This is a genomic window from Leucobacter sp. NPDC015123 (assembly GCF_043080205.1).
Classification (GTDB): Bacteria; Actinomycetota; Actinomycetes; order Actinomycetales; family Microbacteriaceae; genus Leucobacter; species Leucobacter aridicollis_A.
This window is the reverse complement of record NZ_JBIBVH010000006.1, coordinates 56,808-112,821: the sequence shown is the minus strand read 5'-3', so window position 1 is coordinate 112,821 and position 56,014 is coordinate 56,808. Positions and strand designations below refer to the sequence as shown.

The window sequence follows — 56,014 nt, the reverse complement described above, 5'->3', positions numbered from 1 at the left end:
TCGTCGAAGTGGGGGAGCGCGACCGCGAGGCGATCCGCATCGGGGTCGTGGGCGATGATGAGCTCAGCGTTCTGCTCCCGACCGGTGCGGAACGCGAGGTCGAGCGCGCCAGGCTCCTCGGGGTTTGGGAAGTCGACTGTCGGGAAGTTACCGTCTGGAGCGACCTGCTCGGGTACAGGCGTCGGAAGCGATAGGCCACTTGCAAGCAGAACCCTGTCGGACAGCTCAGCCCCGACTCCGTGCATTGCGGTGTAGACGATGCGGAGCGGAACTTCGGCGTTCAGCGTGCGACCGTCCTGGGTGATCGGAAAGCCCGCGAGCAGCGAGGCCGCGGTTCGCGTGACGTAGGTGTCGGCAATCTCAGAGGTTGCGACCGTGTACGCGGTGCTGCGTGGCAGCTCCGAGACAGGCCCCGAGGCCGCCACGTCGATGCGCGCAGCGATCTCACTGTCGGCGGGGGCGACAATCTGCGATCCCTCATCAGCGTCACCGAGGTACACCTTGTACCCGTTGTCGCGCGGCGGGTTGTGGCTTGCCGTCACCATTACTCCGGCCGACGTGCCGAGGTGGCGCACTGCGAAGGCGAGCAGCGGCGTGGGTCCTTGGGAGGGAAGCAGCGTGACGTCGATGCCCGCTCCTGCCATGATCTCGGCAGTGTCACGCGCGAAAACGTCTGAGTTCACGCGCGCGTCGTAGCCGATGACGATCGACGGCGGGTTGCTCGTCTCACCGCGCGCGGCCCGCTCGAGGAGGAAGGCTGCGAAGCCCGCGCTTGTCTGCGAGACGACGACTCTGTTCATGCGGGAGGGGCCAGCGCCGAGCCGGCCGCGGAGGCCAGCGGTGCCGAATGCGAGGCGCTCGCCGAAGGCCTCAGCGAGCTCAGCCGCTGCTTCCTCGTCGCCCGCCTCGGCCCCCGCGGCGAGCCGCTCGGCCTCGGCCTGTGTGACCGGATCGATGTCGTGTGCGGCCCAGTTGCGCGCGCGCTCAAGTAGAGCTTCGAGCTGTTCGGTAGCCATCGCGCCCCCTCAGTGTGGTGATCGGTAGACAGTTCAAGCTACCACTCGGGTGCCGCAACGGGCAGTATCCGTCGCGGCAAGCTGGGGGAACGGTGAGTGAAAGCTTTCGGCCATAGAGAACAGGACTGGGCAACTTCGCACTTCGGGGCTATCGTTGATGAGGATTTATTTACGGTGGGGAAATTGGGGACGATGGGCGGACGCGAGTCGCACTGGTCTGAGCAGGCCGGGCACACAGTGCCTCGGCCTGAGATGCCCGGAAGCCTCACCGCCGACGTTGCGATCGTCGGGGCCGGACACTTCGGCCTGTGGACTGCGTACTATCTCAAGAAGGCGCAACCGAGGCTGCGGATCGTCGTGCTCGAGGAGCGCCACGTGGGCCACGGCACCTCGGGAAGCGCCGTCGGCCGTATGACCGGAGAAGTGCCCGGCGGCAGGGAACCGTATGCGAGACGCCACGGCCGCGATGCGCTGAACCACTATCAGCGCATCATGAACGACGCGGTCGCAAACGTGCTCGATGTCGCGGCGACGGAGCGGATCGACGCCGATATCGTCAGCGGCGGAGAGCTTATCGCCGCGTACACCGCCCTTCAGGATCGACGGCTCCGGGCAGCCACTGCGCTCGCGCAGAAGTACCCGCACACGAACGTCAGGTTGCTTGACGCAGCAGAGGTCAAAGAACGAATGAACCTCGCCGGCGTTCGCTCGGCAATTTTGCACCCGCACGCTGCCCGGTTCCAGCCGGCCAAGTTCGCCCACGAACTCGCGCGCGTTGTCGAACGCATGGGAGTCGCGATCTACGAGCGAACCAGGGTGGAGGAGGCGCTTCCTTTCGCGCTGCAGACGAGCCACGGGGTCGTCGAGGCGGAGGTCGTCGTCGGCGGCAGCGATCACCTCTCGGGCGACCGCGGCTGGCGAAGGCTGCAGCGGCCCGTGGCTGCGTCGCTCATCGCGACCGAGCCCCTTACGCTCGACATGTGGGACGACATTGGCTGGGGCGGAAACGAGCTGCTCGCGAGTTTTGCATCCCCACGCACCTATGCGCAGCGAACAGCTGACGGCAGGATCGTCGTCGGCGGGCAGCGTACACCCTGCCAGACAAGCGCGGCAGCGCACACCTCAGGCAAACTCGGGGGTGGCGCATTCTCTGCGCTGCGGGCCATGCTCCATCGGGTATTTCCAAGCACGCGAGACGCCGAGATCGCTCACACGTGGGCGGGCAATGCCCGAGTCGTGCACGCTGGGGCGGCCAAGATTGGGTTTGACCGACGGACAGGTGTCGCCTGGGCAGGGGCCGCGCGTGCCGGCGTCGCTACGGCGAACCTGTCTGCCCGAACAATCACTGACCTCGTGCTCGATCGGACGTCTGAACTCACTGAGCTTCCCACGGTTCGATCTGGCGGGCCACGCCCTGCCTACGCGAGAACGCGCTGAGCGAAACCGGGAGGTGCGCGAAGGGGGCTAGTAGCCGGGTCTGTCACCGGCTACTAGCCCCCTTCGCTGCGGGTGGTCGCTATTAGAAGCGTGCGACGACCTCGGTGAGGAGGGCAGCGAGGCGTGGCTCGGCCTCCTTGCCAGCGGCGATAACCTCTTCGTGGCTGAGCGGGGTCTCCTGGATACCTGCCGCGAGGTTCGTGATGAGTGAGAACCCGAGGATCTCCATGCCGGCCTCGCGTGCGGCAATCGCCTCAAGGGCGGTCGACATACCGACGATATCGCCGCCGATGATGCCCGCGTAGCGGACTTCTGCGGGGGTCTCGTAGTGCGGTCCACGGAACTGCACGTACACACCATCGTCGAGGGTAGCGTCGACCTCGCGGGCGAGGTCGCGCAGCCGCGACGAGTAGAGGTCGGTGAGATCAACGAAGGTCGCACCCTCGAGCGGCGACGCTGCGGTGAGGTTGATGTGGTCCGAGATGAGCACGGGCTGGCCGGGGGAGTACGCCGGGTTCACTCCGCCGGCGCCGTTCGTGAGCACCATGATCTTCGCGCCCGTTGCTGCTGCGGTACGCACGCCGTGCACGACCGACCGCACCCCGTGATCCTCGTAGAAGTGGGTGCGTGCGCCGATGACGAGGGCGTGCTTGCCGTTCGCGAGGCGGATCGAGCGCAGCGTTCCCGAGTGCCCCGGAACAGCCGACGCGCGGAAGCCGGGAACCTTGTCTGCCTCAATGACGGCGACTGTCTCGCCGATAACGTCGGCAGCCTTGCCCCAGCCGCTGCCGAGCGTGAGGGCGATGTCGTGCTGCGCAACACCAGTGAGGTCGGCGATGACGGCGGCGGCCTCGGCGGCGAGGGCTTTCGGGTCTGTTGAAGTACTCATAGAGACAAGACTACGCCGGGTGCGGCTCCCTTGGAACGCACCCGGCGTAGTCTCTGCGCGAGTTACTAATTCTTAATGATGCGGTAGCCACGGAGCGGGTCGTAGCCGTGAATCTCGCGGGTATCGAGCACCTTCATGAACGCGAGCACCTCGGGCGAAACAACCTGACCCGGCACGAGCACGGGGAAGCCGGGCGGGTAGGGAGTTACGAAGCCTGCCGAGATCGGCTTCTCACCAGCATCAACGCGCGCACGGAGGTCATCGCCGAGCACGTACTCGATGTTCCCGCGGCGCTGACCGCGGAAGAACGCCGCCCTCAGATCTCCATCGGGAAGAATCTCATCGGTCGCGTATGGCGGGGCGAACGAACTGAAGTCGGGCAGCGGCGGCATCGGGACCTCGGCGGGAAGCGGCTGCTCGGGGTCACGCTGCGCCTGCTCCTCCTCGAACCGCTCTGCGAGTTTCACGAGCACCTCGATGAGGTAAGCGACTGAGCTTCGTGAGGTGCCGATGTTCGTCATGAAGAGCACAGTGTTGCGGCTCGTCTTGTTGACCTGGATGCCGTAGCGATCCATGAGGTGCTCGTGCTTGAACGTGTCGCCGTCGACGCCTGTCCGCGAGATTTCAATCGTGATGCGAGACGGGTCGACAACGAACTCGTCTGTCGCCCAGGCCTCCCACATGCTCGACAGGCCATCGCGCAGCGGCATCGCCCTGCCAGTCTCCCGGTACTGCTCGGGAATGAGATCGTGGGCGGTAAGCACGCGGAACGTGCGCCGCAGCAGCGTGTGCCTGGCGATCGCCTGGGACAGGCTCGTCGCAAGGTCAAGCTGCCGCTGCACGAGCTCGAAACCCTCGAGCTCGACCTGGCGGCGGCCGATGTCAAGCGAAGATAGGATCTGGTAGTTCGGCGATGTCGACGTGTGCGTCATGTATGCCTCGTGGAACGGATCCTGCGCGTCGCGCACCCAATCCTGATCCCACACGTGAATCATCGATCCCTGACGCAGCGCCGTGAGCGTCTTGTGCGTCGACTGGGTCGCGTAGACGCGCACGCGCGCATCAGGGGACGGGATCAGTCGCTCGCTGAGCCAGACCTCGTCGGCTGCTGGCGTCCCGTCCTCAGCGAACAGGATCGACTGCTGCTCGCGATACGCGCGCTCGTGCGCGGCCGACTTGAGCTGCTGCTCGAGCAGCTTGGCCGACGCCATCGCCGTGCGGCGACGGGTGACGGGGTGGAACGCGCCGAACGCGAACCATGCCTCATCCCACAGGAAGACAAGGTCAGGTTTGATCGCAAGGCACTCGCTCATGACGCGGAAGGGATCGTAAACGATACCGTCGAACGTCGTGTTCGTGAGCGTCACCATGCGCACCTCGTCGAGGCGGCCAGCGGCGCGGTAGTCGAGCAGCAGCTGCTTGATGCGGTCGATCGGCACCGCACCGTAAAACGCGAAGTCGTTGAGCGGATAGGCATCGAGGTACGCCGGGCGGCCGCCAGTCAGCATCATCGAGTGGTGGTGCGACTTGTGGCAGTTGCGGTCGACGAGCACGACGTCGTTCGGGGCGACGAGGGCCTGGTGCACAACCTTGTTGGCAGTGGAAGTGCCGTTTGTGACAAAGAATGTGTGCTTCGCCCCGTATGCGCGTGCGGCGAGCTCCTGCGCCTTCTTCAGCGTGCGTACGGGGGCGAGCAGCGAATCGAGGCCACCTGACGTCGCGCTCGTCTCTGCGAGCAGCAGGTTCAGGCCGTAGAAGTCAGCGAGGTCCCGGATCCACTTCGACGACATCACCGACCCGCCGCGGGCGACAGGGAGCGCGTGGAAGACGCCGACAGGGCGGCGCGCGTGATCCTGGATCGCGGAGAAGAACGGGGTGTCGTAGAGGTGCGAGACGCGACGCAGAAGCGAGAGGTGCAGCTCAAGGTGATCCTCACGGCGGAACACGCGGCGGAAGCGCTTCGTCATCGCACCCGCGAGCTCCTCGATGTGTGCGCCAGCCATGAGATAGAGGTCGAGCTCTGGTCTGAGTGCCGCGAGGGTGTCGGCGAGGCCGAGCACGCGCTGCACCGAGGCGAGCTGGTTGCGGGCGCTCGTCTGAGGCGACGTCGTTTCGGTGTGTGCGAGCTCGATCGTCTCGCGCAGGTCTCGACTGAGTGTCTGCTTCGTGCGCTCGCTGAAGCCCGGCCGGACGACACACGCGAGGATGTTCGGGTTCGTGAGCACGGCGGCGACGGCATCGTCCGCTGAGGGGACGATGACGTATTCGTAAACGAAAGCGTCGGCCGCGCTTCGCATCCTGAGGCTTTCGGCTCGCATGCTGTCGCGGTCGGCCGGAGTCGTCTCATCGACGACAAGGACCTCGAAGCGTGGCCGAGGGTCGCCGTCGATGGAGAACTCCTCATCGGCCTCGGGGTCAGAGTCGCCTGCCGCTTCCTCGGAAGTGCCAACAGCGCGAAGCCTGTTCACGACCTTGCCGATGCGGTCGAGCGCGGCCTGATACTCGCCCGCGGCGAGCATGTCGCCGATTGCGGTGACATAGCGCTGGCCGAACCCAGCCCAGTACATCTCGACGGTTTCGAGGGCGCGCAGCGAACGGTGAATCTCGCTATCTGCAGCCAGCGCCTCAGTCGCCTCCGAGCGATCCCCAAGGGCGAGACGTTTCACGGCGAACCGCAGGTACTCCCATGCGTCGCTGCGCATCCGCCACGTGCTCGAGGGCATGCCCGGATCGCGTTCAAGTACCGGTTCTGCCTTGGACTCTGACACCAATTGCCTCCAACGTCGCTGTCGCGTATCAGGCCTGCGCGGGCGAAAGAGGTGCGCAGGGCCCTAAGTCCCCGATCATACGGTGCCGAGCATGCCTCAGCACGCCTAGACTTGAGGCATGGCGAAAGAACGTAAGCACAGGATCGTTGTTCTGGGCGGCGGCCCCGGCGGATACGAAGCCGCGCTCGCTGGCGCGCAGCTCGGTGCTGAAGTCACACTCGTGGAACGCGCAGGGGTCGGCGGTTCGGCCGTGCTCACTGATGTTGTGCCGTCAAAGAGTCTCATCGCGACCGCAGGAGCCGTGCAGTCGGTGCGCGACGCTGGCAAGCTCGGCGTGCAGACCTTCCTCCCCGGTGGAGATGGCAAGCCGGTTCGACCCGAAATCGCGGTGAACCTTGCCGCCGTCAACAAGCGACTCCTCGCGATGGCGGGCGCACAGTCGACAGATATGCGCCTGAGCCTTGAGGAGAGCGGCGTGCGCCTCGTTCAGGGCTCCGGCAGGCTCGACGGCCCGAACGCGGTGCTTGTCTCAACCTCACAGGAGGGCGGCACCGACTTCGACCGCATCGAGGCCGACACAATCGTCGTCTCTGTCGGCGCGAGCCCCCGCGAACTCGACTCTGCGAAGCCAGATGGCGAACGCATCCTTACCTGGCAGCAGGTCTACAACCTGCAGGACGTCCCAGAGCACCTCATCGTCGTCGGGTCGGGTGTCACAGGCGCCGAGTTCGCGAACGCGTACGCGACGCTCGGAGCCGAGGTGACGCTCGTATCGAGCCGTGAGCAGGTGCTCCCCGGAGAGGACCCCGACGCTGCTGCGGTCATCGAACACGAGTTCAAGCGCATCGGCATGAACGTTATGTCGAAGTCGCGCGCCGACGCTGTCGAGCGGACCGAAGACGGCGTCAGGGTGACGCTCTCAGATGGCAGCGTCCTTGAAGGATCACACTGCCTGATGGCGGTCGGCTCGATCCCGAACACCGAGGGCCTCGGGCTTGAGGAGGCCGGCGTCGAGCTGAGCGAGAGCGGCCATATCAAGGTCAACAAGGTCGCGCGCACCTCGATCCCATCGGTCTACGCCGCGGGCGACTGCACCGACTTCTTCCCGCTCGCCTCTGTCGCCTCAATGCAGGGTCGCACAGCGATCATGCATGCTCTCGGCGACTTCGTGCGCCCGATCGACCTGCGAAACGTCGCCTCGAACGTCTTCACGTACCCAGAGATCGCGACCGTTGGCTGGAATGTTCGCTCGCTTGCTGACGCGACCAACATGGCGACTGCGATCACGCACACGATCCCGTTGAACGCGAACCCGCGCGCGAAGATGATCGGGTTCACAGACGGATTCGTGAAGCTCTTCGCTTGGAAGGCTTCGGGAACCGTGATCGGCGGTGTGATCGTCGCTCATCGCGCGAGCGAGCTCATCTTCCCGCTCGCGCTCGCCGTCGAGCACCGCCTGACCGTCGACCAGGTCGCGTCTGCATTCACCGTCTACCCATCGCTCACCGGCGCGATCACTGACGCCGCCCGCGCGATGCACGTGCACTAATGGCTAGCGCAACACAGACTGTCGCCTCGCGGCGCGCGAGTGCACATTTCGTGGCGCGCGTTGCCGTCATGCTCGGAATACTCGTACTCGCTGTGATGCTCGCCGCATGTGCCCCCGCCAAGCCGCCACTCGTGCCGTCTGATGACGACGCGAAGGTGACGGTGACGGTTCGCGTTGTCGACAACAAGTTTGAGCCCAAGGAGTTCACAATCTCGCAGGGTGAGGCTGTGCGCTGGGTGTTCGAGGGGCCGTCGAACGAGCACGATGTCGTTGCGAAGGACGGCAGCTTTGTGAGCGAGCTCATGCGTGAGGGCAGCTACACCCACGTATTCAACGACATTGGTGACTTTGACTACCTGTGCTCGATCCATCCCGAGATGACTGGACTCATCACCGTCGAGTAGCGGCTCGCTGCTGCCGCGTCTGCGCGACGGTATGTGGCTGACGCCGTGGTAGCGGGTTGGGCGGCTGTGACACACGTCGTCCGCCGTACGTATGGGATCTGCAGCAGCAATGCCCGTTCCGGTCGGAACGGGCATTAGTGTTGCCGATTACATTCCCAGCGCCGGCGGCAGAGCGCCGCGGCCCAGTGCCGGACGTACGCCTGTTGTCAGCCATACCCCTGTGATCCCTAGTAGTAATGCCAGTTCCGGTCGGAACGGGCATTACCACTGCAGATCACATATCTTGTGCTGGTGGCTGGTGGCTGGTGGCTGGTGGCTGGTGGCTGGTGGCTGGTGGCTGGTGGCTGGTGGCCTGTCTAGCCCAGTTCCGGGGCTCCGAGCCTGAGGGATTCGAGCTGTTCCTCGCGGGTGGGGGCCGGGTGGACGGTGACGAGTTCGTCGGCGTCGGCGAGCTTCGCGAAGTCGGCGAGTTGCTCGCGCACCCGTTCTGGTCCACCCACTGCCGTGTAGCGCATCATCGAACGAATCTCGGTTGCTGCCGGGGTGTCTCTGATGGCCTCGGCCTGCTCGATGGTGAGAGGCACGTCGCGGCCGCGTGAGAGGAAGGCTCGGATGCGCTCAAGCTCGGCTCGCGCGAACAGCTGCCGCGCGGCCTCGTCGTTTTCGGCAGCGATCACGTTCACCCCGGCGCTCACGTACGGCTCGGGGTGCTGCGCGCTCGGCTGATAGTTCGTCCGGTAGTGCTGCACTGCCGCGTTCAACGCTTGTGGTGCGAAGTGGGATGCGAACGAGTAGGGCAACCCCAGCTGCGCGGCGAGGTTCGCGCCGAAGAGGCTCGATCCGAGAATGGTGATCGGAACGTTCGTGCCGCGCCCCGGGTACGCGTTGACACCCGTGATGGGCAGATCGCTTCCGAGGTACGCCTGGAGCTCGAGCACGTCGTGGGGGAACGCGTCTGCGGCCTGCACTGTTCGACGGAGTGCCTGGAAGGTCGCGCCGTCGGTTCCGGGAGCGCGCCCCAGGCCGAGGTGGATTCTGCCCGGATGCAGTTCGGCAAGTGTGCCGAACTGCTCGGCGACGACGAGCGGGGAGTGGTTTGGGAGCATGACGCCGCCCGAGCCGAGGCCAATGCGCTCGGTCTGCGACGCGATGTGCGCGATGAGTACCGCTGGCGAGCTCGACGCGATTGTCGGCATGTTGTGGTGCTCGGCGTACCAGATTCGCTCGTAGCCGCCTGCTTCGGCGGTCTGCGCGAGGCGTACCGAGTGCGCGAGTGCGGAGGCGACTGTGCCCTCCCGCTCAACGGTTGCGAGATCAAGGAACGAGAGCTTCGGGGCTGCCATACTTTCTGCAACGGGGAAGACGTGTGCGCTATTCCTCGCCGGGTGGTCCGCGCGTCGGGGGACGCCAGATGCATGTCGCACGCACAGACGGCGTTCGGACATGGCACAGCATCTAGACTGAATCCCGTGTCCGACCCAGCCCGCGCAACACAGGCAGCCGCAGCCGGCCCGCTGTCGCGGCTCGTTGCCTGGGTGAAGCGCATCCCAACTGGCTGGTTTGCAAGTATTCTCACCGGCCTCTTTCTTGCCGTCACGGCCGCGTTTGGCGGTCTCGCGCCCGTAGCTGAAGCCGCCGTGGCGCCGCTCGAAGTGGGCGAAGCCCAAGACGGCGCGCAGCTCTCTGTCGCCGTTGAGCGTGCGGTACTGTTCGATTCGTTTCCAGAGGCCGGAGCCTACGCCGAGGAAGGCGAACGGGTGCTCGCGCTGCTCGTGACCGTTGAGAACCGGTGGAGCAAACCGCTCCTCAGCTCGCACGGTGCTGTCGAGCAGGCGCTTCGGCTCGACGGTGTGACTGCAGACGTCGATGGCGCCGAGCCCTCGGCGATCGCCCGGCTCGACGATGCAACATTTGGGCCATGGCTCCAGCCGGGAGTTCCTGCGGATCTCGTCGTCTCATGGGTGGTGCCGGAGACGAGCATTCAGGTGGGCGACCCAGTGAGCGTCGTGGTCCGCGAGGCAACCCTTGAAATCGGTCAGGGTCTGACAAGCGACGAGCGCTGGGTTAGCCCTCAGGCAACCGCCTCAGTCGACCTCGTCGTCGCAGCTGGCGGCGACCGCGGGGGCGCCGAGTGACTGGCGCGACGATCACCAGGCCGCGCCTGCGAACCGCTGCGACCTGGGCGGTCGGCATCTTGCTGCTCGTGCTTGCGTCGCTACTCCTTCGCATCGTTCCCACTGACGCGGATAGTGAGCGGCCGTTCGTCGTGACCGCCGCGGTGGGCGAGCGCGCATCAGCGCGCACGTTTGACGTGACAGTCTCCAACGTCGAGCTTGTTGACGTGCTCCGGGCCGGCGACTGGAAGCAGCCCGGGAACTGGCTCGTGGTCGACGTGTCTGCTGAGGGGACGGGGAGCGACGTGACCGCCTATCTCGGCCGGGCCGCGTTTGTGCTCGACGCTGGCGCAGGTACGGATGCAGCGAGCCGCGAATATCGTGCGAGCGAGCGGTTTATGTCGCTCGTCGCTGAGCCGCTCGTGACTGGAATGCCGCGTGCCGGAACTATCGCCTTCGAGCTTCCAGCTGATGCTGCGGGTGGCGGTGCATTCGAGTTCGCCCAGCATGGTGATACTCGGCTTGACTCGCTCGTGAGCTTCAGCGTCGACCTTGATGAGCTTCCGCGCGTCGCTGAGCGGGAGATCCGCGAGGCGGGATGGGGAACGGAATGAACTGGTTGAGAAGAAACCGGCTCGCCTTGCTCGCGCTCCTCGTACTCCTGCCCGTCACCGCGTGGGTGATGAGCTCAAACGCGTGGAGCGGGTACCTCGCGCATCAACCCACCAGGCCAGTTCCGATCGCGGGCGGCGCTGTGAACTATGCGGGCGCCATCATCGGCCCCGCGCAGCCGACCGAGCTTGACGCGAGGGCGCACGGCCTCCCGGAGGGCACCCGATTGGTGAGGATCGTGCTCCCTGTCCGACCGGTCGCCGGCGACCGTGCGACCTGCCATGCGCCCGAGCTGTGGGATCGCGGTGGCGAACGGCGCTGGGCAGAACTCTCCGACACGATCGGGGCCGAACCACTCGACCGTTTGACAGCGTGTACCCCCGACGAATCGCCCTACGAACTGGTGCTCGACTACGTCGTGCCCGACGATGCCCGCGAGCTCTCACTCGCGGTGCTGTCGCCGTCGGAGCTGCCTGCCTTCGCTGAAATCCCGATCAGTTCGTCGTAGCTGCTCGCGACGAGCGCCATGCGGATGGGCTCGATGATGAGCGGGATCGCGAGCAAGATCATCGAGTCAGCGAGCAGCCAGAAACTGTTGATGTCGTGCGGGCCCAAAGCTCTGAAGATGCCGACCCGGAGGGCGCCCTCGAGGAACAGTACCGCAGTGAACGCGAGCACGTACGCGCCGATGAACGCGGGGCCTGCGGTGCGCATGTGGAGCACGGCTTTCCAGATTGGGGTGAAGCGCGACGCGAAGTCACGCCAGAGGTCGCCGAGGCGCGACTGCACCTGGGCGGGCAGCAGTTTGAAACGGCGTTCGAGGTGCGCCGCGCGCGTCGGCACGGTGATCTGGGGCGTCGCGAACTGTACCGAGCGCCCGTAGATGACGCCGACGATTGCGAGCCAGGCGAGGGGCGCGATCGTCACCTTCGCTGCTTCGCCAATGACGAGTACGACGGTGTCCCACGTGGCGCCGAGTGGCGCGAGCCAGCCTGTGAGGCTCGCCCGCAAGTCCGAGAGCCAGACCATGGCCTGGCGTGAGTCGACCCATGCCGCGAGTGACTCGAGCTGACGGGAGACTACCGTTACGGACAGGTAGATCCACAGCGTCTCGAGATACACAGCCGCGAGGGCGAAGCCTCCGGGGAGCCGATCCTGGTATCTGCCCCACAGCCACCGCAGGCAGTACGCGACAACAATGATGGCGATGGTTATGAAGGAAACCCCAAGAACCTCGGGTGACGGTGGTTCGGTGGAGTCGCCACCGTCGACCGTCGAAGTGAACACGATATCGGCGCGCACTTCAAGGCGCCGGTGAAAGTAGCTCGTGACGTCGTCAGCAAGGTACCCGCGGGCCGCGTAGAACGCGACGAACGGGAGAATCCCTGCGAGCAGCGCGTCGGTGAACCTGCGTATGGGACGCTTGCCCGGTTCTGGGAGGGCGCCAACGTTGCTGAGCCCGTCGCGCAGGATCACGAGCATCGCGACAAGTGCCACAAGCCGCGCGAGCACAGCAAGGGGCAGCAGCACGACCCCGAGCTCGGCGACCCAGGCGCCGACGAACCCCGCGAACTGGATGAGTACGTGATGGAGCAGCATGCCCGCCAGATAGCAGGCAACGAGAAGCGGACCGTAGGCTCCGAGGAGCCGCACGGTCCGCTTCCCTGCAGCGATCATCCGCCGCGCCTTCCTGTACTAGACCGCGTCGACGATCGAGAGCAGCGGGTGGCCGCTCGGGACTGTCTGGCCGAGCGGCGCATCGATATTGCAGACAATGCCCGAGCGGTGAGCGTAGATCGACTGCTCCATCTTCATCGCCTCGAGCACGACGATAAGTTCGCCCTCGGCGACTTCCTGGCCGTCTTCAACTGCGAGCTTCACGACAGTTGCTTGCATCGGAGCAGCAACCGAGTCGCCCGTCGCCGTGGCGACGCCCGAACCCTTCGCGCGCTTCGGCGCTGGGCCGCGCGTGACATCTTGATCAGCGATGGGCAGCAGGGTTGTCGGCATCGTGACCTCGACGCGACGGCCCGCAACCTCGACCACAACTGATTGGCGGGTTGACGCGGTCGACGGGGCAGCGCTCTCGCCCTCCCACGGCTCGATGTCGTTCACGAACTCCGACTCGATCCACAGCGTGTAGACGCCGAATGTGCCGTCCTCTGCGGTGAACGCGGGGTCGCGGACGATCTTGCGGTGGAACGGCAGAACCGTGGGCAGGCCCTGCACCTCGAGCTCGTCGAGCGCGCGGCGTGACCGCTCAAGCGCTTCCTCGCGGGTCGCGCCGGTCACAATGAGCTTGCCGAGCATCGAGTCGAACGCGCCGGAGATGACGTCGCCTGACTGCACGCCGGTATCGACGCGAACGCCCGGGCCGAGCGCAGGCTTGAAGAGCGAGACCGGGCCGGGAGCGGGGAGGAAGCCGTTGCCTGGATCCTCGCCGTTCAGACGGAACTCGAAGGAGTGGCCGTGCGCGACCGGATCTTCGTAGTCGAGGACGCCGCCCTCGGCGATGCGGAACTGCTCGCGGACGAGGTCGATGCCGGTGACCTCCTCGGAGACCGGGTGCTCAACCTGCAAGCGGGTGTTCACCTCGAGGAACGAGATCGTCCCGTCTTTCGCGACGAGGAACTCACAGGTGCCCGCGCCGACATAGCCGACCTCGCGAAGGATCGCCTTGGAGGCTGCGTAGAGCTCCTCGTTTTGAGCGTCGGAGAGGAACGGCGCTGGCGCCTCCTCAACAAGCTTCTGGTGACGACGTTGCAGCGAGCAGTCGCGCGTTGAGATGACGACGACGTTTCCGTGGCTGTCCGCGAGGCACTGGGTCTCAACGTGCCGGGGCTTCTCGAGGTACTTCTCGACGAAGCACTCGCCGCGGCCGAAAGCCGCGACAGCCTCACGTGTGGCTGACTCGAAGAGGTCTGCGACCTCCTCGCGCTTGTAGGCGACCTTGAGGCCGCGGCCGCCGCCGCCGAAGGCAGCCTTGATGGCGACGGGCAAACCGACCTCGTCCGCGAAGGCGAGCACCTCGTCGGCGCCCTGAACGGGGTCGCTGGTGCCTGGCGCGAGCGGGGCGTTCACCTTCTCAGCGACGTGTCGTGCGGAGACCTTGTCGCCGAGGCGCTCGATGGCCTCGGGGCTCGGGCCGATCCAGATGAGACCCGCGCCGATGACCGCGCGCGCAAAGTCGGCGTTCTCAGCGAGGAACCCGTAGCCCGGGTGCACGGCGTCCGCGCCCGAACGGCGAGCGACGCTCAGGATCTTGTCGATTGCGAGGTAACTGTCAGCGCTCGTAGAACCGCCGAGAGCGTACGATTCGTCGGCAAGCTGCGAGTGCAGTGCGTCGCGATCCTGATCGGCGTAAACGGCGACGGAAGCGATGCCGCTGTCAGCAGCGGCGCGAATAATACGAACGGCGATCTCGCCTCGGTTGGCGATGAGCACTTTACGAATGCGAGACATAAATTACAGCCTATTCGAGGAACGGTGCCGCAAGTTGGATATTCGTCACAAACCTTTTGCGGGATCGTTGCCGAAGGCTACATCGCGTTGGCGTCGTAACCGGCGTCAACATGGCAATAATTTCGCTATTCCTCCGCGCGGTTCTGGCGGTAATGTAAACCTGTGTGAGTCGCACCCGGCGACACTCGATTGGGGACACCAAAATGGCAAATGACAACGCACTTGATGCCCTGCTTTCGCAGGTTCCGGTCGGCGAGCTCGCCGCGAAGCTTGGAGTTGACGAAGACACTGCGCTTGCAGCGGTGAAACAGGCCCTTCCTGGCCTCCTCGGTGGTCTCGCGGTGAACGCAGCGAGCGACGAAGGCAAGCAGAAGCTCGAGGGCGCTCTCAGCAAGCACACCCCGACCGACGGCAAGATCTCGCTCGAGGCCATCGACGAGGCTGACGGTCAGAAGATCGTGAAGCATGTGCTTGGCGACAAGGAAGAGGCAGTGGCGAACGCGCTCGGCGCGCAGGCTGGCAACGCGAGCATCGCGAAGTACATCCCGATGCTTCTCCCGCTCCTTGCTCCGATCGTGATGCAGTTCCTTGCAGGGAAGTCGAAGGCTGCCCCGCAGGCTGCAGAAGACAACGGCGGCGGCATCGGTGACGTCCTTGGTGGTCTCCTTGGTGGGCTGACCGGCGGAAACCAGGCCCAGAGCACGGGCGGCGGCATTGGCGATCTGCTCGGTGGCCTCCTCGGTGGCGGAAAGTCGCAGAGCGGCGGCGGACTGGGTGGCCTCCTCGGCGGCCTGCTCGGCAAGTAGCCACAGCAAACATCGCCACACAGAGTGGCACTCGGCCCGCGCTCGTCGTATGACGGACGCGGGCTTTTGCGTCGCCCGGCTAGACTGATCCCGTGGTTAATCCAGACGTTCAGGGCCGGGTCTACCCGCCCACCCAGCCGTACCTTGTCGGGCGTGAGAAGGTGCGCGAGTTCGCTCGCGCAGTGTTCAGCAGCTCGCCGCTCCACCTCGACCCCGAGGCCGCGCGCGCAGCCGGCTTCGCCGACGTGGTGGCTCCGCCGACCTTCGCCGTGACTGTGCAGGAGGCGACACTCGCTCAGCTGCTCGCTGACGAGGAGGCGGGCGTCGACTTCTCCCGCGTCGTCCACGGCGACCAGCGCTTCAGCTACACGCGCCCGATCGTCGCTGGCGACGAGCTGACTGCGACACTCACGATCGCCGCCGTGAAGCAGCTCGGTGGGCACTCGATGGTGACGGCCTCGAGCGACATCGTTGACGCCGATGGAGCGCACGTTGTGACTGCCATCTCTACCCTTGTCGTTCGAGGAGAAGACGCATGAGCGCAGCAGTGACATTCGAGGGCCTCGCCAAGGGTGACGTCGTCGCCGAGCGCGATCACACTCTCACCCGCGACAGCCTTGTCAGGTACGCGGGCGCTTCGGGGGACTTCAACCCGATTCATTACCGCGACGACTTCGCACAGTCCGTCGGCCTTCCGGGGGTGCTTGCACACGGAATGCTGACGATGGGTGTTGCGGGTTCGCTCGCAACTGACTGGCTCGGTGCTGCCGGCTACGTCGTTGACTTCCAGTCCCGCTTCACACGGCGCGTTCCTGTCGATGCTGCGCTCGGCGCCGTGCTCACTGTCACGGCGACAGTCGGCGCACTCGACGAGGACGCTCGCACGGCTCGACTCGACCTCAAGGTGACGTTCGATGGTGCGACGGTTCTGGGTAAGTCCCAGATGGTGGTGGCGTTCGCGTGACGTCTCAGCCCCTCGCCGCGCTCACGACGATGCGGGTTGGTGGCCCCGCCGAGGAGATCCTCACGGCGCACACTCGCCAGGAGCTCACCGAAGAGGCGATCCGGCTGTGGGAGCGCGGTGACGACTGGCTGCTGCTTGGCGGTGGTTCGAACACGATCGTTGCTGACGAGGGCTACCCCGGACCCGTGCTTCTCGTCCGTACGAGCGGCCTCTCAGTCATTGACGACCCCGAGCTCGGGCCTGGCGCCGTGAGGCTCCGAGTGGAGGCGGGCCATGACTGGGACGCGCTCGTTGCGGAGTGTGTGGAGCGCGGCTGGGCGGGCATCGAAGCGCTCTCTGGTATTCCAGGCATGGCGGGTGCGGCGCCCGTGCAGAACATCGGCGCGTACGGCCAGGAGCTCTCGGACGTGCTGCACTCGATCGAGTTCCTTGACGCGAGCACGTACGAGCCCCGCCGGATGCAGGCGGCTGAGCTTGAGCTCAGCTACCGTGACTCGGTCATCAAGCAGGGGCTCGAGGGCGTGGTGCTGTCGATCGACATCGTGTTGAGCGACGCGGGTGTTGGTGTCGGCGAGGCCGGCCCCGAACCGATGTCAGAACCCATTGCTTACTCGCAGCTCGCGGGGGCACTTGCCGTTGAGCTTGGCGCGCGCGTTCCCCTGCGCACCGTGCGCGAGACAGTGCTTCGCCTACGCGCGTCGAAGGGTATGGTGCTCGACGAGGCTGACCACGACTCGTGGAGCGCCGGTTCGTTTTTCACGAACCCGATCGTGACCGAGCGGTTCGCACGTGGGCTCCCCGAGAACGCACCCCGCTTCCCAGTCGCAGAGACGGGCCCGACCGCCGCGGTGACGACGTTTGAGGAGCTCGCCGCCGGACAGCCCCTCCGGGTTCCAGCGACGCCCCCAGAGCGTCGGGTGAAGCTCTCGGCAGCCTGGCTCATCGAGCAGTCTGGCGTGCCCCGCGGCTACAGGCTGCCGGGCTCGGGGGCGTCGGTCTCGACGAAACACACGCTCGCGATCACGAACCGCGGGGGCGCGTCGGCATCTGACGTCGGCGAACTCGCTCGCTTCATCGTGCAGCGGGTGCAGCAGGAGTTCGGGCTTGTGCTCGTGCCCGAACCGAACCTCTACGGGATTGAACTGTAGCTCGTCGCCTGGCGCGGGAACCGCGCGCTATTGTCGGCCTGCCGCGGCGATGATCTGCTGCACCTGATCGGCGGTAAACGCGAACACCTCGCCGCCGGTGATGGGTTCACTCACGGGCAGGATCCTGACCCGCGTTTCGCCCGCTTCGACGACTGTCGCGCCGGCCCAGTTTCGCGCGGACTCCTCGTCGCGCGGCCCGAATGCTTCGGCGAGGTTCGCGACACCCGGAGCCACGATCACCGGGATTCCATGCACCGTCTCGACGATTGGGTGGTGGTAGTGCCCAGCGAGTACCGCGCGAACGTCGGTGCCCCTGAGCGCGTCCCACAGCCGTGCGGCTGAATCGTCGTCGAGCGAAAGTGCCTGGAGGAGCTCGGTTTGAGCGGCGATGGGAGGGTGATGCATCACGACGAGCGTGCCGTGTTCAGCGGGAGTGGCGAGCACGTCTGCAAGGAAGTCGGTCTGCGCCGGTGCGAGCTCGCCGTAGCCTGCTCCCGGCACCGACGTGTCGAGCACGACTGTGCGCCAACCGTCGAGTGTAACTGCCGAGGCGACGGGGGAGTCTGCTTCGTCGGCACCCGGCTCTGCAGCGAGGACACGGATCCCGTCACCTTCCTGGCCAGCGCCGAGAACCGCCCTGAATGTCGCGCGATTGTCGTGGTTACCCATCGCGTACAGCGTGCGCGCACCACGCTCGCGCGCCCACGGCTCGATGATGCTGACCACCCGCTCGTATGACTCGACGGTGCCGTCCTCGCTGACGTCGCCCGAACACACGACGAGGTGAAAGGGCTCGTCAGCGAACCTGTCGAGCACGCGCGCGAGGTTCCCCGCGGTGTCCACGACACCGTAGTGGCGCGAATCGTCGCCGTACAGGTGGGTGTCGCTGAGATGGAGCACACGCAAGGTAGTCATGGCTGCACTGTACTCCGCCGGCGTGAACGGCGGGTGATTACATCGACTTGAACGGAATAGGTCGGGCCTCGCACGGGTTACATTTCGCATGCATAACACCGCCACCGCGCCGCTCGGCACGCTGCTCGAGAGCATCGACGTCGTTGTCACGCAGACGACCCGCGTCACGCTTCGCCGAGGCCGCCGGACAGTGACGCCGGCTGGCGCCACCACGCTCCTCTACGTCGTTCACGGGGCGCTCGGTGGTGACTCTGCGACCTCCTGCGTGACCGACCCGCGAAGCACCGGAGGGATCGTAGCGCGCGGCCACGTCAGCGAGTTTCCGGCGGGCGCCGCACTGTTCACGATGGGCGCCGTGCCGCTCGAGTTCGAGGCACAGACAGACGCCGAACTCGTGGTGATTACGGTCGAGCTCAACGAGACCGCGCACAGGCTGCGTCGGCTGCTGCCTGACCCGCTCACGATCACCGACTTCTCCCGCCTCGACCCGGCGCTCGCTTCGCTCGCAAGCTACATGGGTGCGAAGGGTTCGCCTGAGCCCGTTGTCGCTGCGGGTGGCGGGGAGGTCGTATGCCGACTGATGGCACGTACGCTGCTCGTTGGAGTGCTCAGGGCGTGGGTGTCTGCGGGCTGCGCGCCGAGCGGGTGGGCGGCTCGTGTCGCGGATCCATACCTTGATCCGGTACTCGCCGCTATTCATCGGGACCCCGGCCAGGACTGGTCGCTCGACACGCTCGCGAGTCTCGGCGCGATGTCGCGTTCGGCGTTCGCCAGGCGCTTCCGCGAAGTCCTCGGCTCCTCGCCAGGCCAGTACATCACTGGCGTGCGCATGGAGGACGCGAAGCGCAGGTTGTCGCATGGCGCGACCGTGACGCAGACTTCCCGTGAGCTCGGCTACTCGTCGGACGAGGGCTTCAGCCGGGCGTTCAGACGCCACACGGGCGTCTCGCCGTCGCGCTGGGAGTAAGCGCCGCACGCGCGGCCGGCGCCCACTCCCAGCCGGCGCCTACTGGCGCCCGCGGTGCGAGACGCCGAAGAGCGCCGACCCGCACACCAGGATGACGATCGCTGCGACGTACACGGTCGTGATGCCTGCCGCGTCGCTCAGGATCCCGCCGCCCGCGGCGGCGAGGAAGATCGCTCCTTGGAACCCGACGACGACGAGGCTTCCGCCTGCTTCGAGCGCGTCGGGGAGGCGGTGGCCCGCCCACGTGTTCACAATGAGCAGCCATGATGCGAAGAAGAAGCCCCACACGGTGACTGCAATTCCGACGGCCCAGAGCGCGCCAGGGGCAGCGAGCACAACGAACGCGGCTGCCGCGATGACGACAGGCGCGAGCATCGACAGCTGCTTGAAGGCGCGGTCGACAACGAGGCCGATCACGAAGTTGCCGATGAAGCCGCCAGCGCCGAACATCGCGAGCAGCATGACGATTGTTGCGGGCGTGAGCGGGGCCCCTGTCGCGTCGGTGACCCGCTCGAGCGCGAGCCTGATGTAGGTGTAGGCGGCGAAATGGCCGAGCACAACGAGCACGTGTCCACCGAGCCCGAGTGGGACGCCGGGCACTCGAAGCGCCCGCCCGAGCGCGGCGAACCCGCCCGACTTCATCGCCGGAATGCGGGGAAGTGTCGCGCGCAGGGAAACGGCGAGGAGTAGCATCGCCGCCCCGGTGATCGCGAACACTACGCGCCAGTCGAATGCGTTGGAAAGCATGACGCCAACAGGCACGCCCGCAACTGTCGCGAGCGAGACGCCGCCCGAGGTGAACATGAGCGCCCGCCCGAGTCGCGCGGGGCCAACGAGGCTTGATGCGGCGCTGATCGACATTGACCAGAACGTCGACAGCGCCGCGCCAAGCATGAATCGCGCGACGAGGATGAGCCAGAACGACGGCGCAAGTGCGACGAGCGCATTTGACGCGGCTCCGAGTAGCGCCATCCAGATGAGGAGGGATCGCCTGTCAATCCTCGGGAAGAGGCTGCCGACGACGAGCGCCGTGATGAGGCCTGCGAGCGCCGTCATGCTCACCGTCTGGCCGGCCTGCCCGGTGGTGATGCCGAGACCTGCGGCCATCTCGGTGAGTACCCCGTTGGGTAGAAACTCACTCGTGACGAGCAGAAAGCTCATCGCCATCAGCGTGAGTAGGGCTGCGTAGGGCATGGGGTGTTGCCTCGCCGACAGTTCGCCGGCGACTGGGATGGGCGCGGTTGTGGTCATGGTTCTAGCGTTCCAGTGCGTAGGCCGGGCCGCCCGACCTGGCGAACCCGCTTCCCGACCGAACGTGCACAGAGCGCACCGGGCGCAGCACCCGGCGCGCCTCTGGTTAGAGGTTGTCGAGCGCGGTTCGCAGATCCGCGATGAGGTCCCTTGGCGATTCCAGCCCTACCGAGAGCCTGAGGAGGCCCGGTGTGATCCCGAGGCGCTCGTTGATCTCGGGCGCGAACGTCGCGTGCGTCGAGCTCAGCGGGTGAATGATCATCGAGCGGGTGTCGCCGATGCCAGTCATCCGCGAGAAGACCCGCAGCCCATCGACGAAGGCGCGCGCACCGTCGATCCCGCCGCGCACAGTCACGCCAAACACCGACCCTGTGCGGGCACCGAGCCCGTTCGATGCAAGCCCGTAGTCGCGCACCGCCAGATCGTACAGCGGTGACGAGGGAAGCCCCGCGTAGTCGACCGACTCGATCTCCGGCTGCGCCTCAAGCCACGCGGCAATCTCAAGCGAGGAATTCACGTGCCGCTCCATGCGCAGCGACAGCGTCTCCATGCCCTGATGCAGCAGGAAACCATTGAACGGCGACAGCGACGGCCCGATGTCGTTCACCACCGCCTCGCGTGCGGCGCGCGCATACGCGCCGGGCCCGAAGCGATCAACCATCGAGCCAAGCCCCGGCTTCACATCAGTGATGAACGGGTACGAGCGGCCCGCAGCCTGCGCGGCGTTCCAATCGAAGTTACCGCCGTCGACGATCGCACCGCCAACCGCTGCACCGTGGCCGGTGAGGAACTTGGTCGTCGAGTGCACCACAATGTTCGCGCCGTGCTCGATCGGCCGGATGAGCGCCGGGCTCCCGACAGTGTTGTCGACGATGAGTGGCAGGTTGTGCTTCGCTGCGACCGCGGCGATGCGGCGTAAGTCGGTGACATCGTTGCGCGGGTTCGGGATCGTCTCGGTGTAGATCGCCTTCGTGTTGGGGTGGATTGCCCGCTCCCACTCAGCGTCGTCATCGGCGTCCCAGACATAGTCGACCTCGATGCCGAAGCGCTTGAAGCTGCGCCCGAAGAGGATGCGCGTCCCGCCGTAGATCGACGCGGTCGATGCGATCCTGTCTCCGTTCTGCGCGAGTGTGAAGAGCGCGGAGGAGATCGCGGCCTGGCCGCTCGACACCGCGACCGCGGCCGACCCGCCCTCGAGCGACGCGAGGCGCGCCTCGGCGACGCCGTTCGTCGGGTTGCCCTGACGCGAGTAGATCGGATCGATGCTGCGTCCCGCGAAGCGGTCGACCTGATCGTCGAAGCTCTCGAACACGTAGCCTGCCGAGAGCGCGATCGGCGGCACGCGCAGGCCCGTGTTGAGATCGGGGTACTCGCCAGCGTGCACCTGACGGGTGTCGAAGTCGAAGCCCTCCCAGTCAGAGACGGGCTGTGCTGGTTCGGCCATGACTATGCCTCCTGGGTGAGTGCAGCGGTGGACGCGGGCGTGGTGGGTGCGGGCGCGGTTGAACTCGGCGCGCCGGAGCTTGGCTCGGTGGGTCCCGGCTTGCGAGCGGGCAGGATCGAGGCGATGCGCCGCACCGCCTCGCGGATCGTGTCGGGCGCGCACGCGAGGTTCAGACGAACGTGGCCCGCCCCCGCCGCGCCAAAGAACGCGCCATTGTTCAGCGCGACCTTCGCGTCTTCGAGCACCCGCGTGTATGGGTCGTCGCCGAGCCCAGCGTCGCGCAGGTCGAGCCACGCGAGGTAGCCAGCGCGCGGTAGGGTGAGGTGCACGCCCGGAAGTTCGGCCGGCACGAGCTCGGCGAGCAGCGAGACATTCGCCTCGATCTGCGCGACGGCGCGGTCGAGCCAGTCGCGGCCGTCACTGAACGCGGCGACCGAGGCGTGCAGGCCAAGGATGCTGGCGCGGGTCACGGTCTCGGGCGGCAAGTCTGCGAGCACCCCGTTCGCTCGGTCATCCGCCGCGACGATGACCGCGCATTTGGTACCCGCGATGTTCCAGCCCTTGCTCGCCGAGATCGTGGTGACCGAGAGCGCGCCGGCTGCTGCAGCGAGCGGGGCGAACGGCGTGAACGTCACGCCCGAGTGTGTGAGCGGGGCGTGGATCTCGTCTGACACGACTGCGACCCCGTGCGCCGCGGCAAGCCGTGCAAGGTCAGTGAGCTCATCGCGCGTATACGCAATGCCGTGCGGATTGTGCGGGTTGCAGAGCAGGAACGCGTCGGCGCCCGCTGCGAACTCGCGCTCGATTGCCGCGAGGTCGAGACCGGCCGGGGCGTGCCCGTCTGACGCGGAGCCCGTGGTGAGCTGCACCTCCGCGATCTCGAACGGCAGTTCTTCGAGCATCTCGAAGAACCCGGGGTAGACGGGCGTTGGCACCACGACTCGGGTGCCGTTTGGCGCGAGCACACGCAGCGACTCAACGACGCCTGTGGCGACATCGGTTGCGAGGTGGATCCGCTCGTGCGGCACCTCCCAGCCCCAGCGATCACGTGCGAAGTCAGCAAACGCGCCAGCGAGCGGACCCGGCCCGTCGAGGTAGCCGAGGTCAGAGGCCTCGATTCGCTCGATGAGCGCGCGTCGAATTTCGGGCGCAACCGCGAAGTCCATCTCTGCAACGAAGAGGGGCAACGTATCTTCGGGGAACCGTGTCCACTTCAGGCTCGTACGCTGCGTGCGCAGCAGCGCTGGGTCCAGCTCGGCGAACGGTACGCCGCTCGGGTCTGCACTCTGGGTCTCCAAACAGTCGGCCATGCCACTCATCATGCACGCGACTCGCGTGGCGCGCGAGGGCGGAGGTAACGCGGCGTCACGAAGCGCCGCGCCCCCGTCTCCCTGCCTGGCAGCTACGTCCGCGTGAGTGTGCGCACGATTCCTGAGGTCAGCGCCTCGAGCGGACCGCGCTTGCCCGTCACCGAGAGGACGACACCGATGACGAGCACTCCCGCGAGCTGGAGGCCGAACGCGCCGAGACCGGCGACCCACCAATTCGCTCCGTCTGGCATCTCGACGCCGGCGTAGAGCGGCGCGTAGACGAGGGCGGTCGCGAGCAGGTGCAGCGTGTAGATCGTGAGCGGGGCGGCACCCGCAGCGCGGAATACGTCTGTGAAGCGGCTGGGGCCCCGGTCGTGGGTGTCGAACAAGGTGACGAGCAGCCCGATGACGGCGAGTGCGATACCCACTGTGCGAAGCATTTCGGCCGGTGAACCCGAGTGGGGCGCGGCGATGAGCTGCGACCAGAGCTCGGGAGAGTTTGGCGAGCCGAACTGCTGCATGCCGAGGTATTCGACGAATGTCGCCATATCGAGGCCGTCGGGTGCAGAGACGCCGAACCGCGCGAGGTTCGCGAGCGTCCAGTTCGAGATGAGCGTCGCCGCCGTCGCGAGGAGCGCACCGAACGCTGCGAGCCCGAGAGCCGAGCGGCCGAGTGTGCCGCGGGCGTTCGCCGCGAGCAGGGCTCTGGCAATCAGGATGCCGACGAGCAGGTAGGCAACCCAGGTGATTGCGGGGTAGACGCCGGTGAGGATCATTCCGCGCAGCGTCTCGAACGGCGCGTCGGCGACAGACTCAAACGAGGGCGATCCCGCCTCCTCGACGATGTCGAGTGCACTTCTGGCGGTCGCATTCACGAAGCCGCCGCCGAGCCAGAGGGCGCCAGCGGCGACCCCGATCAGCCAGGATGGGGCGACGATGAAGACCGCGACGAGAATCATCGCAACGCCGTAGTAGCTGAGCACGACAATGATTGGCACGTCGAGCGCGCCGAGCGCGAGGCCGAGGACGATGAGGATCACACCGCGCAGCATGATCGATGCGATGGCCGCGCCAGGCCTTCCGGCGCTCAGCGCGCGCCGGCTGGCGAACACGGCGCTGATGCCTCCAAGCACAGCGAACAGGGCGGCAGCGATCCCGCTCGTGAGCGTCGTTGCGATCTCGCCCGCTCGCTGGTTGAGCTCGGACGCGGTCGGATCCATTTCGGAGACCGCGACCAGGTGATTTGCCATCATGCCGAGGACGGCGAGAAACCTGGCGAGGTCAATTCCGACGTAGCGTGCCGCCCCGCGGCCTGTGCCCGCTTTCGGGCGCGTCAATGACGGTGCAGTTCGTTCCATGGTCTCCAGTCTGCACGGGAGGTCCACTCCCGCGCGTCAGCCCGTGGGGTCACGCGTGTGGCACCAGGGTACCGTCGCAGTTAGGAGGCGCGCCGAATGTGGTCGCGCGCGTGTTCGAGCGCGGGCTCAAGCTCGTCGAAGAGGTGGTGGGGATCGCGCAGCGAGCGGATCACCCCGAGGCGTTCCAGCAGCGTCCGGTGGTGAGCCTGCACGCCCTTGATGAGCACGGTGACGCCGCGGCGCTCGAGGCTCGTGACGAGCCCGGCGAGGGCGTTCGCGCCCGTGGCGTCGATGATCTGGAGGTCGGAGAGGCGGAGGATTGCAACCTCGACGCCAGGCTCGTCGGAGATTGCCTCGACGAGTCTGTCGGCTGCGCCAAAGAAGAGGGAGCCCTCGACGCGGAAGAGCGCGATCCGCTCGTCGCCTTCGGCAGCCTCGCCGGGGAGTGTCTCGCGACTCGCGACGCTCATGTTGCCCAGTGTGCGAAGCGCGAAGAACGCCGCGACGGCCACGCCGATTCCGACGGCGACGACAAGGTCAACGCTCACTGTGATGAGCAGAGTGACAGCGAATGTCGCGGCACTCGACTTGCCTGAACTAAAGACTCGCCGCGCTGTCTGCCACGACACCATGCGCGCCGCTGTCATCATCAGCACGCCGGCGAGTGCGGCGAGCGGAATCGCCCCGACGATCGGGGCAGCGACGAGTACGACAAGTAGGAGCGCGAGCGCGTGCACGATCGCAGCCACCCGCGTGCGGGCGCCTGAGCGGACGTTCACCGCAGTGCGCGCAATCGCCCCGGTCGCCGGCATCCCACCAAAGAGGCCTGACGCGACGGACGCGAGGCCCTGCCCAAACAGTTCACGGTCGGCGTTCACGGGCCCCGTGTCTGCGATCGTCGCGGCAACGCGAGCCGAGAGCAGCGATTCGATTGCCGCGAGGGCCGCGACTGCCGCAGCCGGGCCAGCGAGCGAGGCGAGCATTGCCGCATCAAATGCTGGAAGCGTTGGGGCTGGCAGCGAACTCGGCAGCTCCCCGATATTCGGGAGCGCCAAGCCCATAAGCACCGCGGCGACCGAGACAACGAGAATCGCGACGAACGACGACGGGAAGCCAGGTGCGAACCTGTCGAGGAGCAGCATGATGAGCGCCACGGCGGCAACCGCGGAGAGGGGGAGGAGCGCCTCCGGCCAGCTCGCCTCGGTGATTGTCTGCCACGCTGCCACGACGGCGTTTGACGAGTGGCCCGTGTTCTCCACGCCGAGTGCCGCCGGAACCTGTTGGAGAAAGATGATGATGCCGATGCCCGCCGTGAATCCCTCGATCACTGGCCACGGGATGTAGCTCACGGCGCGGCCAAGCCTGAATACACCGGCAGCGACGACCATGAGGCCCGCCATGAGACTGACGACGGCGACGGCCGCTGGGCCGTGCAGCACGACGATGGGGGCGAGCACCACGACCATCGCCCCCGTGGGGCCTGAGACCTGAACGTTCGAGCCGCCGAACACGGCGGCGACGAGCCCAGCGACGATGGCGGTGATGAGCCCCGCTTCGGCGCCAACACCGGAGCTCACGCCAAACGCGAGGGCGAGTGGCAGCGCGACAATACCGACGGTGAGGCCGGCTACGAGGTCGCCGCGCCAGCCTGCCTTGAGGCCGCGGTAGTCGTCTCGAGAGGGAAGCAGGGAGCGAAGCCCCGCAAGAATTGAGGACACGTGTCGCCTTTCTCCTTGTCCTTCAATCATGCCCCACTCCCGCCCCGTGATCATTTGTTAATAGGAATTTCAAAAGAAAAGCTGGGCCGGAGCCCCCGCTCAGGGATAGTCTGATCCAGAAAATAGCAAATAAGGGGAACCGATGGATATCTTCCTTTTCATTACGCAGTTGCTCGTTGTGCTCGCGTGCATCGTGATGGGCACGCGTTCGAGCGGTGTCGGGCTCGGACTGTGGGGCGGCACCGGCGTCGCGATCCTCGTCTTTGTCTTCGGGCTCGCCCCCGGAGCTCCGCCAGTCGACGCGCTACTCATCGTCCTCTCGGTGGTGCTCGCATCGTCGATGATGCAAGCCGCTGGCGGTATCGACTGGATGGTGTCGATCGCGGCGAAGGTGATCGCGAAGAACCCGAAGCAGATCACGCTCATCGCGCCGCTCACCGCGTTCCTCTTCTCGGTCGGCGCCGGCACCTCGAACATTCTCTACCCCTTGCTTCCCGTGATCTACGACCTGTCGTACCGAAACGGCATCCGCCCCTCGCGGCCGTTCTCGCTCTCTGTCGTTGCTACAGGCGTCGCGCTCGCCTGTAGCCCGGTCTCGGCGGCGATGGCAGCGATGATCGTCCTCACTGATACGGCGCCGTGGAACTTCGAGCTCATGGACATCATCAAGGTGACGCTCCCCGCAGCGATCGTCGGCATCTTCCTGGCGAGCCTGTTCGTTCGTCGCCTCGGCAAGGACATCGCCGACGACCCCGAGATCCAGGCGAAGATCGCCTCGGGCAAGCTCGTCGCCCCTGGTGCGACCGCGACCGAGGTGAAAGCCGAGGTTACAGTGACCACGCAGGGCCGCTGGGCCGCGATCATCTTCCTGCTGGGCGTGCTCGCGATCGTGATCTTCGGCCTCTTCTCGGGCCTCCGCCCGCTCACTGGCGAGGGCAACCCGATCTCAATGACGCCAATCATTGAGATCATCATGTTCGTCGCGGGTACGCTCATCATGCTCGTGTCGAAGCCGAAGGTCTCAGAGATCCCGACGATGACAGTGTTCCGCGCGGGCATGGTCTCGGCGATCGCACTCTTCGGCCTCGCGTGGCTCACAAACACGTTCCTGGGCGAGCACTCGCAGCTCGTCGCTGATGGCATCGGCGGCCTCGTCGACACCGCCCCGTGGATCTTCGCGCTCGGCGTCTTCCTCGTCTGTGTGCTGACGACGAGCCAGTCCACCGCCACGAACTCGATTGTGCCGATCGGCCTCGCGGCAGGAATCCCGCTTGGCCTCATGAGCGGCATGTGGGCTGGCGCGTTCGCAGGTATCTACCTGCTTCCGACAAACGGTTCACAGATCGCCGCGGCGAACTTCGACGAGTCGGGCTCCACGAAGCTCGGCACGAAGCTCGTGGACCACTCCTTCTTCCTGCCGACACTGATTCTTGCCGTGGCGACGATCGCCGTCGGCTCGCTGTTTGGCGTGATCTGGGGCGGCTAACCTCAGCACCAACGGCACGGGCCTCGGCGGATTCGTTCCGCCGAGGCCCGTGCTGTTCGGCCCGTTTGGCTAGGGCAGCAGATCGATCATCTGCGGTCGAGCTTTCATCGCGTGGATCACAAGCTCATTGCCGCTATCGAAGACGAGAACTACCGTTTCTATGAGCCGACCATGCGTATCGAAGCCGAGTCGAAGTTGACGTGATGGATTGTTCTCATCGAGGTCCTCGATCCAGACTGCCCATGTGGCAGCTTGGACGGCGTCATCGGTGAGGACGCCGTGCTTCAATGCCGAGGCGTGAACCTTCACGCTGTCGACAGGTGGAGGGCCTCGCGGATGACTTCCGAGCGAGACTTGCCCTCGCGCACCGCACGCTCGTCAATCGCGGAGATCTCTGCAAGGGTGAGCCGGAGCGCGACGACCTGAGATGGCTCGGCTCCCCTCCCGGGACGTCCGCGACCGCGCTTCTTCATCGCGGCGACGTCATATCCAGTTTCGGCCTCGTCTGCCCAGGCGGCAATCTGCTCCTCGGTGATCGGAGTCCCATTGATTGTCTCGCGTTCGGTCATAGCATTAATGTAATACGAAAATGATGCTCTGGCAAGAAGGCAGTCCCGCGCCTAGCCTCAGGGAAATTCAACGGGCGTTTCCTGGTGCTCGTCAATGAGTAGGCGCAGCAGGTTGCCGCAGGAAGCTCTGCACCGTCGGTGAGCCGGGGATGTGGATCTGCTTCGCAGCGACGTAGCCGAGCCGCTCGTAGCGGGCGTCATTCGCGGGGTTTGAAGACTCGAGGTAGGTCTGCATTCCCGCCGCATCGTAGCGTTCGAGCGCCGCTGAGACGAGACGCATGCCGATTCCAAGCCCGCGCGCCCCAGGAGCGACCGCGAGCAGCGAAAGGTAGGCGTGAGGCTCGGTCGGGCGCGCCTCGGCAAAGAGCTCGCCCTCGTTGAGTAGCGAATCGGCGGCCGCGTCGCCGATCGTGCTTCGCAGCAGCGCTTCGTAGGCCGGCTCGTCGTTCACGTGCACCTCGTTCTCGCCCGGCGGGAACCACGTCGAGACGGCGCCGAGGGAGCCGTCGGGGAGCACAGCTACGAGCGGTTCGCCGTACTTCACCGCCTGGTCCGCCATGAACCGCCAGTGGGCGAGCGCATGCGCCGCCCTGTCGGGGTGCTCAGGGAAGACCGGGCCCCAGACCGGGTCGTCATTAAACCCGTCGCGCAGGATCGCTGCGGTCTCGTCGAGGTCCAACTCCCGCATGGGGCGAACTGTAAAGGAAGCTGTGCCGCTTGTCATGGCCTGATCCTACTGCGAGCGAAGCCTCGTCGCGCCTCTGCGCTGCGACGTAGTGCCGCGCGAGACTGTGTCGGTGCGATCCGGCGCGGCGCCGGCTACGCCGTGGCGGCGCGGAACGCGTCCCAGGATCGCTTGCACGCCTGGGCGATCTCGTCGATGTGGGCCGGATCCTCTTCGATCCACTCGGTGCCAGGCTCCTGCAGTTCAGCTGCAGCGGCGTCTCCGAGCAGGAACTCGCGCAGGAACTCGGCCTGCACCGCGCCGAGTCGCAATCCCGCGGCGTCGGCCTCTGCCCGCATCGCACCGAATCGCTCGCCCGCGGCGCGGATCTCCTCGCTGCCGAGGTACGGCTGGTTCAGCAGCACGTCGTCCGGGGTTGCCGCACCAAAACCCTCGCGATGCGCAGCTGCGAGCGCGCGCAGCGCAGCTGGATCCATCGTCGGGCGATCCTCGGGGTCGCGCTCCTCGCCGTCGTGGTCGCCGCGGTTTGAGAGTGCGACGATGGCGGGCAGGCGATCCTTCTCGGCGCGCTCGACGTTCACGGCGCCCTCGCGGGTCGTCGTCGTGTTCATGGTGTCGTGGAACGAGAGGCGGGTGAATGAGCCGCCCCGCTCAAGCCCCTGAGCGACGAATCTGTCGGTGAGCTCCTCGCGGGTGCGCTCGTACACGCCGAGCCCCTGCTCGGCAGTCTCGGCGAACGCGTCGACGAGGCGCTGCAGCCCCTCGTCGGTGCCCGGGATCCCGAGGATCGGGAAGAACGAGAACGTCACCGGGCGGATCGCGTCCACGCCCGTGAGGTCGACCTTCTGCCACGCTCCGGCCTCGCGCACTCGCTCAATCGCGGCGGCGAGATCGGAGCGCACATCGGCCGGCTTCTTGCGGTTCGGGTCGCGGATGAGTCGCGGGTGCGGGTTGATCACGGCGACGATGCGCGGATCGATCTCGGCCCAGCGGCGCACGATCGCGGCTGTAGCGACATCGCTGAAGTCATACTGGAGCCTGCGCGTGAGCGCTGGCGAGAGAAACTCGGCAAGCTCCTCTGGGATCGCGGCACCCGAGTGCGGGGTTGCGACGAGCAGGTCGGCGTCGGCGATCGCCTCATCGAGCGTGCGGGTGTCGGAGTTCGCGTAGTGGGTGATCTGCTCGGGAGTGAAGACGGTCCCGCGCGGGATCAGATCGAGTGCGTCATTGCCTGTTCGCTCAGTGCTCATGCGATCAGAATATCCACAGCCGACACCAAAGAACAGGGCCGATTATGCGCGGCCGCGGTTGCGCCGGCGGATCGCCGCCGGCGGCCGGCCACCGACGAACGACGCGCCCGAATCAACCACGTAGCCCTGCTTCAACGCCTCGCGGCCGATGAGCATCCGAAACACCATTTCCTCGCGGTCAGTCAACGTGACCTCGACAGGAACGACACGGCCAACAAGCCCAAGATCCATCACGACCACGAGCCTGTCTTGGGTGTGTCCCGACGAGCTTCGAACCGTGCGTCGATCATGGATTGGAAGCTCGACCTCGACCTCGTCGAGTTCGCCCTCCTGCCAGGGCTGCACGGTGAATCTCACCCATGACTCTTGGCCGCGTTCGAAAGGAGTAATGTTGCCCGCGTGCAAGGCCGAGGTTTGCGCCCCGGTGTCGATTTTGGCCTTGATCCACGGCACTCCGATTCCGGGCAGGCTCACCCATTCACGCCAGCCCGTCAGGGTGCTTGAATAGTATTCGTCCACGACTTCTATCTTGGCAGGAAATCACCTTGAAACTGGCGATTCTTTCGCGCGCCCCTCAGGCGTACTCGACGCAGCGCCTTCGCGCGGCCGCAGAACAGCGCGGTCACAATGTGAAGGTGCTCAACACCCTTCGCTTTGCGATCGACCTCGCGACGGATGAGCCCGACTTGAGATATCGCGGCAAGCTCTTGAGCGACTACGACGCGATCCTGCCGCGCATTGGCAACTCGATCACGTACTTCGGTACCGCCGTTGTGCGGCAGTTCGAGCAGATGGACGTCTACACGCCGAACACCGCGAACGGAATTTCGAATGCGCGCGATAAGCTGCGGGCCATCCAGATCCTGTCGCGGCACTCCATCGAGATGCCGCCGACAGCATTCGTGCGCAATCGCGCGGATGTTCGGCCCGCGATCGAGTCCGTTGGCGGCGCGCCAGTTGTTATCAAGCTGCTCGAGGGCACACAGGGAATCGGCGTGATTCTCGCGCCCCAGGTGAAGGTTGCCGAAGCGATCATCGAGACGCTGCATTCGACCCAGCAGAACGTGCTCATCCAGAAGTTCATCGCCGAGAGCCGTGGTCGCGACATTCGCGCGCTCGTCGTTGGCGATCGAGTTGTCGCGGCGATGCGCCGCGTCGCGTCGGGCGACGAGTTTCGGTCGAACGTGCACCGCGGCGGCACCGTCGAGCCCGTGCAGCTCGACCCAGCCTACGAACAGACGGCGGTGCGCGCCGCCCAAATCATGGGGCTGCGCGTCGCCGGCGTCGACATGCTCGAGGGGGACGACGGTCCACTCGTTATGGAAGTGAACTCCTCGCCAGGCCTCCAAGGCATCGAGACTGCGACCGATCTCGACGTCGCCGGGGCGATCATCGACTACATCGCCAACCAGGTGAACTTCCCCGAGATTGACGTGCGCCAGCGCCTGTCGGTCTCGACAGGCTATGGTGTGGCGGAGCTCGCGATGCATGCCGGGGCGGAGCATGTCGGCAAGCCGCTCGGCGAGCTCGGATTGTGGGAGCGAGACATCACCGTGTTGACGCTGCACCGCGGCGTGCAGGTGATCCCGAACCCGCGCAAGCACGTCGTACTCGAGCCCGAAGATCGGCTCCTCTGCTTCGGCAAGCTCGAAGAGATGCGATCAATGATCCCTGAGCGGCCGCGCCGTCGCGCGCGCGTCCGCAAGCTTCCGCCGGAGGCCCAGGACCTCGTCGACGGCTAGCCGCTAGCCGCTAGCCGCGGTTCGCGACGAGCTGGAACTCGACGAACCCGTCTGGTTCGACCGAGACGAAGCCGAGATTTGGCGCGGTCACCCCGTAATCCGCAAAGGTGATCGGGACTGACCCCGCCAACTCGGCCGTCGTGCCGTCGCTGCGAAGCTCAACGTCGATTGTCACTGTCTGGGACGTGCCAGCTAGGGTGAGCTCGCCAGTCGCGCTCGTGCGAACTGTCTCACCTGATTGGGGTGCTTCGGCGAGCGTCACCGGCTCGGTTAGCGTGAAGGTTGCTTCTGGATGCTCGCCTGTTCGGAGCGCCTGGTCGCGGAAGTACGCATCGCGCGATCCGCTGTCGGTGGCTATCGATGCGACGTCGACGACGACGTTCGCGGCGTCGAGAGTGAGACCATCCGAGCCAATTGTGAACGTGCCTGTCACCTCCTGGGTGCGCCCGGTCACCGTGACGTCAGTGCCGTTCAGCACCTCGTCGACGCGGTAGCCAGCCTCGGAGCCGGCCGCGACCGACCACTCGCCGGCGAGGTCTGCCGGGTTGAGGGCGCCAGCGTCGCCTGCTGCGGGTGAGTCAGCGGGGCGTTCGACAGAGGGTACGTCCGCGGCGGGGGCGGCGAAGAAATCACGGTAGATGCTTGGCCCAACGAGCGCTCCAACCGCGCCGAGTGCGAGGAGGCCGGCGCCTGCGCCGATAAGGATCTTGTGTTTCTTCTGCATGAGGAGTCTTCCGTCGGAGGAACGCGGGATCTCACTTTCGCAGCTTCTCTCAGGAGATTCCTTTGAAAAGGTAGGGAAATCGCTGGAAAGTCAGTTCCTGTCTGGCTGCGGCTCAACTGCTCCAGCAGGCGCCTTGCCGCCGCCCGTGATTGTGAGCCATAGTGGCCAGCCGACGAACCAAATCCCGGTCACGAGCCATACTCTGCCGATCCACCCGGCCAGCTCAGCCGTGCGCGCGCTGTCACCGACAACCAGCACGATCGCACCGATAATGACGCTCGCGATGACCGCACACAGCAGCATCCGGCCCCACTGCTGCCATTCGTAGCGCACATGGGCACTGCCGACCTTGGGTGGCTTGACCGGGACCGGTCCTCCAGCGAACCGGTGGGCGAACCAGGCATCGACCCTGCCAATGATCTGGTGGCCGAACGCCACGGTGAACCCGAGGTAGACGGCGCCGAGTCCGTGGGCGAATGTCGCTGTCGCGCCGTTCACGACGAGGTCCCACGTGATGAGGGCGAGGAGCAGCAGGTCGAGCAGAGGGACGCAGAGCAGAAGCACTGATGAGAGACGGCGCAGCCGCAGCAGATACCGCGCAGCGAGGCCAGCAGCGAGCACAGCCCAGAAACCGATCTCACAGGCGAGAATCCCGATCACGATGATGTTCATACTGCAAGGCTCGCGCCCATCCTCGACCAGCGGATCCTCCTCGCGGCCCGTTCACCCTCGTTCGATCGAAGGAACCGGGATGCCTGCTGGTGGGCGAAGATAGGACTATGCAAGCAGACTGGGTGAAGACGCTTCCTGCGCACCCGCGCCGCCGCGATGCCCTCATTGCCGGATTCTGGCTTGTCGTCGGCGCTGCGGCTTGGGCTGCCGGGTTCACCGGGATTTGGCGGCAGCTCGCGGTCATAGAGGCGCCTCGTTGGTGGTTCCTCGTGACCCTGGCTGCCGTGGTGGCGCTCCTGCTTGTTCGCTCGCGCATGCCGCTCCTCGCGCTCGCTCTCGGTGCGTGCGTCGCCTTTGTCGACACCTTGCTTGGGGCGAGCCTTGCGGTTGTCTTCGCTTTCACTGACCTGATCTACGCCGCGGTGAAGTACGGCAGCGCCGGCGCGGTACGGATCCTGCTGCGTGTCGCTGGAGCCGCTGCGGTCGCGCTTGCGGCCGCAGTGGTGCTCGTCGCGCCTGGGCACCCGACGGTCGCGGTTGCGCTCGTGCAATGGGGGCTCATTGTCGCGGTCTCTGGCCTGTGGGGCTGGAACGTCCGTGCCGAGCGGGCGAGCACCTCCGCGGAACTCGCTCGGCGACACGCAAGCGATACTCGCGAACTGCGCACGCGGATCGCCCACGACCTGCACGACCTTGTCGCGAACCAGATCGCCGTCGCAGGGCTACACGTCGAAGCGGCAAAGCTGCAGGCGGCGAAGCTTGGGCGCCCTGAAGCGGGGAGCGCTGACGGACGCCTCCCAGTTCACGACGATCGATCAGCTCCAGGGCCGCGACCCGAGCTTGCCGCCCTCACACAGAGCCTCGAGCGCGCGAAGAGCGGCACCGACCGCGCGCACCACGAGCTCCGCGGTCTCATCTCTGTGCTCACGCTTGTCGACGAGGCTGATAGTGGAGCGCCCGCCAATGCGGGCGAAGAGCTCGCTGCCCTCGCTAACCTGCTGCCGGCGGGGCGCGAACTCAGATGGGTTGGCTCGGCTGAGGGCACGATCGGGCTCGCGCTCGCTGGGGAGCAGGCTGCGCGGGTGCGGATCCTTCTGCGCGCGCTTCAGGAGCTCACCGCGAACGCCGCGAAGCACGGCAGCGGTGACGTCGAGATGCGCGCCGAACTCCTCGGCGGCGATTTTGAGACGGCCGCTGGCCGCCCGCTCCAGATCACCGTCAGCAATCCACGTCGGCCAGGCGAACACGCCGCGCCGTCGGGCACCGGCCTCGGCATCGAGGGGACCCGCGTGTTGCTCGAAAGCGTCGGTGGCCGGCTACGTTCGAGCGCGGACGGAGCCTCGTGGAGCGCCGAACTGGAGCTGCCGATTCTCGGAGCTCGCGGGCGGCGGGCAACTGCAACAGAAGGAAAACGATGACTCAACCGATCAGGATCCTCATCGCAGACGACCATGAGGCTGTGCGGAGCGGCGTTGCCGCGATACTCCAAGCCGACGGCGGGATCGAGGTTGTGGCCGAGGCCGAGAACGGGTTCGACGCGCTCGCGGCCTGCCACCGCGTGTCGCCAGACGTTGCGCTCGTCGACTTGCGCATGCCTGGAACCGACGGCGTGTGGGCGACCGAGCGAATCACCGCCGAGACGGCGACTCGAGTGCTTGTGCTCACGACGTACGACTCTGGCGACCTCATCGCGAGCGCGCTCGCGGCGGGAGCACATGGGTACTTGTTGAAGAGCACGAGCGGCGGCGACCTCATCGATGCGGTTCGGCACGTCGCTGAGGATCGGCATGTGCTCGACCCGGCTGTCGCTGGGTCGGTGATCGCCGGGTTTGCCGCTGCGCAGCGAGGTGGCCCGGCGGCTGGGGGAGAGACCTCGGGGGGACTTGCCGAGCTGACACCGCGCGAGCGGCAGGTGCTCGAACTGCTCGTCGCAGGCCTGTCGAACCAGCAGATCGCCGCCGAACTCAACATTGGGGTCACGACGGTGAAGACGCACGTCGGGTCGCTGTATGCGAAGAGCGGCGCGGCCTCACGCGTGCAGCTTGCGGCGCTCGGCGCGGCCGCTATCTGACGCGCAGGGCAGCAGGAAGGATCCGCGCCTCGAAAGCGATGACATCCTCGAAATCGTCGCCGTCCACTTCAAAGGCGTGCGGGTGCGGCAGCTCGACGCGCACGCGCTTCGCCCGCAAATGACCGGTCGTCTCTGAGCTCTCGGCGCGATCTGCGCCAGTCAACAGTCGCTTCAACCCGTTCTCCCACACCATATTGCGCATCGTGTCGAGCCAGGCCGCGACGCCATCTGCCCGCAGCACAAGCATGTCGAGCTCACCGTCGTCGGGTTCAGCGTCGGGAAGAAGCGTGATCCCACCCTGGATCGTGCCGCAGTTCGCGACGAGCAGGGTGTGCGCCTGCTCAGGCTGCGGGTCCTTGCCGTCGAGCGAGAGCGAGAACTCGACAACCTCTGTCTCGGCTGCCGCACGCCCAAGCGACTCGACGTATGCGAGCCAGCCAGCACGCGCCTTCAGCTCGTCATCGGTTTCAACGATCATCTGCGCGTCGATGCCGAACCCAACCATCACGACGAAGGCCTGCACCTCCTCGTTGCCATCTGCATGTGTGATCGTTGCCTCGCCAAGATCAAGCGTTCGCGAGTCGCCCGTGAGCACGCGCGCGAAGGCTGCCTCGGCATCGCCGAGTGGGACCCCGAGATTTCGTGCGAGCAGGTTGCCTGTACCGAGCGGGATGATCCCGAGTTCCACGCTTGGGCCGTCCTCGGCGGCCGTCTCTCCGAGCGCCCCTCCGACGGCGCGCACGGTGCCATCGCCGCCTGCGGCCACAACGACGGAGCACCCAGCGGTGCGGGCGGCACGAGCCGCGCCGGCGCCCGGATCGTCGACGCTCGTCTCGAACCAGTGCAGCACGGGAGCATCCCCGCCCGCAGCGGTGACGGCGGCAGCGACAGCCGTGCGCAGCTCGCTCTCTGTTGCCTTCGACGGATTCCAGACGATGCCGATGGTCTCGCGCACAGTGTGCCCCCTGCCGTGGTGCACTCAGCTCGACTGCCGAGTGCGGGTGACACTATGCTCGCGCGATTGGCTGACAGTTAGCCGATTGTGAGTTACAGCTGCGCGAGCTGTGCCTTCCAATATGCGCGCCACTCTTCGATGCGCTCACCCGAGCTCATCCCATCTTGGCTGATAGCGAGAATTGTCTTGGTCGCATCCTTCGCAGTCGCAGACACCTCGACTTTCCCGGCGCCGGCGAGCGTGAATCGCCAGAACGAGCGCTTCTCGGTCCGCGAGCTGCGTGACCCGGAGACGTCGTGCCCGAGGTGCTCGGCAGCCTCACCGAAGCGATCGGTCCACGCGGCGAGCGCGGCGTCGCGCTCGAGCGGGAGCGTACGACTCGCGCTCACGCGGAAGTCGCCGGTAGACGACTGGCCTGGTACCCGCAGCCCGGCGTGCTGTTCGAACGCGATGGCAACGCCCTGAGCCCACCACTCCTCGTTCTCGACGTTGGGAGGCATCGTTGCAAGCGCGAGCTTCGCAATCTCAGCGTGCCCGAGCGAACGGGCTCCGTGCGCGTCGAACACGGCGACCCAGTCCGTCCACGCCCTACCTGTCGCACGCTCGATCGCCGGAACACGCTCTCCGCGGGTGTTGTTTCCAGTGGTGTCGCTCGTCGCATTCATAGTGTCAGTGTATTCCGGAGGCAGATTGGTGTGGGGGTCGGGTAACGGCCCTGTTCAATACGAACGCAGCGGCCGACGAATGATTGAATGAGGGGCATGAAAGAAACGCTCACAGGCACAGCGAACCGAGCAACGAGGCGCTACGCCGAGCAAGAGTCGTCGCAGCACGCGGCCCACGGTCTCGACGCTCTTGAGCCAGGAGAGGCCGGCGACAGCACGGAGCTCGAGCAGTTTCGCATCGACCTCGAGCGCATCCGCTTCTCTTCGTACTTCGCGCGCCTCTCAGACGTGACGCAGGTCGTGCCGCAGTCGGGTGTCGGCCCGGTGATGCACAACAGGCTGACTCACTCACTCAAGGTCAGCGCGGTCGCCAGAGTCGTCGCGGCGAACCTCGCCGGAGCAGTCGCGCAACACAACGCGTTCGATCGGGGTGAGGCGTCGACTGACGACGAGACTGGCGCAATTGTGGCGGCGCTCGGCGGCTGCGACACCATCGTCGCGCAGGCCGCCGCCCACGCCCACGACCTCGGGCATCCGCCGTTCGGTCACCTCGGTGAGCGGGTGCTCGACAGGGTCGCCCGCGAGCGCCTCGGGCTCGCCGAGGGGTTTGAGGGCAATGCGCAGACGTTCCGCATCCTCACGTCGCTCGACACACTCGGGCGGGACTTCGCAGGCCTTAATCTCACGGCAGCGGTTCGGGCATCTGTGCTGAAGTACCCGTGGACGCGGGCACGCTGGGTCGGCGTTACCGCGAACGAGCTCCCCGTCACCGAGCGGCCGCGAGGCGTCGGCAACGATCCAGTGAACGGCGCCGAGAAGTTCTCGAGCTACGTGCTCGAAGTGGGCGAGCTTGAGCAGGCGCTCTCGGCGTTCCCGGCGATCGCCGAGGGCGTGCAAACTGTCGAGTGCGCGGTGATGGATGTCGCCGACGACATCGCATACGCGGTGCACGATCTCGACGACTTCACGAGGGCCGGCGTGCTGCAGCACGCAGCGGTCGCCGCCGAGCTGCAGACCTGGCTTGCCGAAGACGCTGTGCTTGCGGCCGAGCCCCTGGCCAAGATCCAGGTGGAGTGGCGAAGGCCCGGCCGCTCGCTTGAACTCAAGTGGCGCGGCATGAGCCGGAAGGACGGCTGGATTGCCGACCGCGACGCGTTCAGGGACGCGGTGCAGCTCGTGAGCGACGAGCTTGTCGACGGCCTGCTGCTTTCCCCCTACGACGGCGGGATCGCGAGCGAACGCGCAGTGTCGGGCTTCACCCGCCGCTGGATTGAGCGACTTCGGTCCTCAATCGTCGTGGAGGCGAGGCCCCATATGCGCGGCGGCCACGTTCGGCTGAACCAGCGCGCGTGGCATGAGGTCGCCGTGCTGAAATTCGTGCACTCAAGCTTTGTGCTCGAGTCCCCAGACCTGGCGCACTCACAGCGCGGTCAGGCCCGCGTCGTTGAGGAGCTGGTGCTCGGCTTCGACGCGTGGCTGTCAGACCCTGTCGACGCGGGTCGCGCCCCACGCAGACTCCTTGAATGGGTCGATGAGGCGACGGAGAGCCTGTTCGACCTGTCGAAGGAACGCCCGGAACTGCTGCAGGGCGATATCTCGGGCGCTGGAATCCACAGGAGGGGACGCGCGCGTGCGATCCTCGACTATGTCTCGTCGTTCACAGATCAGCAGGCGGTGGCCGCGTTCGACCTGCTCACCCGCGCCGGCTAGCGCGGCCAGGCGGCGCTAGCCGGTCACCTCGAAGTCAGTCCCTGGCTCCCACGGCACGGCCCAGCCGACGCCCTCGAAGACGCTCGAGAGCAGCATTCCGGTGAAGCCCCACACCGTATGGCCGCCGAACCGATCCTGCAGCTTGAACGCGGCGCCGCGATGCGTCGCCCCCTCTCGTCGCAGCACGGAATGGCCGCGGGCCGCGGGATCGAGCAGTTCGGCGACTGGTACTCGGAAGACCTCAACGGACTCGGTGTGATCGGCGGCCACGTTACTCGGAAGGCGCCACCAGCCGATCACGGGCGTGACAAGGTTACGGCTCACAGGCACATGGATCTCGGGGAGCGTGCCGAGAACCTCGACCCCGGTGGGGTCGAGGCCTGTCTCCTCTGCGGCCTCGCGAAGCGCGGTCTGTGCCATGTCTGTGTCCTCGGGCTCGACGCCGCCACCGGGGAACGCGATCTGACCCGCGTGGTGCCGCATCCGCGTTGCGCGCCTCGTGAGCAGCACGTCGAGCTCTGCGGCGACAGGCTCCCCGGCGGAAGGGTCGGCAGGCACCTGATCGAGCGCTCCGAACAAGATCAGCACCGCAGACCTGCGGAGCTCTCCGTCAGTCTGCGGGAAGGGAGGGGTGAAATTGATGCCGAACCCGCGGTCGACCGCGTCCTTCAGCTGCTGCCGCGCTTCCGCCTTCGTCCGTGCCATGACCTTAGCTTAGGCGGTAGACCCGCGCCGCCTGTGGTTCTAGCCTGGTGTGACTATGACTACCGAGGAACTCGACTACACGATCAGGCAGGCAGCCCCCGGAGACTACGATGCGATCATCGCCGTTGTGGATGAGTGGTGGGGACGACCCATGACAGGTGCTGTGCAGCGGCTCTTCCTGGATCACTTCTTCGACACGAGTTTCGTCGCTGAGCCCGCGAACTCATCGAACCAGGCGCCAGGGTCGGTTGTCGGATTTCTCATTGGCTTTCACTCGCCAGGGCAACCCGACACCAGCTACATCCACTTCGTCGGGGTGCACCCGGAGGCACGCCGATCAGGCCTCGCAGGTGCACTGTATGAGCGCTTCTTCGCATCCGCGCGTTCCGCGGGCCGCAGCAGAGTTCGAGCTATCACGTCCCCGATCAACTCGCGTTCGGTGGCGTTTCATCAGGCCGTTGGCTTCACGGTATCGGAGCCCATCTCAGCCTATGACGGCCCTGGCAACGACAGGGTGACCTTCGAGCGCGAGCTATGAGTGGCTGGGTGAACGGTGTGGACGACAGGACTGCTGATCTCATTAGCGAAGTCACGCGGGCCGTCGTCGAGGTGGATCCGGGCGGCATGCTCGGCCTGTATCTGTACGGGGCGGCAACCCAGGGCGGCTTGACGCCATCGAGCGATATTGACCTGCGAGTGGTGTCCCGGCGGTCGTTGATGAGATCGCTGGCGACGAGCTGAACGCGTTGCTCACCCTCGCCCGCATGTTCGTCACGCTAGAAACAGGGCGAATCGCCGGCACAAGCGCGGCCGCCCTTGAAGCCTCGTCAAGGCTGGCATCCAGACATCAGTCGGTGATGGAGCGTGCGCGGCAGGAGTACCTCACCGGCGCAAGAAGCGAGTGGGCGCTGGCCGAGGCCGAGGGTACCGCTCAGGCAGACGCGGAACTTGCGCAGTCGGCAAGGTCCCGCCAGGCGTAGCAGCCGGAACGCCCGTCAGGGTGCCATTGCTCGCTCTGTTTAGCCGTCGATGAGCAGGTCGGCGAAACCGTCCGGCACACGCTGTGAGCGTGACCACGGTTCGCGGTCGCGGCGGGCGACACGCTTGACCTGCCGGGTTTCTTCGGCGCGGGCAGCGGTGAGTACCGCAATGACGGCGGCGCGCTCTTCGTCGCTCACCCCGCGAGTGACGAAGGTGATGTCGTCGCCAGAGATGGCGTCGTCTTCCTCGCCAAGATCCTCGCGCTTTGCGGCGTCGCGTGCGGCGGCGTCGGGCGGGAGGTCGCCGGCGAGCGCTTCCAGCTCGTCATCGATGTCAGTTGTCGGGTCGACAGTCGTGTCGGTGGTCTGCTCGCTCATAGCGGGATGTTGCCGTGCTTCTTCGCGGGGAGCTCATCGCGCTTGCCACGGAGGCCGCGGAGCGCCTTGATGACTGCGAGGCGGGTGCCTGCCGGTTCGAGCACGTTGTCGATCTCGCCGCGCTCGGCCGCGAGGAACGGGCTCGTCACGTCTGCCGTGTACTTCGCGGTGAGCTTGGCGCGCAGCGCCTCGACGTCCTCGCCAGCGGCCTCGGCAGCTGCGAGCTCCTTGCGGTACAGGATATTGACTGCGCCCGCGCCGCCCATGACTGCGATCTCCGCGGTCGGCCACGCGATGTTGAAGTCAGCGCCCATCTCCTTGGAACCCATCACGATGTACGCGCCGCCGTACGCCTTGCGCGTGATGATGGTGACGAGCGGCACTGTCGCCTCCGCGTAGGCGAAGAGCAGCTTTGCGCCACGACGGATGACGCCCTGGTACTCCTGCTCGGTGCCGGGCAGGTAGCCGGGTACGTCGACGAGGGTGAGGATCGGGATCGAGAACGCGTCGCAGAAGCGCACGAAGCGCGCGGCCTTCTCGCTCGCGTCGATGTTCAGTGTGCCAGCCATCTGGTTTGGCTGGTTCGCAACGATGCCGACGGTGCGGCCCTCGACGCGGCCGAAGCCGATGAGGATGTTCGGGGCGAAGAGTGGCTGCACCTCGAGGAAGTCGCCGCCGTCAAGAATTGCCTCAATGACGACCTTCATGTCATAGGGCTGGTTCTGGCTGTCAGGAATAATCGTGTTCAGCCGGCGGTCTGCCTCGGTGATCTCGAACGCGGTGTCGCTGTCGTAGATCGGGGCCTCAGCGAGGTTGTTGTCTGGCAGGAAGCTGATGAGCGTCCGTGCGTAGTCGAGGGCGTCGAGTTCGTCGCTTGCGAGGTAGTGCGAGACGCCGCTCGTCTTGTTGTGGGTGAGGGCGCCGCCGAGCTCCTCGAAGCCGACCTCCTCGCCCGTGACTGTCTTGATGACGTCGGGGCCGGTGACGAACATGTTGCTCGTCTTGTCGACCATGATGACGAAGTCGGTCAGGGCTGGTGAGTACACCGCGCCACCTGCAGACGGGCCCATCACGATCGAGATCTGCGGGATGACCCCCGATGAGAGCGTGTTGCGCTTGAAGATGCGCGCATACTGCGAGAGCGAGAACACGCCCTCCTGGATGCGGGCACCGCCCGAGTCGAGCATGCCGATGATCGGCGCTCCGGTCTTCATCGCGAAGTCCATCGCCTTGACGATCTTCTCGCCGGCTGCTTCGCCGAGGGAGCCGCCGAACGTGGTGAAGTCCTGCGAGTAGACGACGACCTGGCGACCGTGGATGGTGCCGGCGCCTGTCACGACCGCGTCGCCGAAGGGGCGGTTCGCGTCCATGCCGAACGCAGTCGAGCGATGCTTGACGTACTTGTCAAACTCGACGAAGGATCCGGGGTCAAGGAGGGACGCGATGCGCTCACGCGCGGTCATCTTGCCTCGCGGATGCTGCTTGGCTGCTGCTGCTGCGTCGCGGTCACCGACGGCCTCTTGGTACTTCCGGCGATGGTCCGCAATGCGGCCAGCCGTCGTTGCGAGGTTCTCGGGAGCGGTCTCGTTCTCTGCGGTCACCCGTTTAGCCTAGCGCGCGTATATGCCACAAAGTTCAAGAACTCCTCCAACTGAATTGCGGATCCTTGGTTGGAATCCTCAGTTTGCTCGCCGCGGGCGCCTCCCCGCGGCACGCCCAGTGCAACTCAGGCCGGTTCCGGGGAATAGGCTCGCACGTATGGAACTCAGGCAGACACGCGCCCAGCAGCCTCGCGTCGAATGGCGAGACGAGTCACCTTCGACAAATGCCGAGCTCCGGGAGCTTTCTGCGGCAGCCGAACTGTCGGGTGAGCCTCTCCCGCACGGAACGGTGCTGCTCACCGACAATCAGACGGCCGGGCGGGGGCGGCTCGCCCGCGGGTGGGAGGTGCTCCCGGGCCGTGCCCTCGCGGTCTCTGTGCTCGTGCATGGCTACGGTCAGAGCGTCGGCGACGGCCCAGGTGGCGCGGGCACCGCCGGATGGGGAGACCTTGGACCCGGCTGGCTGCCGTTTATTGCCGGATCGGCGGTGAACTCCGCGTTCCAACCCCTGTTCGCTGCTGCGGCGGCCCGCGACGAAACTCAATCGAAGCGCGTCGGCATGAAGTGGCCGAATGACATCCACGTGCGCGATGAGGAAGACGCGCTGGCCGGGCGAATCGGTGGGAAGCTCTGCGGGATCCTCTGCGAGCTCCTCCCAGACGGCAGCGCGATTATCGGGATGGGCATGAACCTGCTGACGCCTGAGTGGGAGCTGCCGACAGAGCGGGCGACGTCGTTGCTCGCCGCGGGCGCTGATGTCGGCGGCGCGGAGAGCTTCGCCGACCCGCTCGGGGCCGAGCTTGCCGACAGGGTTGTCGCGGCAGTCACCGCAGAGATTTCGCGCCTCACTGAGCTCGCTGCGCGCGAGCCGGAGGCGATCCGGATCCGCGCCGCGCGCCAGTCCCTCACGCTCGGCACCGAGGTTCGTGTCCACCTCCCGGGGGACGAGATCGTCGACGGCAGGGCGCGGGCGCTCGCGGAGGACGGCGCGCTCATCGTCGACCTGCCGACGGGCGGAACCCTCACCGTGAACGCGGGGGACGTGCAGCACCTCAGGTAGGCCGGGGCGGCGCTTCCCGGCTGCCTGGTTGCCCGGCTGGCTGGTGGAGTCCCCTCCCGTCGCCGGCAATAGCAATGAAATCTGCCCAAGATATGCCCGATCTTGATGGTTCGGGGATATCTTGGGCAGATTTCAGGGTGTAGTGCTGGGAAGGACCAGACTGCCGCCCGATCCTGGATCCTGACCTAGCGGCGCTCACCCTCCAGCGGGAACTCGTCGCCGAGCGCATCGATCTGCTGCGTGGTCGGGTCGCCCTCCGAGAAGTCCATCTTCGGCACTGGCTTCCGGAACCCACGCGTCACGACCGCGATCACGCCGACGCCGAGCACGAGCCAGCATGCGCCGACAAGCCAGGTGATGGGCTGGAGTGACGTCCACAGCCAGATCGTGAGCCCAAACCCGATGAGGGGGGTCACGCCAAAACGGATGATCTCCCATGTCGATGCTGGGCGCGTACGACCGCCCTTCGGGAAGAGGTAGGTGCGGATCACCGACAGGTTGACCATCGCGAATGCTGCGAGCGCGCCGAAGCTAATCATGAATGCTGCAACGTCGAACGGAACAAACAGCGCCGAGAGCGCGAACACAGACACGACCACGGCCGCAACGATCGGGGTGCCGAACCGCTTGTGCAGGCGCGAGAGCGGCTTCGGCAGCATGCCGTCGCGGCCCATCGCGTACAGGATGCGTGAAACCGACACCTGGCCGGTCATGCCCGACCCGAACGCGCCCGCAACGTAGACGGCGACGAAGAATGCGGTAAACCAGCTCGCGCCGAACGAGTCCATGACGGTGGTGCCCGCCGCATCAATCTGCGCCTGATCCATCGACGCCCAGTCAGGGTTGAATGCGAGGGCTCCCGCCCAGCCGACGAGGATGAAGAAAAACCCGCCAACGAGGGTCGACAGCACGATCGCGCGGGGGATGTCGCGGCGCGGGTTTTTCGCTTCCTCGGAGAGCGTCGAGACCGCATCGAAACCGAGGAACGACAGTGCGAGGATCGCGGCACCCGACGCGACCGCACCGATCCCGCCCTCGCCGAATGTGAAGGGCTCGATGATGCCGACTGCCTGGTCGCCGCCAAGGTACTGCTTGAACGCGAGCGCCATGAACACGATGACGAGCACGACCGACAGCGCGATGATCGCCATATTGAGCTTGTTCACGAGCGTGATTCCGAGCACGTTGAATGCGAGCACGAGCAGCAGTGCGGCGAGCGTGAAGACCCAGATCGGGATCGCCGGGAACTGCGTGTTCAAGTAGATGCCGATGAGCATGAAGTTGATCATCGGAATGAACAGGTAGTCGAGCAGCATGACCCAGCCTGTGAGAAACCCGACGCCGCCGCCAAACGACTGCTGCGCATAGGTGTAGGCGGAACCCGCGACGGGGTAGCGCCGCACCATCGCCGCGTAGCTCGCTGCGGTGAAGAGCATTGTCACGACCGCGACGATGTACGCCGCTGGGAGCTTGCCGCCCGTCACCTGGTTCACGATGCCGTACGTCGTGAACACGGTGATGACAGTCATGTAGGTCACGCCGAAAAACGTGAGCCCGGTGAGCCCGAGCGCTCGCCGCATGTGCGGCTGGCTCTCGGACGAAGCTGTGGTGGGGGTTGTGGACACGATTCTCCTTTGAATCAGCGAGTGGTGTGGGGTGGGTTAGTAGGTGCGTTCGCCCGCGAGCCAGGTGCCGCGAACGTCGATGGACGGGATGGTGTTTGGGTCGACGGACAGGGGATCTGCGGAGAGCCAGACCGCGTCTGCCACCATGCCGACGTGGAGCGTGCCGCGGTCCGATGCGAGGGCCTGCCGAGCGGTGCCAGCCGTGTAGGCCGACAGGGCTGCCGCGGCGCTCACGCGCTCGTCGGGCAGCCACGCCGCTGCGTCGGGCTCGAGATGGCTGTGGCGTGTGACGGCAGTCGAGAACGCCGGACGCCAGTCCTTCGTGGTGACAGGCCAATCACTGCCGAACGACACAGTCGCGCCGGCTCGGAGCACCGAACCGATGAGGTACTGCCAGCCCTCGCGGTCGTGTCCGATGTGCGGAATCGTGAGGTCGCGCATGACGGCGTCGCACTGCGCCCAGTACGGCTCGAAGTTCGCGATGACGTCGAGCTCGGCGAAGCGTCCGACCTGATCCTGAGCGAGCATCGCGACGTGCGCGACGACGTGGGCACGTTCGCGCGTAGGGTTCTCAGCCTGAACGGCCGCGATCGTATCGAGCGCGATGCGGTTTGCGTCGTCTCCGATCGCGTGAATGTGGAGCTGGAATCCCGCGAGGTCGAAGGCGCGGGCGGCGGAGATGAGTTCGTCCTCTGCCCAGTTCGGAAGGCCGCGCTCGTCTGGCCGGTCGGCGTATGGGGCTGCAAGCACCGCGGTGTGGTTCTCGATGACACCGTCCACGAAGAACTTCACGGTGTCAGCGCTCAGGCGATCGTGCGCGAGCGAACGCACCTGGTCGCGCTGCTTCTCGAAAGCTGCAACCTGACTCTGCCAGGTAGCAGGGTCTGCGCGGAACGCGAGATTGACGCGAGTGTGGAGCCTGTCAGCGCGGGCTGCCTCGAGGTAGGTTGGGAGGTCGGTCGGCTCGACCCATGCGTCTTGAACCCACGTGGTGCCTTGCTCGGCGTACGACAGGGTTGCGGCCTCGATGGCTGCGACGCGATCTTCGATCGAGAACGCCGGAACGACGTTCGCGATGAAGTCGTTCGCCGCGGCCTCCTGGAGCGTGCCAGTGGGGGTGCCGTCGGCGTCGCGAACGTAGCGGCCGAGTTCAGGGTCAGGGGTCTCAGCCGTAATGCCGCCGGCACGCAGCGCCGCCGAGTTCACCCAGGCGGTGTGGTAGTCCCATGCGCGCAGGATCGTCGGAGTGTCACCCGTGACCTCGTCGAGCCACTCGGCCCTGAACACGCCGCCAGGTGCGAACGTCGCATCGTAGCTCGCACCGACGATCCAATCGGCCTCCGGATGCTGCTGCTTCCACTCGGCGACCGCGGACAGGATCCCAGCGAGGTCGACGGCCTCACGTACGTTCGGGCCGACAGCTTCAAGCCCGCCAAGCACCGGGTGGGCGTGCCCCTCGCCGATCCCGGGTACGAGCGTTCCGCCCGCGAGATCGATGACATCGCTGGTAGCGTTCGCCGCGAGCTCGAGTGCCTCAGCGTCGAGTGCGATGACCCTGCCGTCCTCAAACGCGATTGCGCTGGCTGTATCGACAGCGCCGACGCGATCAGCTGCAACGATGACTGCCCCGCCAGTGAATACCGTGATTGCCACGCTCGCTCCATCCCTGGCGTCTCTGCCAGCTCGTCTCACCCGCTCCGTTAATGAACAGTGTTCGTTATTGTATGCACATCATGGGCGCAAACGCGAGCGCGAGCCCGAAACGTTACGCGGCTCCGATACTCTCTGTGGAGAGAAACACTCGGACGCTGAGCGCCGGGAGAAAGCGGTGCACCATGGCGGTGAGCGAAAAGCCCCAGTCGAGACGGTCTGGTAGGCCGACAACCCCGGTGCTTTCGCGTGGCCTCATCCTTGAGACGGCGCTCAGGCTGCTTGACGAGCGCGGCGAGTCCGGGGCGAGTCTGCGCCTCATCGCCCGAGAGCTCGGCGTACGCCCGTCGGCGCTCTACAACCACATTTCTGGGCAGGATGATCTCATCTCAGGGATCCGCGAGCTCGTCAGCGACAGGATCGACGTCTCCGGGTTTGGTGAACTGCCGTGGGACGAGGCGATGGAACGCTGGGCCAAGTCCTATCGCAATGCGTTCGCCGATCATCCGCCAACGATCGCGCTGCTTGGAGTGCTGCCGATCGCGACTGGGACGCGCACGAGCGACATGTACGAGGCCGTGTTCTCGGGGCTCATCGAGGCGGGGTGGCCAGAGTCTGAGGTGCTGAGCACAGTCGTCGCCGTCGAATGCCTCATTCTTGGTGCGGCGCTCGACCATAGTGCGCCCGACAACATGCTCGACCCAGGCGACGACCCGAACGCGCCAACCTTTCGAGCGGTCTACGATTCAGGGCACGCAGCAGCAGGTACGAAGCGCCTCACGGATGTGGCGTTCGAGACGGGCCTGAGCGCCATCCTTGCGGGGCTCAGGGCGCGTCACGCTGCGCTCGCTGCGGGCTAGGCGGCAGACTCGCCATTTGATGGGCCCGCAGTCTTAGATCGCGCGTTCGTCGCGAGAGTATTGGCTTATGTGACTTCCTGGGGCCGTGCTCATTGTGACCCGACGACCCCCTTCGTCCCTAGGAACGCCTTGCAAGGCCAATAGGTCGGCCAAACTCTATTGGGCTGGCTCCGTGTGGCTGGAATCCCGCCTTCAAGCTAATTCCCTTGACGACAAAACTGAACGGTCGTATAGTCAGTTTTATTCAGCAAAGGAGCACGAATGCGACGTCTTGTAGATCTTTCAGTCGACCTGCGAAATGGGATCCTCTCGGATCCCCCTGGTCATCTCCCCTCGATCGAGTACTTTGATCATTCGCAGACACCGAACGAGATACTCCAGTTCTTTCCCGGGGCAACAGCCGGTGACTTACCGGATGGAGAAGGCTGGGCATTGGAGCGAGTTAGCCTCTCAACTCATAACGGAACTCACCTTGACGCTCCGTATCATTTCGCCTCCACGATGGATGGAGGGCAGCGGGCCATCACAATTGACGAGGTTCCGCTGGACTGGTGCTTCCAGCGGGGTGTGAAGCTTGATTTCCGTCATCTCGCTGACGGCTATGTCGTTACACCTGCGGACATTGATGCAGAACTTGAGCGCATTGGCGTCACGCTACAGCCCTTGGACATTGTGCTTGTGAACACGTCCGCGGGTGTGAAGTATGGGCAGGACGACTACGTTCAAAGCGGTTGCGGAGTGGGGCGAGAGGCAACTCTGCACTTGCTTCGGCAGGGAGTGCGATTGACAGGCACTGACGCGTGGAGCTGGGACGCTCCGTTTGTGTACACCGCAGAGCGCTATGCAGCTGAGGGGAACGCGGAGATCATCTGGGAGGGACACCGTGCGGGTCGAGACATTGGTTATTGCCACATCGAGAAGCTGCACAACCTCGAGGGGCTGCCCGCCACGGGCTTTCAGGTGGCTTGTTTCCCGGTGAAGATCCACGCCGCATCTGCCGGTTGGACGCGTGCGGTCGCAATCTTTGAGGAAGGCTAACGATGCGCATAGGTGCGGCCCAAACTAGCCAGGGGACTCGCTATGGCATTGTAGAGCACGGCAAACTCATCTTGCTTGAACCGCAGGTGGAACTATACGACTGGCTTGAGTCAGGAAGGTCACGAGAGGCCCTTTCTTCGGACTCCATGGATTTCGCGATTGGCGGTGTTTCTCCGGTACCGATTCCTGTCTCATCGATCCGGGACTTCATAACATTTGAGCAGCACACCGCGGGATCGCTGAAGGCTGTCTCGGGTGCGACGGATGTGCCAGAGGCCTGGTTTGAGGCGCCCGCGTTCTATTTCACGAATCCACACGCTGCGGTAGGAGCTGGAGCGGACATCCCGCTGCCACCAGGGTCCGAGCTCTTTGACTTTGAACTTGAAGTCGCGGCAGTGATCGGGCGTGAGGGCTACAACCTAACCGTCGAAGAGGCCGAGGAATGCATAGTTGGGTACACAATCCTCAATGATTGGTCGGCGCGCGATCTGCAACGTCGTGAGATGCGTGTCGGTCTAGGCCCAGCGAAAGGCAAGGACACCGCAACGACACTTGGGCCAGTGATGGTGACAACCGACGAATTGGCGCCTTTCCGTGAAGGCGATCGCTTGGCCCTGGACATGGAGGTCTCAGTCAACGGGACCCCAATAGGTCGAGACAACCTGCGCCAGATGGCATGGTCGTTCGCCGAACTCGTCGCTTACGCAAGCCGCGGCACATGGGTGCGCCCAGGCGACATCATCGGCTCAGGCACATGCGGTGGTGGCTGTCTTGCCGAGCTCTGGGGTTGGAACGGTGCCGAAACGCCTGGGCCAATTCGCGTCGGTGACACGGTCACAATGCGGGTCGAAGGAATCGGCGAACTTTCGAACACAGTAGCTCAATCCCCAACTCTTCATCCGATTCCAAAGGCGCGGAGGGTTCGCTACTCGGCCCCTGAGTAACGCCCCTGCCATCCAACATCCGACAATGTGGTCGGCGACGAAAGGAAACCCGTGGGTAGAACCAAGTGGATCGTACTGTTTGGTGCGTTCTTTGCATACATGTTCGATGCGCTCGAGATCGCGATTCTGTCGTTCTCGATTCCCGCAATTATTGAGGACTTTGGCATTACGCCAGTTCAGGCTGGCCTGCTTGCCACGGCCACCCTCATCGGGATGGGCATTTCGGGCGTGGTAATGGGGTGGGTTGCGGACAACTATGGCCGCAAACGCGCCCTCGTCCTGTGCATGCTCATCTTTATCGTTCTGACAGCATTGGCTGCAGCGGCTCCGAACTTCTATGTCCTCCTCGCACTGCGGTTCTTGTCGGGCATCGGCCTTGGCGGCGTCTGGGGTGTGCTGTCGGCTTACGTTGTGGAAACATGGCCGGTTGAATCACGCGGCAAAGCAGCGGCTTTCGTCCTGGCGGCGTTCCCGATCGGTGGGGCACTCGCAGCTTTCGCTTCGGGTTTCTTCCTCCCCGACTGGCGGATGCTGTTCCTTGTCGCCGGGCTGTCTGCCATTCTGCCGCTGCTCGTAATCGTAATGTTCTTCCCCGAGTCGGCAGTCTGGCAGGCTGAGCGCGCAAAGTCTGACAAGAACGTTTCTGTAGGTGAGGTGTTTGCGCCCGAGCTTCGACGCACCACCATTCTCGCAAGTTTGGTGGCTGTCACCGCGTTCGTTGCCTACTACGGAGCGAGCACATGGTTGCCGAGCTATCTTGCAACGGAACGTGGGATGGATCCAAAGTCAGTCGCGTCATTCATGACATTGCTGAATCTCGGGATGTTTGTCGGGTACCTGGTCTTTGGTTGGCTTGCTGACAAGATCGGACGCAAGTTTGCGCTGATGATTTCGTTCTTCGGGGCGGGAATTCTTATGCCAATCTACGGGCTTGCAACGGATCACACATTCTTGCTGTGGTTGGGACCTGCCTACGCGTTCTTTATGACATTCGCGGGGCTGTTTGGTTCCTATTTGGGGGAGCTGTACCCGACTCGTGTGCGCACGACTGGAGCGGGGTTCTGTTTCAATGTCGGGCGAGGCGTGTCGGCATTCGCGCCTCTCGCGCTCGGAGGTTTGGCTGCGGCAACTTCACTCTCTTTTGCGTTGTTCTTGAGCGGATTCGGGTTCCTCCTCGGTGGCCTCCTGATGATTGGTTTGCCCAAGAAGGGTCGTGCGGCTGACGTGCCGGCGGAGCTTAAGAGTGCTGAGGCCGCTATGCGGTAGGCCTTCAACTGGTGTCTCAAGTGCTCGGAACAACCCACCGCGGGGGTTCCGGGCACTTGCCTGTAGTGTTGAAATCCGATGTGGGTTTGAAGAAGCAGGTCACGACTATGGCAAGAGGCGGGCGCAGGGACGACATTCTGTCGGCAGCTACGCAGTGTTTCGCTGACGAAGGTTATGACCGAACCACGCTGCGCACGATCGCGAGTGCTGCGGGGGTAAAACTGTCTCTCGTTGCCTATCACTTTGAGACGAAGCTTGGCCTGTATCGTGCCGTGTTCGAACGCTATCAATACGTCAATGAGGCGCGTCTCGTGAAACTCCGAGCAGTTGATTTGGGGGCGCCGGGCGCTCTCGATGAGGTCATCGATGCGTTTCTGCATATCGGGACTCTTGCGCAGTCAGATTCGAGCTTGACGAACTATCGACGGTTGGTTCTTCGTGAAGCTAGCGATCCGGCGTCGAGTGAACGTGGCATCATCGTCGATCTTTTTGACCCGATGGCCAACGAATTCATCCAGTGTCTGGAGACACTTCTGCCGGGACGCCCTGCGGGCGCGCTGCGCTGGTCGTATCTCTTCGCGGTGGGCGCCCTGACTGGGTCGATCAACGACAGTCGCGAGCGTGCTCTTTCTGCAGGCGAGAGCTCAGAGGTGGGCGTCTTTGAAGCCTTGAAGTCGTTTTTGCGGGCAGCTTGGACGGCCTGAGACTTAGGCCCGGTTCTGCGAGGCTCAGGGCGCGTCACGCTGCGCTCACTGCGGGCTAGGCGGCAGACTCGCCATTTGATGGGCCCGCAGGCTCATCGAGTAGCGGCTTCAAGCCGGTGGCGAGTGCAAACATCTGCCCGTTGACGCTGTCGATCCGGTCGCTCAGCCGAATATCGAGACTCGCGATGCGCTCGCTCAGTCGGCTATCCAAGCTGTCGATTCGGTCGCTGAGTCGCACATCGACATGTTGAATCGCGGCGGCGAGCTCTGCGCGGGTGGTGTCCAGCTGCTTGGTGAGCTGCGTGAATTGGGCCTCGATTCGCTCGAACTGCCCCGAGGTGAACGTTCCAGTGCTCGCGAACTTCCCGTCGATGCTCGCCTCAGATTCGGCGAAGCGTGAGTCGAGTTTGGCGTCGGCTGCGGCGAAGCGTGAGTCGAGTTTTGCGTCGGCTGTGGCGAACCGGGAGTCTAGTTGGGCTTCGGCTGTGGCGAACCGGGAGTCTAGTTGGGCTTCGGCTGCGGCGAAACGAGAATCTAGTTGAGCTTCGGCCGCGGCGAAGCGATTCTCGACTGTGGACTCGAGGTGGCTGAAGCGCGACTCCGTGGCGAAGTCAGTTGCGTCGAGCCGCGCGTCGTTGGCGTCAAAGCGGGCATCCATTCGATCGAGCCGCACGTCGATACCGTCGAGCCGCACGTCGATACCGTCGAGCCGCACGTCGATACCGTCGAGCCGCACGTCGATACCGTCGAGCCGCACGTCGATACCGTCGAGCCGTGCTTCTATCCTGTCCAGTCGAATATCGATCTGTTCAAACCTCGCGCGGAACTTCTGGTCGAGGTTTCGATGACTGAGCAACAGCATGGTGCCGATGGTGACAAACCCGGCGATCGTTGAAATGAGGTTGATGATCGGGTCCACGGGCACCTCCTTGGCTGCGTGACGTTTGATTGCTGTATGGCAACCATACGTTCATAAACGCGCTGAGGGTGTTCTTTTCTCCAAGAACAGTGGATAACTCGCGAAAACGGGCTGTTGCGCTCCTCTGTGGAGAACGCAACAGCCCGCAAACAAAGAAGGCGACCGCCTACCTGAAGACGATCGTGCGATCGCCGTCCTGCAGCACGCGGTTCTCGGCGAACCAGCCAACGGCGTGACGGAGTACGCGAGACTCGATGTCCTGGCCGAGCTGCATGAGTTCGCGCGGCGAGTAAGAGTGGTCGACTCGTGTGGTGTCTTGCTCGATGATCGGGCCCTCGTCGAGATCAGTCGTCACGAAGTGGGCCGTCGCGCCAATGAGCTTCACGCCGCGCTGATGCGCCTGCTTGTATGGGTTCGCGCCCTTGAAACCGGGCAGGAACGAGTGGTGGATATTGATCGCTCGACCCGCGAGTGCTTCACACAGCTCGGGGGAGAGGATCTGCATGTAGCGGGCGAGCACGACGAGTTCGATGTCGTGCTGTTCGACGGCTTCAAGCACGCGAGTTTCAAACGCAGCCTTCTCGTCGGCGCCCGTCACGGGACGGAACTCGAAGTCGACACCGTAGAACTCTGCGATGTCGCGCATCGTCTCGTGATTCGAGAGAACGAGTGGTACCTCGATCGGGAGCTGGCCTGCACGCTTGCGGTACAGCAGGTCGTTGACGCAGTGAGTCGCGGTGGAGCCGAGCAGCAGGGTGCGAACTGGGCGCCCAACCTGGTCGAGTCGCCAGTGCATGTTGTAGCGCTCGGTCACGGGCGCGAGGGAAGAACGGAAGCGATCGCCGAAGGTCTCGGGCTGGGCAACGGCCTCGACCTGCAATCGCATGAAGAACCGTCCCGTGTCGGCCGAGGCGAACTGCTGGCTTTCGGCGATGTTGCCGCCAGCGGCGACGATCGCACCACTGATTGCGTGCACGATACCCGGACCGTCAATGCATGAAAGTGTCAGTACCCACTGTTGGCTCTGCGCATCGGCGACGATTGTGTTCATCCGGCCAATTCTAGTCCGCTTTACATGTCGCTCCCAGCGGTGCGGTGAAACCTATCGTCATGCGTGCGCGGGCCGCTGATAGGATTGCTGCGTCGTGACTGGCGTACAGATGGAAACCATCGGGGAGCGACACCTTTGAACGGCCGCTCGCCTGGGCCACACATCCTGGAAACATCACACAAGGGAGACTCATCGTGTCCAACCAGTCAGCTTTCTTTAACGAGCCACTTGAGGTCGTCGATCCCGAGATCGCCGAGGTGCTGAAGAACGAACTCGGTCGTCAGCGCTCGACCCTCGAGATGATCGCGAGCGAGAACTTTGTTCCTCGCGCAGTGCTCGAGTCGCAGGGTTCGGTGCTCACGAACAAGTACGCAGAGGGCTACCCTGGGCGTCGCTACTACGGCGGCTGCGAGTTCGTCGATGTCGCGGAGAACCTCGCGCGTGACCGCGCAAAGAGCCTGTTCGGTGCAGCGTATGCGAACGTACAGCCCCACTCGGGCGCGCAGGCGAACGCAGCCGTTCTCTCCGCAATCGCCGAGCCAGGCGACACCATCCTCGGCCTCGAGCTCGCGCACGGTGGGCACCTCACGCACGGCATGAAGTTGAACTTCTCGGGCAAGCTCTACAACGTCGTCTCGTATGGTGTGAACCCTGAGACGTTCCTCGTCGACATGGAGGTTGTCCGCGAGAAGGCGCTTGAGCACAAGCCGAAGGTCATCATCGCCGGCTGGTCGGCATACCCGCGCACGCTCGATTTCGCGGCATTCCGTGCGATCGCTGACGAGGTCGGCGCGACGCTCTGGGTAGACATGGCCCACTTCGCTGGCCTGGTTGCAGCTGGCCTGTACCCCAACCCGGTGCCGCACGCGCACGTCGTCTCATCGACAGTGCACAAGACGATTGGTGGCCCGCGCTCGGGCTTCATCCTGACGAACGACCTCGAGCTCTACAAGAAGCTGAACTCGAACGTCTTCCCCGGCCAGCAGGGCGGCCCGCTCATGCACGTGATCGCAGCAAAGGCGACGGCATTCAAGCTTGCCGCTACCGACGAGTTCAAGGACCGCCAGGTGCGCACGCTCTCGGGCGCGAAGCTCCTTGCAGAAGCGCTCACGAGCGATGCGGCGAAGGCAGCCGGTGTTGACGTGTTGACGGGCGGCACCGACGTGCACCTCGTACTCGCAGACCTGCGAAACTCGAAGCTCGACGGCCAGCAGGCTGAGGACGCGCTCCACGAGGTTGGCATTACTGTGAACCGAAACTCAGTGCCGTTCGATCCGCGCCCGCCGATGGTCACAAGCGGCCTGCGTATCGGTACCCCCGCACTCGCGACCCGCGGTTTTGGTGACGCCGAGTTCGCTGAGGTCTCGGAGATCATCGCGGCGACCCTCACCCAGTCCGCCGATATCGAGGAACTTCGCGCGCGCGTGACGAAGCTTGCCGACGCGTTCCCGCTCTACCCGGGCCTCGAGAACTGGTAAGCCACAACTGCTGATGCCGACCGGGGCGCGTGAGGGGTCTCCTCCGCGCCCCGGCGGCGTTCCGCCCCTTGCACATGGGGCCTCACGAATTTCAAGGAGAACACATGTCCGCTCAGAAACTTGACGGCACAGCGGCCGCGGCCGCAATCAAACTGGAGCTCACCGAGCGTGTCGCCGCGCTCGCCGCGAATGGCGTTGTCCCGGGTCTCGCGACAGTGCTCGTGGGTGAGGATCCTGGTTCGCAGTGGTACGTCGCTGGCAAGCACCGCGACTGCGCCGAGGTCGGGATCGCGTCGATCAAGCGCGAGCTTCCCGAGACCGTATCGCAGGACGAGCTCGAGGCCGTGCTCGACGAGCTCAACGCAGACGACAGCTGCACAGGCTACATTGTGCAGCTGCCGTTGCCGAAGCACATCGACACTGATCGCATCCTCGAGCGCATCGACCCGAACAAAGACGCCGACGGTCTGCACCCGACGAACCTTGGAAAGCTCGTTCTCAACGCGAACACCGAGATCACCTCCCCGCTCCCGTGCACGCCCCGTGGCGTCATCGAGCTTGTCGAACGCAACGGTCTGTCGTGGGCAGGCAAGCGCGTCGTCGTTGTCGGGCGCGGGGTGACTGTCGGCCGGCCGATTGGACCGCTGCTCACTCGCCGTGAGTACAACGCGACAGTGGTGCTCACCCACACGGGCACGGTTGATCTTGGCGCCGAGCTACGGCAGGCCGATGTGATCGTCGCCGCGGCCGGTGTCGAGGGTATTGTGCGGGCCGAGGACGTGAAGCCTGGCGCCATCGTGCTCGACGTTGGGGTGTCGCGAAAAGTTGATCCCGAGACGGGGAAGAGCCGCGTTGTCGGTGATGTTGATCCAGCTGTGGCTGAGGTCGCTGGCTGGATTTCGCCAAATCCCGGCGGAGTTGGGCCGATGACGCGCGCACTGCTGCTGAAGAACGTTGTGGAGATGGCAGAGCGCCAATCCGCCTAGAAGCTGTCAGAACGGGAGGGGGTTGGGGGGGGGGGGGGGCCCCCCCCCCCCCCCCGTTGGCCGTTATAGGGTGTTTGTGTGGGCCCCGCGAGCAAGGCCCCTCCGGCG

General features: G+C 65.3%; 55 protein-coding genes and 1 riboswitch (1 of these 56 running past the window's edge). Of the genes, 27 read left to right on the top strand and 28 right to left on the bottom strand.

Translation table 11 applies throughout. The features are described from left to right. Nucleotides 1–1,016, bottom strand: partial view of a phospho-sugar mutase gene (locus tag ACF07D_RS12495; protein WP_391505123.1) — the 5' portion only. It extends 748 nt beyond the left edge of the window; only the first 1,016 of its 1,764 coding nucleotides appear in the window; the start codon lies at nt 1,014–1,016; its stop codon lies beyond the left edge, outside the window. 174 nt (nt 1,017–1,190) lie between these two features. On the opposite strand from ACF07D_RS12495, the gene ACF07D_RS12490 reads away from it, so the two are divergent. After that, the gene (locus tag ACF07D_RS12490; protein ID WP_391505122.1) at nt 1,191–2,453 is read left to right on the top strand and encodes an NAD(P)/FAD-dependent oxidoreductase; all 1,263 of its coding nucleotides are present in this window, start codon (nt 1,191–1,193) and stop codon (nt 2,451–2,453) included. Between the two features lie 82 nt (nt 2,454–2,535). On the opposite strand, the gene ACF07D_RS12485 is transcribed toward ACF07D_RS12490, so the two are convergent. Together ACF07D_RS12485 and ACF07D_RS12480 are read right to left on the bottom strand one after the other, a co-directional pair. Continuing rightward, nucleotides 2,536–3,342, bottom strand: a complete 807-nt coding sequence (locus ACF07D_RS12485) for a purine-nucleoside phosphorylase (RefSeq protein ID WP_119281726.1) — start codon at nt 3,340–3,342, stop codon at nt 2,536–2,538. Nucleotides 3,343–3,407: 65 nt separating this feature from the next. Continuing rightward, nucleotides 3,408–6,065, bottom strand: coding sequence for an aminotransferase class I/II-fold pyridoxal phosphate-dependent enzyme (locus ACF07D_RS12480; protein ID WP_391505161.1), 2,658 nt, complete (start codon nt 6,063–6,065; stop codon nt 3,408–3,410). A 163-nt stretch (nt 6,066–6,228) separates the two neighbouring features. Here ACF07D_RS12480 and ACF07D_RS12475 point away from each other — a divergent pair, with 163 nt between their 5' ends. Together ACF07D_RS12475 and ACF07D_RS12470 are read left to right on the top strand one after the other, a co-directional pair. Next, a complete protein-coding gene (locus ACF07D_RS12475; protein WP_119281725.1) occupies nt 6,229–7,659 on the top strand; it encodes an NAD(P)H-quinone dehydrogenase in 1,431 nt (476 codons plus the stop codon). Further along, a complete protein-coding gene (locus tag ACF07D_RS12470; protein WP_391505121.1) occupies nt 7,659–8,063 on the top strand; it encodes a cupredoxin domain-containing protein in 405 nt (134 codons plus the stop codon). The genes ACF07D_RS12475 and ACF07D_RS12470 overlap by 1 nt, the downstream gene beginning before the upstream one ends. 356 nt (nt 8,064–8,419) lie before the next feature. Here the strand turns inward: ACF07D_RS12470 and ACF07D_RS12465 are convergent, their stop codons facing one another. Beyond that, a complete protein-coding gene (locus ACF07D_RS12465; RefSeq protein ID WP_391505120.1) occupies nt 8,420–9,406 on the bottom strand; it encodes an LLM class flavin-dependent oxidoreductase in 987 nt (328 codons plus the stop codon). Between the two features lie 126 nt (nt 9,407–9,532). Here ACF07D_RS12465 and ACF07D_RS12460 point away from each other — a divergent pair, with 126 nt between their 5' ends. From ACF07D_RS12460 to ACF07D_RS12450, 3 genes are read left to right on the top strand one after another with little or no spacing between them, the layout of a single operon-like run. Further along, nucleotides 9,533–10,198, top strand: a complete 666-nt coding sequence (locus ACF07D_RS12460; RefSeq protein ID WP_391505119.1) for a hypothetical protein — start codon at nt 9,533–9,535, stop codon at nt 10,196–10,198. Further along, complete coding sequence (locus tag ACF07D_RS12455; protein WP_391505118.1) at nt 10,195–10,791, top strand: hypothetical protein; 597 nt, start codon at nt 10,195–10,197, stop codon at nt 10,789–10,791. Before ACF07D_RS12460 ends, ACF07D_RS12455 begins: the two co-directional genes overlap by 4 nt. Further along, the gene (locus ACF07D_RS12450) at nt 10,788–11,297 is read left to right on the top strand and encodes a hypothetical protein (protein ID WP_391505117.1); all 510 of its coding nucleotides are present in this window, start codon (nt 10,788–10,790) and stop codon (nt 11,295–11,297) included. The genes ACF07D_RS12455 and ACF07D_RS12450 overlap by 4 nt, the downstream gene beginning before the upstream one ends. On the opposite strand, the gene ACF07D_RS12445 is transcribed toward ACF07D_RS12450, so the two are convergent. Beyond that, on the bottom strand, nt 11,201–12,466 hold the full coding sequence (locus ACF07D_RS12445) for a hypothetical protein (RefSeq protein ID WP_391505116.1): 1,266 nt from the start codon (nt 12,464–12,466) through the stop codon (nt 11,201–11,203). The genes ACF07D_RS12450 and ACF07D_RS12445 overlap by 97 nt on opposite strands. Before the next feature lie 18 nt (nt 12,467–12,484). Then, complete coding sequence (locus tag ACF07D_RS12440) at nt 12,485–14,251, bottom strand: biotin carboxylase N-terminal domain-containing protein (RefSeq protein ID WP_119281718.1); 1,767 nt, start codon at nt 14,249–14,251, stop codon at nt 12,485–12,487. 203 nt (nt 14,252–14,454) lie between these two features. On the opposite strand from ACF07D_RS12440, the gene ACF07D_RS12435 reads away from it, so the two are divergent. From ACF07D_RS12435 to ACF07D_RS12420, 4 genes are all read left to right on the top strand, one after another. After that, on the top strand, nt 14,455–15,057 hold the full coding sequence (locus tag ACF07D_RS12435) for a DUF937 domain-containing protein (protein ID WP_391505115.1): 603 nt from the start codon (nt 14,455–14,457) through the stop codon (nt 15,055–15,057). Between the two features lie 92 nt (nt 15,058–15,149). Beyond that, nucleotides 15,150–15,596, top strand: a complete 447-nt coding sequence (locus ACF07D_RS12430) for a MaoC family dehydratase N-terminal domain-containing protein (protein ID WP_119281716.1) — start codon at nt 15,150–15,152, stop codon at nt 15,594–15,596. Then, on the top strand, nt 15,593–16,021 hold the full coding sequence (locus ACF07D_RS12425; RefSeq protein ID WP_391505114.1) for a MaoC/PaaZ C-terminal domain-containing protein: 429 nt from the start codon (nt 15,593–15,595) through the stop codon (nt 16,019–16,021). The genes ACF07D_RS12430 and ACF07D_RS12425 overlap by 4 nt, the downstream gene beginning before the upstream one ends. Beyond that, entirely contained in the window at nt 16,018–17,169 is a 1,152-nt protein-coding gene (locus ACF07D_RS12420) for a UDP-N-acetylmuramate dehydrogenase (protein ID WP_255808839.1), read from the top strand. Before ACF07D_RS12425 ends, ACF07D_RS12420 begins: the two co-directional genes overlap by 4 nt. Nucleotides 17,170–17,196: 27 nt before the next feature. Here ACF07D_RS12420 and ACF07D_RS12415 read toward each other — a convergent pair whose 3' ends face one another. Beyond that, on the bottom strand, nt 17,197–18,084 hold the full coding sequence (locus tag ACF07D_RS12415; RefSeq protein ID WP_255808840.1) for a metallophosphoesterase: 888 nt from the start codon (nt 18,082–18,084) through the stop codon (nt 17,197–17,199). 88 nt (nt 18,085–18,172) lie between these two features. On the opposite strand from ACF07D_RS12415, the gene ACF07D_RS12410 reads away from it, so the two are divergent. Next, nucleotides 18,173–19,051: a helix-turn-helix transcriptional regulator gene (locus ACF07D_RS12410; RefSeq protein ID WP_391505113.1), complete on the top strand. Its 879-nt coding sequence runs from the start codon at nt 18,173–18,175 to the stop codon at nt 19,049–19,051. A gap of 39 nt (nt 19,052–19,090) precedes the next feature. Here the strand turns inward: ACF07D_RS12410 and ACF07D_RS12405 are convergent, their stop codons facing one another. From ACF07D_RS12405 to ACF07D_RS12385, 5 genes are all read right to left on the bottom strand, one after another. Continuing rightward, a complete protein-coding gene (locus tag ACF07D_RS12405; RefSeq protein WP_391505112.1) occupies nt 19,091–20,302 on the bottom strand; it encodes an MFS transporter in 1,212 nt (403 codons plus the stop codon). A gap of 106 nt (nt 20,303–20,408) precedes the next feature. After that, nucleotides 20,409–21,746, bottom strand: coding sequence for an O-acetylhomoserine aminocarboxypropyltransferase/cysteine synthase family protein (locus tag ACF07D_RS12400; protein ID WP_391505111.1), 1,338 nt, complete (start codon nt 21,744–21,746; stop codon nt 20,409–20,411). 2 nt (nt 21,747–21,748) lie between these two features. Further along, entirely contained in the window at nt 21,749–23,056 is a 1,308-nt protein-coding gene (locus ACF07D_RS12395; RefSeq protein ID WP_391505110.1) for a MalY/PatB family protein, read from the bottom strand. A gap of 92 nt (nt 23,057–23,148) precedes the next feature. Then, nucleotides 23,149–24,414: a heparan-alpha-glucosaminide N-acetyltransferase domain-containing protein gene (locus ACF07D_RS12390; RefSeq protein WP_391505109.1), complete on the bottom strand. Its 1,266-nt coding sequence runs from the start codon at nt 24,412–24,414 to the stop codon at nt 23,149–23,151. Between the two features lie 80 nt (nt 24,415–24,494). Next, nucleotides 24,495–26,132, bottom strand: coding sequence for a SulP family inorganic anion transporter (locus ACF07D_RS12385; protein WP_391505108.1), 1,638 nt, complete (start codon nt 26,130–26,132; stop codon nt 24,495–24,497). Between the two features lie 142 nt (nt 26,133–26,274). Here ACF07D_RS12385 and ACF07D_RS12380 point away from each other — a divergent pair, with 142 nt between their 5' ends. Further along, a complete protein-coding gene (locus tag ACF07D_RS12380; RefSeq protein WP_391505107.1) occupies nt 26,275–27,618 on the top strand; it encodes an anaerobic C4-dicarboxylate transporter in 1,344 nt (447 codons plus the stop codon). Between the two features lie 69 nt (nt 27,619–27,687). Here the strand turns inward: ACF07D_RS12380 and ACF07D_RS12375 are convergent, their stop codons facing one another. The 5 genes from ACF07D_RS12375 to ACF07D_RS12355 all read right to left on the bottom strand — a co-directional run bounded on the left by ACF07D_RS12375 (nt 27,688) and on the right by ACF07D_RS12355 (nt 30,641). Then, on the bottom strand, nt 27,688–27,927 hold the full coding sequence (locus tag ACF07D_RS12375) for a toxin (RefSeq protein WP_391505106.1): 240 nt from the start codon (nt 27,925–27,927) through the stop codon (nt 27,688–27,690). Further along, nucleotides 27,924–28,187 (bottom strand): ribbon-helix-helix protein, CopG family, encoded by a 264-nt coding sequence (locus ACF07D_RS12370; protein ID WP_391505105.1) that lies wholly within the window; start codon nt 28,185–28,187, stop codon nt 27,924–27,926. Before ACF07D_RS12370 ends, ACF07D_RS12375 begins: the two co-directional genes overlap by 4 nt. Nucleotides 28,188–28,278: 91 nt before the next feature. Beyond that, complete coding sequence (locus ACF07D_RS12365) at nt 28,279–28,911, bottom strand: GNAT family N-acetyltransferase (protein ID WP_391505104.1); 633 nt, start codon at nt 28,909–28,911, stop codon at nt 28,279–28,281. Between the two features lie 95 nt (nt 28,912–29,006). Beyond that, a complete protein-coding gene (locus ACF07D_RS12360) occupies nt 29,007–30,122 on the bottom strand; it encodes an N-formylglutamate amidohydrolase (protein ID WP_391505103.1) in 1,116 nt (371 codons plus the stop codon). Nucleotides 30,123–30,164: 42 nt separating this feature from the next. Further along, a complete protein-coding gene (locus ACF07D_RS12355) occupies nt 30,165–30,641 on the bottom strand; it encodes an ATP-dependent zinc protease (protein WP_119281707.1) in 477 nt (158 codons plus the stop codon). 26 nt (nt 30,642–30,667) lie between these two features. Between ACF07D_RS12355 and ACF07D_RS12350 the strand changes: the two genes are divergently transcribed. Further along, nucleotides 30,668–31,864, top strand: a complete 1,197-nt coding sequence (locus tag ACF07D_RS12350) for a RimK family alpha-L-glutamate ligase (protein WP_119281706.1) — start codon at nt 30,668–30,670, stop codon at nt 31,862–31,864. A gap of 10 nt (nt 31,865–31,874) precedes the next feature. Here ACF07D_RS12350 and ACF07D_RS12345 read toward each other — a convergent pair whose 3' ends face one another. After that, complete coding sequence (locus ACF07D_RS12345) at nt 31,875–32,588, bottom strand: YceI family protein (RefSeq protein ID WP_391505102.1); 714 nt, start codon at nt 32,586–32,588, stop codon at nt 31,875–31,877. Nucleotides 32,589–32,678: 90 nt separating this feature from the next. Continuing rightward, on the bottom strand, nt 32,679–33,260 hold the full coding sequence (locus ACF07D_RS12340) for a hypothetical protein (protein ID WP_391505101.1): 582 nt from the start codon (nt 33,258–33,260) through the stop codon (nt 32,679–32,681). 107 nt (nt 33,261–33,367) lie between these two features. Here ACF07D_RS12340 and ACF07D_RS12335 point away from each other — a divergent pair, with 107 nt between their 5' ends. Together ACF07D_RS12335 and ACF07D_RS12330 are read left to right on the top strand one after the other, a co-directional pair. Beyond that, complete coding sequence (locus ACF07D_RS12335) at nt 33,368–34,678, top strand: sensor histidine kinase (protein WP_391505100.1); 1,311 nt, start codon at nt 33,368–33,370, stop codon at nt 34,676–34,678. After that, complete coding sequence (locus ACF07D_RS12330) at nt 34,675–35,331, top strand: response regulator transcription factor (RefSeq protein WP_255808858.1); 657 nt, start codon at nt 34,675–34,677, stop codon at nt 35,329–35,331. The genes ACF07D_RS12335 and ACF07D_RS12330 overlap by 4 nt, the downstream gene beginning before the upstream one ends. Here the strand turns inward: ACF07D_RS12330 and ACF07D_RS12325 are convergent. Together ACF07D_RS12325 and ACF07D_RS12320 are read right to left on the bottom strand one after the other, a co-directional pair. After that, on the bottom strand, nt 35,324–36,286 hold the full coding sequence (locus ACF07D_RS12325; protein ID WP_391505099.1) for a diacylglycerol/lipid kinase family protein: 963 nt from the start codon (nt 36,284–36,286) through the stop codon (nt 35,324–35,326). The genes ACF07D_RS12330 and ACF07D_RS12325 overlap by 8 nt on opposite strands. Nucleotides 36,287–36,378: 92 nt before the next feature. Continuing rightward, on the bottom strand, nt 36,379–36,951 hold the full coding sequence (locus tag ACF07D_RS12320; RefSeq protein ID WP_391505098.1) for a hypothetical protein: 573 nt from the start codon (nt 36,949–36,951) through the stop codon (nt 36,379–36,381). Between the two features lie 96 nt (nt 36,952–37,047). On the opposite strand from ACF07D_RS12320, the gene ACF07D_RS12315 reads away from it, so the two are divergent. Continuing rightward, nucleotides 37,048–38,661 (top strand): deoxyguanosinetriphosphate triphosphohydrolase family protein, encoded by a 1,614-nt coding sequence (locus ACF07D_RS12315; protein ID WP_391505097.1) that lies wholly within the window; start codon nt 37,048–37,050, stop codon nt 38,659–38,661. A 15-nt stretch (nt 38,662–38,676) separates the two neighbouring features. Here ACF07D_RS12315 and ACF07D_RS12310 read toward each other — a convergent pair whose 3' ends face one another. Continuing rightward, nucleotides 38,677–39,366 (bottom strand): CoA pyrophosphatase, encoded by a 690-nt coding sequence (locus ACF07D_RS12310; protein ID WP_119281698.1) that lies wholly within the window; start codon nt 39,364–39,366, stop codon nt 38,677–38,679. Between the two features lie 55 nt (nt 39,367–39,421). On the opposite strand from ACF07D_RS12310, the gene ACF07D_RS12305 reads away from it, so the two are divergent. The 3 genes from ACF07D_RS12305 to ACF07D_RS12295 are packed head-to-tail and all read left to right on the top strand — an operon-like array spanning nt 39,422 to nt 40,346. Beyond that, nucleotides 39,422–39,904 carry a GNAT family N-acetyltransferase gene (locus tag ACF07D_RS12305; protein ID WP_391505096.1) on the top strand — a complete coding sequence of 161 codons (483 nt, stop codon included), beginning with the start codon at nt 39,422–39,424 and terminating at the stop codon, nt 39,902–39,904. Nucleotides 39,905–39,921: 17 nt separating this feature from the next. Then, nucleotides 39,922–40,107 carry a hypothetical protein gene (locus ACF07D_RS12300; protein ID WP_391505095.1) on the top strand — a complete coding sequence of 62 codons (186 nt, stop codon included), beginning with the start codon at nt 39,922–39,924 and terminating at the stop codon, nt 40,105–40,107. A gap of 5 nt (nt 40,108–40,112) precedes the next feature. After that, complete coding sequence (locus ACF07D_RS12295; protein ID WP_391505094.1) at nt 40,113–40,346, top strand: aminoglycoside adenylyltransferase domain-containing protein; 234 nt, start codon at nt 40,113–40,115, stop codon at nt 40,344–40,346. Nucleotides 40,347–40,385: 39 nt separating this feature from the next. Here the strand turns inward: ACF07D_RS12295 and ACF07D_RS12290 are convergent, their stop codons facing one another. Continuing rightward, nucleotides 40,386–40,724: a hypothetical protein gene (locus ACF07D_RS12290; protein WP_391505093.1), complete on the bottom strand. Its 339-nt coding sequence runs from the start codon at nt 40,722–40,724 to the stop codon at nt 40,386–40,388. After that, nucleotides 40,721–42,325 (bottom strand): acyl-CoA carboxylase subunit beta, encoded by a 1,605-nt coding sequence (locus ACF07D_RS12285; RefSeq protein WP_119281695.1) that lies wholly within the window; start codon nt 42,323–42,325, stop codon nt 40,721–40,723. The genes ACF07D_RS12290 and ACF07D_RS12285 overlap by 4 nt, the downstream gene beginning before the upstream one ends. 157 nt (nt 42,326–42,482) lie before the next feature. Here ACF07D_RS12285 and ACF07D_RS12280 point away from each other — a divergent pair, with 157 nt between their 5' ends. Then, on the top strand, nt 42,483–43,385 hold the full coding sequence (locus ACF07D_RS12280) for a biotin--[acetyl-CoA-carboxylase] ligase (RefSeq protein WP_391505092.1): 903 nt from the start codon (nt 42,483–42,485) through the stop codon (nt 43,383–43,385). Between the two features lie 185 nt (nt 43,386–43,570). Here ACF07D_RS12280 and ACF07D_RS12275 read toward each other — a convergent pair whose 3' ends face one another. Together ACF07D_RS12275 and ACF07D_RS12270 are read right to left on the bottom strand one after the other, a co-directional pair. Continuing rightward, a complete protein-coding gene (locus ACF07D_RS12275; protein ID WP_119281693.1) occupies nt 43,571–44,965 on the bottom strand; it encodes an APC family permease in 1,395 nt (464 codons plus the stop codon). Between the two features lie 81 nt (nt 44,966–45,046). After that, a complete protein-coding gene (locus tag ACF07D_RS12270) occupies nt 45,047–46,663 on the bottom strand; it encodes an amidohydrolase (protein WP_391505091.1) in 1,617 nt (538 codons plus the stop codon). Nucleotides 46,664–46,845: 182 nt separating this feature from the next. Between ACF07D_RS12270 and ACF07D_RS12265 the strand changes: the two genes are divergently transcribed. From ACF07D_RS12265 to ACF07D_RS12245, 5 genes are all read left to right on the top strand, one after another. After that, the gene (locus tag ACF07D_RS12265) at nt 46,846–47,520 is read left to right on the top strand and encodes a TetR/AcrR family transcriptional regulator (RefSeq protein WP_391505090.1); all 675 of its coding nucleotides are present in this window, start codon (nt 46,846–46,848) and stop codon (nt 47,518–47,520) included. A 261-nt stretch (nt 47,521–47,781) separates the two neighbouring features. Further along, complete coding sequence (locus ACF07D_RS12260) at nt 47,782–48,558, top strand: cyclase family protein (protein ID WP_119281690.1); 777 nt, start codon at nt 47,782–47,784, stop codon at nt 48,556–48,558. A 146-nt stretch (nt 48,559–48,704) separates the two neighbouring features. Beyond that, nucleotides 48,705–49,502: a fumarylacetoacetate hydrolase family protein gene (locus ACF07D_RS12255; protein WP_391505089.1), complete on the top strand. Its 798-nt coding sequence runs from the start codon at nt 48,705–48,707 to the stop codon at nt 49,500–49,502. A 51-nt stretch (nt 49,503–49,553) separates the two neighbouring features. Then, nucleotides 49,554–50,768, top strand: coding sequence for an MFS transporter (locus tag ACF07D_RS12250; protein ID WP_391505088.1), 1,215 nt, complete (start codon nt 49,554–49,556; stop codon nt 50,766–50,768). A gap of 86 nt (nt 50,769–50,854) precedes the next feature. Next, complete coding sequence (locus ACF07D_RS12245) at nt 50,855–51,472, top strand: TetR/AcrR family transcriptional regulator (RefSeq protein ID WP_162921014.1); 618 nt, start codon at nt 50,855–50,857, stop codon at nt 51,470–51,472. 55 nt (nt 51,473–51,527) lie between these two features. Here ACF07D_RS12245 and ACF07D_RS12240 read toward each other — a convergent pair whose 3' ends face one another. Both ACF07D_RS12240 and purU read right to left on the bottom strand, forming a co-directional pair. Continuing rightward, a complete protein-coding gene (locus ACF07D_RS12240; RefSeq protein WP_391505087.1) occupies nt 51,528–52,391 on the bottom strand; it encodes a hypothetical protein in 864 nt (287 codons plus the stop codon). Between the two features lie 166 nt (nt 52,392–52,557). Next, nucleotides 52,558–53,442, bottom strand: a complete 885-nt coding sequence (gene purU / locus ACF07D_RS12235; RefSeq protein ID WP_119281686.1) for a formyltetrahydrofolate deformylase — start codon at nt 53,440–53,442, stop codon at nt 52,558–52,560. Nucleotides 53,443–53,526: 84 nt separating this feature from the next. Then, nucleotides 53,527–53,606, top strand: a riboswitch (ZMP/ZTP riboswitch). Nucleotides 53,607–53,636: 30 nt separating this feature from the next. Here purU and glyA point away from each other — a divergent pair. Together glyA and ACF07D_RS12225 are read left to right on the top strand one after the other, a co-directional pair. Next, entirely contained in the window at nt 53,637–54,920 is a 1,284-nt protein-coding gene (glyA, locus tag ACF07D_RS12230; RefSeq protein WP_119281685.1) for a serine hydroxymethyltransferase, read from the top strand. Nucleotides 54,921–55,024: 104 nt separating this feature from the next. Continuing rightward, nucleotides 55,025–55,906, top strand: a complete 882-nt coding sequence (locus ACF07D_RS12225; RefSeq protein ID WP_255808868.1) for a bifunctional methylenetetrahydrofolate dehydrogenase/methenyltetrahydrofolate cyclohydrolase — start codon at nt 55,025–55,027, stop codon at nt 55,904–55,906. Nucleotides 55,907–56,014: the final 108 nt, after the last annotated feature.

Coding starts and splice junctions, on each gene's coding strand:
- ACF07D_RS12450 (WP_391505117.1), top strand. CDS start 10,788: ATGAACTGGTTGAGAAGAAACCGGCTCGCCTTGCTCGCGCTCCTCGTA.
- ACF07D_RS12370 (WP_391505105.1), bottom strand. CDS start 28,187: ATGACCGAACGCGAGACAATCAATGGGACTCCGATCACCGAGGAGCAG.
- ACF07D_RS12480 (WP_391505161.1), bottom strand. CDS start 6,065: ATGCCCTCGAGCACGTGGCGGATGCGCAGCGACGCATGGGAGTACCTG.
- ACF07D_RS12390 (WP_391505109.1), bottom strand. CDS start 24,414: ATGGAACGAACTGCACCGTCATTGACGCGCCCGAAAGCGGGCACAGGC.
- ACF07D_RS12260 (WP_119281690.1), top strand. CDS start 47,782: ATGCGACGTCTTGTAGATCTTTCAGTCGACCTGCGAAATGGGATCCTC.
- ACF07D_RS12365 (WP_391505104.1), bottom strand. CDS start 28,911: ATGACAAGCGGCACAGCTTCCTTTACAGTTCGCCCCATGCGGGAGTTG.
- ACF07D_RS12315 (WP_391505097.1), top strand. CDS start 37,048: ATGAAAGAAACGCTCACAGGCACAGCGAACCGAGCAACGAGGCGCTAC.
- ACF07D_RS12410 (WP_391505113.1), top strand. CDS start 18,173: ATGCATAACACCGCCACCGCGCCGCTCGGCACGCTGCTCGAGAGCATC.
- ACF07D_RS12305 (WP_391505096.1), top strand. CDS start 39,422: ATGACTACCGAGGAACTCGACTACACGATCAGGCAGGCAGCCCCCGGA.
- ACF07D_RS12360 (WP_391505103.1), bottom strand. CDS start 30,122: ATGAGCACTGAGCGAACAGGCAATGACGCACTCGATCTGATCCCGCGC.
- ACF07D_RS12340 (WP_391505101.1), bottom strand. CDS start 33,260: ATGAACATCATCGTGATCGGGATTCTCGCCTGTGAGATCGGTTTCTGG.
- ACF07D_RS12310 (WP_119281698.1), bottom strand. CDS start 39,366: ATGGCACGGACGAAGGCGGAAGCGCGGCAGCAGCTGAAGGACGCGGTC.
- ACF07D_RS12395 (WP_391505110.1), bottom strand. CDS start 23,056: ATGGCCGACTGTTTGGAGACCCAGAGTGCAGACCCGAGCGGCGTACCG.
- ACF07D_RS12225 (WP_255808868.1), top strand. CDS start 55,025: ATGTCCGCTCAGAAACTTGACGGCACAGCGGCCGCGGCCGCAATCAAA.
- purU (WP_119281686.1), bottom strand. CDS start 53,442: ATGAACACAATCGTCGCCGATGCGCAGAGCCAACAGTGGGTACTGACA.
- ACF07D_RS12485 (WP_119281726.1), bottom strand. CDS start 3,342: ATGAGTACTTCAACAGACCCGAAAGCCCTCGCCGCCGAGGCCGCCGCC.
- ACF07D_RS12445 (WP_391505116.1), bottom strand. CDS start 12,466: ATGATCGCTGCAGGGAAGCGGACCGTGCGGCTCCTCGGAGCCTACGGT.
- ACF07D_RS12465 (WP_391505120.1), bottom strand. CDS start 9,406: ATGGCAGCCCCGAAGCTCTCGTTCCTTGATCTCGCAACCGTTGAGCGG.
- ACF07D_RS12380 (WP_391505107.1), top strand. CDS start 26,275: ATGGATATCTTCCTTTTCATTACGCAGTTGCTCGTTGTGCTCGCGTGC.
- ACF07D_RS12400 (WP_391505111.1), bottom strand. CDS start 21,746: ATGGCCGAACCAGCACAGCCCGTCTCTGACTGGGAGGGCTTCGACTTC.
- ACF07D_RS12265 (WP_391505090.1), top strand. CDS start 46,846: ATGGCGGTGAGCGAAAAGCCCCAGTCGAGACGGTCTGGTAGGCCGACA.
- ACF07D_RS12320 (WP_391505098.1), bottom strand. CDS start 36,951: ATGAATGCGACGAGCGACACCACTGGAAACAACACCCGCGGAGAGCGT.
- ACF07D_RS12290 (WP_391505093.1), bottom strand. CDS start 40,724: ATGAGCGAGCAGACCACCGACACGACTGTCGACCCGACAACTGACATC.
- ACF07D_RS12405 (WP_391505112.1), bottom strand. CDS start 20,302: ATGACCACAACCGCGCCCATCCCAGTCGCCGGCGAACTGTCGGCGAGG.
- ACF07D_RS12415 (WP_255808840.1), bottom strand. CDS start 18,084: ATGACTACCTTGCGTGTGCTCCATCTCAGCGACACCCACCTGTACGGC.
- ACF07D_RS12275 (WP_119281693.1), bottom strand. CDS start 44,965: ATGCGGCGAGCGCTCGGGCTCACCGGGCTCACGTTTTTCGGCGTGACC.
- ACF07D_RS12330 (WP_255808858.1), top strand. CDS start 34,675: ATGACTCAACCGATCAGGATCCTCATCGCAGACGACCATGAGGCTGTG.
- ACF07D_RS12335 (WP_391505100.1), top strand. CDS start 33,368: ATGCAAGCAGACTGGGTGAAGACGCTTCCTGCGCACCCGCGCCGCCGC.
- ACF07D_RS12280 (WP_391505092.1), top strand. CDS start 42,483: ATGGAACTCAGGCAGACACGCGCCCAGCAGCCTCGCGTCGAATGGCGA.
- ACF07D_RS12435 (WP_391505115.1), top strand. CDS start 14,455: ATGGCAAATGACAACGCACTTGATGCCCTGCTTTCGCAGGTTCCGGTC.
- ACF07D_RS12425 (WP_391505114.1), top strand. CDS start 15,593: ATGAGCGCAGCAGTGACATTCGAGGGCCTCGCCAAGGGTGACGTCGTC.
- ACF07D_RS12255 (WP_391505089.1), top strand. CDS start 48,705: ATGGATTTCGCGATTGGCGGTGTTTCTCCGGTACCGATTCCTGTCTCA.
- ACF07D_RS12470 (WP_391505121.1), top strand. CDS start 7,659: ATGGCTAGCGCAACACAGACTGTCGCCTCGCGGCGCGCGAGTGCACAT.
- ACF07D_RS12345 (WP_391505102.1), bottom strand. CDS start 32,588: ATGCAGAAGAAACACAAGATCCTTATCGGCGCAGGCGCCGGCCTCCTC.
- ACF07D_RS12475 (WP_119281725.1), top strand. CDS start 6,229: ATGGCGAAAGAACGTAAGCACAGGATCGTTGTTCTGGGCGGCGGCCCC.
- ACF07D_RS12440 (WP_119281718.1), bottom strand. CDS start 14,251: ATGTCTCGCATTCGTAAAGTGCTCATCGCCAACCGAGGCGAGATCGCC.